This is a genomic window from Pseudoalteromonas sp. TB41, from assembly GCF_000497975.1.
Lineage (GTDB): Bacteria > Pseudomonadota > Gammaproteobacteria > Enterobacterales > Alteromonadaceae > Pseudoalteromonas > Pseudoalteromonas tetraodonis.
Genome location: NZ_AUTH01000003.1, coordinates 57,672 through 107,211, shown reverse-complemented (window position 1 = coordinate 107,211; position 49,540 = coordinate 57,672). Strand labels below are relative to the sequence as shown.

At 39.7% G+C, this 49,540-nt stretch carries 43 protein-coding genes and 1 pseudogene (1 of these 44 running past the window's edge); 17 read left to right on the top strand and 27 right to left on the bottom strand.

Annotated elements, in window-relative coordinates; all coding sequences use genetic code 11:
* Window positions 1-8: 8 nt before the first annotated feature.
* A protein-coding gene (locus tag L641_RS0100585) for an IS3 family transposase (protein ID WP_086007400.1) occupies window positions 9-1,189 on the bottom strand; the annotation gives its coding sequence in 2 pieces (ribosomal slippage) (window positions 9-931 and window positions 931-1,189; 1,182 coding nt in all).
* Between the two features lie 76 nt (window positions 1,190-1,265).
* On the opposite strand from L641_RS0100585, the gene L641_RS22085 reads away from it, so the two are divergent.
* From L641_RS22085 to L641_RS0100555, 5 genes are read left to right on the top strand one after another with little or no spacing between them, the layout of a single operon-like run.
* A complete protein-coding gene (locus tag L641_RS22085; protein ID WP_024596196.1) occupies window positions 1,266-3,026 on the top strand; it encodes a P-loop NTPase fold protein in 1,761 nt (586 codons plus the stop codon).
* Between the two features lies 1 nt (window position 3,027).
* Window positions 3,028-3,915 carry a hypothetical protein gene (locus tag L641_RS0100570; RefSeq protein ID WP_008109702.1) on the top strand — a complete coding sequence of 296 codons (888 nt, stop codon included), beginning with the start codon at window positions 3,028-3,030 and terminating at the stop codon, window positions 3,913-3,915.
* Window positions 3,908-5,242: a Qat anti-phage system QueC-like protein QatC gene (qatC, locus tag L641_RS0100565; RefSeq protein WP_024600835.1), complete on the top strand. Its 1,335-nt coding sequence runs from the start codon at window positions 3,908-3,910 to the stop codon at window positions 5,240-5,242. The genes L641_RS0100570 and qatC overlap by 8 nt, the downstream gene beginning before the upstream one ends.
* Window positions 5,239-5,970, top strand: coding sequence for a Qat anti-phage system TatD family nuclease QatD (qatD, locus tag L641_RS0100560; RefSeq protein WP_008109706.1), 732 nt, complete (start codon window positions 5,239-5,241; stop codon window positions 5,968-5,970). The genes qatC and qatD overlap by 4 nt, the downstream gene beginning before the upstream one ends.
* 51 nt (window positions 5,971-6,021) lie before the next feature.
* Window positions 6,022-6,561 carry a manganese efflux pump MntP family protein gene (locus tag L641_RS0100555; RefSeq protein ID WP_008109708.1) on the top strand — a complete coding sequence of 180 codons (540 nt, stop codon included), beginning with the start codon at window positions 6,022-6,024 and terminating at the stop codon, window positions 6,559-6,561.
* Between the two features lie 22 nt (window positions 6,562-6,583).
* Here the strand turns inward: L641_RS0100555 and L641_RS0100550 are convergent, their stop codons facing one another.
* From L641_RS0100550 to L641_RS0100520, 7 genes are all read right to left on the bottom strand, one after another.
* Window positions 6,584-6,802, bottom strand: a complete 219-nt coding sequence (locus tag L641_RS0100550) for a GDCCVxC domain-containing (seleno)protein (protein ID WP_008109710.1) — start codon at window positions 6,800-6,802, stop codon at window positions 6,584-6,586.
* On the bottom strand, window positions 6,790-7,179 hold the full coding sequence (merC, locus tag L641_RS0100545) for an organomercurial transporter MerC (RefSeq protein ID WP_008109712.1): 390 nt from the start codon (window positions 7,177-7,179) through the stop codon (window positions 6,790-6,792). Before merC ends, L641_RS0100550 begins: the two co-directional genes overlap by 13 nt.
* Window positions 7,180-7,239: 60 nt before the next feature.
* Window positions 7,240-7,617 carry a MerR family transcriptional regulator gene (locus L641_RS0100540; protein ID WP_008464133.1) on the bottom strand — a complete coding sequence of 126 codons (378 nt, stop codon included), beginning with the start codon at window positions 7,615-7,617 and terminating at the stop codon, window positions 7,240-7,242.
* A gap of 222 nt (window positions 7,618-7,839) precedes the next feature.
* A complete protein-coding gene (locus L641_RS0100535) occupies window positions 7,840-8,304 on the bottom strand; it encodes a hypothetical protein (protein ID WP_008113385.1) in 465 nt (154 codons plus the stop codon).
* Complete coding sequence (locus L641_RS0100530; protein WP_008113384.1) at window positions 8,301-10,385, bottom strand: hypothetical protein; 2,085 nt, start codon at window positions 10,383-10,385, stop codon at window positions 8,301-8,303. Before L641_RS0100530 ends, L641_RS0100535 begins: the two co-directional genes overlap by 4 nt.
* The gene (locus tag L641_RS0100525; protein WP_013465872.1) at window positions 10,382-13,153 is read right to left on the bottom strand and encodes a hypothetical protein; all 2,772 of its coding nucleotides are present in this window, start codon (window positions 13,151-13,153) and stop codon (window positions 10,382-10,384) included. The genes L641_RS0100530 and L641_RS0100525 overlap by 4 nt, the downstream gene beginning before the upstream one ends.
* The gene (locus L641_RS0100520) at window positions 13,137-14,627 is read right to left on the bottom strand and encodes a site-specific integrase (protein WP_008113382.1); all 1,491 of its coding nucleotides are present in this window, start codon (window positions 14,625-14,627) and stop codon (window positions 13,137-13,139) included. Before L641_RS0100520 ends, L641_RS0100525 begins: the two co-directional genes overlap by 17 nt.
* A gap of 85 nt (window positions 14,628-14,712) precedes the next feature.
* On the opposite strand from L641_RS0100520, the pseudogene L641_RS0100515 reads away from it, so the two are divergent.
* From L641_RS0100515 to L641_RS0100505, 3 genes and pseudogenes are all read left to right on the top strand, one after another.
* A pseudogene (locus L641_RS0100515) lies at window positions 14,713-14,970 on the top strand (PhoH family protein); the annotation flags it as partial.
* Window positions 14,971-15,036: 66 nt separating this feature from the next.
* The gene (locus L641_RS0100510; RefSeq protein WP_024600834.1) at window positions 15,037-18,807 is read left to right on the top strand and encodes an ATP-binding protein; all 3,771 of its coding nucleotides are present in this window, start codon (window positions 15,037-15,039) and stop codon (window positions 18,805-18,807) included.
* Complete coding sequence (locus tag L641_RS0100505) at window positions 18,797-19,696, top strand: diguanylate cyclase (RefSeq protein WP_013465870.1); 900 nt, start codon at window positions 18,797-18,799, stop codon at window positions 19,694-19,696. Before L641_RS0100510 ends, L641_RS0100505 begins: the two co-directional genes overlap by 11 nt.
* A gap of 13 nt (window positions 19,697-19,709) precedes the next feature.
* Here the strand turns inward: L641_RS0100505 and L641_RS0100500 are convergent, their stop codons facing one another.
* Both L641_RS0100500 and L641_RS0100495 read right to left on the bottom strand, forming a co-directional pair.
* Window positions 19,710-20,090, bottom strand: coding sequence for a DUF3192 domain-containing protein (locus tag L641_RS0100500; RefSeq protein WP_013465869.1), 381 nt, complete (start codon window positions 20,088-20,090; stop codon window positions 19,710-19,712).
* Window positions 20,091-20,264: 174 nt separating this feature from the next.
* On the bottom strand, window positions 20,265-21,209 hold the full coding sequence (locus L641_RS0100495) for a D-2-hydroxyacid dehydrogenase (protein ID WP_013465868.1): 945 nt from the start codon (window positions 21,207-21,209) through the stop codon (window positions 20,265-20,267).
* A 440-nt stretch (window positions 21,210-21,649) separates the two neighbouring features.
* Between L641_RS0100495 and L641_RS0100490 the strand changes: the two genes are divergently transcribed.
* The gene (locus L641_RS0100490) at window positions 21,650-22,783 is read left to right on the top strand and encodes a 1-acyl-sn-glycerol-3-phosphate acyltransferase (protein ID WP_013465867.1); all 1,134 of its coding nucleotides are present in this window, start codon (window positions 21,650-21,652) and stop codon (window positions 22,781-22,783) included.
* A gap of 103 nt (window positions 22,784-22,886) precedes the next feature.
* Window positions 22,887-23,132 (top strand): DUF1289 domain-containing protein, encoded by a 246-nt coding sequence (locus L641_RS0100485; RefSeq protein WP_013465866.1) that lies wholly within the window; start codon window positions 22,887-22,889, stop codon window positions 23,130-23,132.
* On the opposite strand, the gene L641_RS0100480 is transcribed toward L641_RS0100485, so the two are convergent.
* Window positions 23,129-23,773, bottom strand: coding sequence for a transporter substrate-binding domain-containing protein (locus L641_RS0100480; protein ID WP_049775596.1), 645 nt, complete (start codon window positions 23,771-23,773; stop codon window positions 23,129-23,131). The two genes, L641_RS0100485 and L641_RS0100480, sit on opposite strands and share 4 nt — an antisense overlap.
* 425 nt (window positions 23,774-24,198) lie before the next feature.
* On the opposite strand from L641_RS0100480, the gene L641_RS0100475 reads away from it, so the two are divergent.
* The 3 genes from L641_RS0100475 to L641_RS0100465 are packed head-to-tail and all read left to right on the top strand — an operon-like array spanning window position 24,199 to window position 29,347.
* Entirely contained in the window at window positions 24,199-24,402 is a 204-nt protein-coding gene (locus L641_RS0100475; protein ID WP_013465864.1) for a DUF3283 family protein, read from the top strand.
* A 12-nt stretch (window positions 24,403-24,414) separates the two neighbouring features.
* A complete protein-coding gene (locus tag L641_RS0100470) occupies window positions 24,415-24,816 on the top strand; it encodes a GNAT family N-acetyltransferase (RefSeq protein WP_024600832.1) in 402 nt (133 codons plus the stop codon).
* 25 nt (window positions 24,817-24,841) lie between these two features.
* Entirely contained in the window at window positions 24,842-29,347 is a 4,506-nt protein-coding gene (locus L641_RS0100465) for an EAL domain-containing protein (protein WP_024600831.1), read from the top strand.
* Window positions 29,348-29,371: 24 nt separating this feature from the next.
* Here L641_RS0100465 and L641_RS0100460 read toward each other — a convergent pair whose 3' ends face one another.
* On the bottom strand, window positions 29,372-30,316 hold the full coding sequence (locus L641_RS0100460) for an ion transporter (protein WP_024600830.1): 945 nt from the start codon (window positions 30,314-30,316) through the stop codon (window positions 29,372-29,374).
* 8 nt (window positions 30,317-30,324) lie between these two features.
* Window positions 30,325-32,991, bottom strand: a complete 2,667-nt coding sequence (locus L641_RS0100455; protein WP_024600829.1) for a bifunctional acetate--CoA ligase family protein/GNAT family N-acetyltransferase — start codon at window positions 32,989-32,991, stop codon at window positions 30,325-30,327.
* Between the two features lie 380 nt (window positions 32,992-33,371).
* Between L641_RS0100455 and L641_RS0100450 the strand changes: the two genes are divergently transcribed.
* Window positions 33,372-34,088, top strand: a complete 717-nt coding sequence (locus L641_RS0100450; RefSeq protein ID WP_024600828.1) for an SIMPL domain-containing protein — start codon at window positions 33,372-33,374, stop codon at window positions 34,086-34,088.
* Here L641_RS0100450 and L641_RS0100445 read toward each other — a convergent pair.
* The 8 genes from L641_RS0100445 to L641_RS0100410 form a co-directional block, all read right to left on the bottom strand.
* Window positions 34,080-34,739 carry a hypothetical protein gene (locus L641_RS0100445; protein WP_013465858.1) on the bottom strand — a complete coding sequence of 220 codons (660 nt, stop codon included), beginning with the start codon at window positions 34,737-34,739 and terminating at the stop codon, window positions 34,080-34,082. The genes L641_RS0100450 and L641_RS0100445 overlap by 9 nt on opposite strands.
* Window positions 34,740-34,843: 104 nt before the next feature.
* Entirely contained in the window at window positions 34,844-36,676 is a 1,833-nt protein-coding gene (locus L641_RS0100440; RefSeq protein WP_024600827.1) for a DUF885 domain-containing protein, read from the bottom strand.
* Window positions 36,677-36,713: 37 nt separating this feature from the next.
* Window positions 36,714-37,850: a radical SAM family heme chaperone HemW gene (hemW, locus tag L641_RS0100435; protein ID WP_024600826.1), complete on the bottom strand. Its 1,137-nt coding sequence runs from the start codon at window positions 37,848-37,850 to the stop codon at window positions 36,714-36,716.
* Window positions 37,847-38,446 carry an XTP/dITP diphosphatase gene (locus L641_RS0100430; protein WP_024600825.1) on the bottom strand — a complete coding sequence of 200 codons (600 nt, stop codon included), beginning with the start codon at window positions 38,444-38,446 and terminating at the stop codon, window positions 37,847-37,849. The genes hemW and L641_RS0100430 overlap by 4 nt, the downstream gene beginning before the upstream one ends.
* Before the next feature lie 2 nt (window positions 38,447-38,448).
* Window positions 38,449-38,892 (bottom strand): DUF4426 domain-containing protein, encoded by a 444-nt coding sequence (locus tag L641_RS0100425; protein ID WP_024600824.1) that lies wholly within the window; start codon window positions 38,890-38,892, stop codon window positions 38,449-38,451.
* A gap of 58 nt (window positions 38,893-38,950) precedes the next feature.
* Window positions 38,951-39,484 carry a YggT family protein gene (locus tag L641_RS0100420; RefSeq protein ID WP_024600823.1) on the bottom strand — a complete coding sequence of 178 codons (534 nt, stop codon included), beginning with the start codon at window positions 39,482-39,484 and terminating at the stop codon, window positions 38,951-38,953.
* Between the two features lie 26 nt (window positions 39,485-39,510).
* Window positions 39,511-40,332: a pyrroline-5-carboxylate reductase gene (proC, locus tag L641_RS0100415; protein WP_024600822.1), complete on the bottom strand. Its 822-nt coding sequence runs from the start codon at window positions 40,330-40,332 to the stop codon at window positions 39,511-39,513.
* A gap of 17 nt (window positions 40,333-40,349) precedes the next feature.
* Window positions 40,350-41,063 (bottom strand): YggS family pyridoxal phosphate-dependent enzyme, encoded by a 714-nt coding sequence (locus L641_RS0100410; protein ID WP_024600821.1) that lies wholly within the window; start codon window positions 41,061-41,063, stop codon window positions 40,350-40,352.
* Between the two features lie 2 nt (window positions 41,064-41,065).
* On the opposite strand from L641_RS0100410, the gene L641_RS0100405 reads away from it, so the two are divergent.
* Both L641_RS0100405 and L641_RS0100400 read left to right on the top strand, forming a co-directional pair.
* Window positions 41,066-42,106 carry a type IV pilus twitching motility protein PilT gene (locus L641_RS0100405; protein WP_013465851.1) on the top strand — a complete coding sequence of 347 codons (1,041 nt, stop codon included), beginning with the start codon at window positions 41,066-41,068 and terminating at the stop codon, window positions 42,104-42,106.
* Window positions 42,107-42,115: 9 nt separating this feature from the next.
* Complete coding sequence (locus L641_RS0100400; protein WP_024600820.1) at window positions 42,116-43,252, top strand: PilT/PilU family type 4a pilus ATPase; 1,137 nt, start codon at window positions 42,116-42,118, stop codon at window positions 43,250-43,252.
* A 51-nt stretch (window positions 43,253-43,303) separates the two neighbouring features.
* Here the strand turns inward: L641_RS0100400 and ruvX are convergent, their stop codons facing one another.
* The 6 genes from ruvX to L641_RS0100370 all read right to left on the bottom strand — a co-directional run bounded on the left by ruvX (window position 43,304) and on the right by L641_RS0100370 (window position 47,996).
* On the bottom strand, window positions 43,304-43,753 hold the full coding sequence (ruvX, locus tag L641_RS0100395; RefSeq protein ID WP_013465849.1) for a Holliday junction resolvase RuvX: 450 nt from the start codon (window positions 43,751-43,753) through the stop codon (window positions 43,304-43,306).
* A gap of 283 nt (window positions 43,754-44,036) precedes the next feature.
* Entirely contained in the window at window positions 44,037-44,594 is a 558-nt protein-coding gene (locus L641_RS0100390; RefSeq protein ID WP_024600819.1) for a YqgE/AlgH family protein, read from the bottom strand.
* 135 nt (window positions 44,595-44,729) lie between these two features.
* Entirely contained in the window at window positions 44,730-45,680 is a 951-nt protein-coding gene (gshB, locus tag L641_RS0100385) for a glutathione synthase (RefSeq protein ID WP_024600818.1), read from the bottom strand.
* 66 nt (window positions 45,681-45,746) lie between these two features.
* A complete protein-coding gene (gene rsmE, locus L641_RS0100380) occupies window positions 45,747-46,481 on the bottom strand; it encodes a 16S rRNA (uracil(1498)-N(3))-methyltransferase (protein ID WP_024600817.1) in 735 nt (244 codons plus the stop codon).
* 70 nt (window positions 46,482-46,551) lie between these two features.
* Window positions 46,552-47,025: a hypothetical protein gene (locus tag L641_RS0100375; RefSeq protein ID WP_024600816.1), complete on the bottom strand. Its 474-nt coding sequence runs from the start codon at window positions 47,023-47,025 to the stop codon at window positions 46,552-46,554.
* Window positions 47,026-47,102: 77 nt separating this feature from the next.
* Window positions 47,103-47,996 carry a hypothetical protein gene (locus tag L641_RS0100370; protein ID WP_024600815.1) on the bottom strand — a complete coding sequence of 298 codons (894 nt, stop codon included), beginning with the start codon at window positions 47,994-47,996 and terminating at the stop codon, window positions 47,103-47,105.
* Between the two features lie 78 nt (window positions 47,997-48,074).
* On the opposite strand from L641_RS0100370, the gene glnE reads away from it, so the two are divergent.
* A protein-coding gene (glnE, locus tag L641_RS0100365; RefSeq protein WP_024600814.1) for a bifunctional [glutamate--ammonia ligase]-adenylyl-L-tyrosine phosphorylase/[glutamate--ammonia-ligase] adenylyltransferase crosses the window boundary here: on the top strand, window positions 48,075-49,540 show its 5' portion. It continues 1,330 nt past the right edge of the window; only the first 1,466 of its 2,796 coding nucleotides appear in the window; its start codon is at window positions 48,075-48,077; its stop codon lies beyond the right edge, outside the window.

Sequence of the window (49,540 nt, the reverse complement as noted above, 5' to 3'; positions counted from 1 at the left end):
TGTAGTGGTCAATAAAATTTGGCCACAGCTTTAGAATCTTGGTATCTAACCTCAGATTCATTTGGCGCTAAACCGGCATTATAATGATGTGGCCTAACGTTGTTGTAATACCCGTTGATATAATCACTCACACTATATTTAGCATCTTTAAAGTTTTCGTATCCAACCTTTGGCATCCACTCCGTTTTAAAGCTTCTAAAAAATCGCTCCATTGGCGCATTATCCCAACAATTTCCGCGCCTGCTCATACTTTGTGTAATTTTATAGCGCCATAAACGTTGACGATATTTTAAACTTGTATAATGACTACCTTGGTCTGAATGAAACATCAGTCCACTTGGCTTACCTCTGCTTTCATACGCGAGTTCAAGCGCTTTTAGCGTTAAGTTAGTATCTGGCGACAACGACATTGCCCAACCAACGACTTTACGTGCAAACAAATCAACAACGACCGCTAAATAGGCCCAGCGATTGCCTGTCCAAATATACGTCACATCACCGCACCACACGGTATCTGGCTCAACAACATCAAATTGTCTATCAAGCAGATTTGGAATTTCAAGGTGCTCATTACCACCGCGTTTATATGAATGTTGAGGTACTTGGCAGCTTTCAAGCTTTAATTTAACCATTAGCTTAGCAGCACGATAACGACTCAATTCAAAATCATTGTTCGTTGCTATTGCCGCGATTGTCCGCGCCCCAGCTGAGCCGCCGCTCATTGCATGTATGGCTTTAACTTCAGCTTCTAGCCTTATTTGCTCTGGCGTCGGCGTTGTATCCCGTATAGCCCAATATTTATAGCTGCTACGATGCACATTGAATACGTTACACAGCACGCTAATTGGGTAACGCTCTCGTTGATTTAGTTTCTCAATTAACGAGAATTGTTCAGGGAGTCGGACATCAAGAGAGCGGTAGCCTTTTTTAATATATCCTTTTCTAATTTAATGCGTTGGATTTGCTTTTTAAGTTCGCGGATTTCAATTTGTTCGGGCGTCATTGGTGAAGCAGATGGTGTCTGGCCACTCCGCTCTTGCTTTAATTGAGTAACCCACTTACTGACGGTTGATTTACCCACCCCCATCGCTTTGGCTGCTTCTTCTTGAGTATAACTTTGGTCAACTACAAGCTGAGCTGTTTCTAATTTGATTGCCGCAGAATACGTTGCGCGTTTTAATTTCGTCATTTTTTCACCCAAATTTGTATGCTTATTAGCATAACATTTCTTTCTTAATGGGTGGCCAAAATCACTGTACCACTACATGTGGTCTGATAAAGAATCAAAAATTGATTTCTTAAATTTTAATGAAACGGCTGAGTCAATAAAAGATCTTATAACAGAAAAGGAGTTAATGCCTATTAGTATAGGCGTTTTTGGTGATTGGGGCGCTGGAAAATCGACGATTCTTGAACTTACTAAGGCTTCTCTGGAAAGTGATGAACAAGAATATATCCAAGTACATTTCGATGCATGGACTTTCCAAGGGTATGATGACGCTAAAGCGGCGTTACTAGAAACAATTGCATCTACTTTAGTTAAAAAAGCAGCAGACGATAAAAATCTCAGTGCAAAAGCAAAAGAGTTTGCTGGACGAATAGATAAGATCAGACTGATGGGATTGCTAATGGATGGTGGTGCAGCATTAGCTGGTATACCAACTATGGGTGGTATACAGAAGATCATGGGACTATTCAGTGGTGGTGACGATGGTGAACTGGATGTTGATGATGTAAAAGGTGCTGTCGATGGCGCTAAGGATGTCGCGAAGAAAAACAAAGGTTTGATCAAAGATAATAAATCATTTTCACCTCCTAAAGAAATTAAAGAATTCCGAAAAGCATATTCTGATCTGTTAAAGGAGTTTGATAAGCCACTTATTGTCTATGTCGATAATTTAGATCGCTGCTCTCCATTTAATGCTATTTCGACCCTTGAGGCGATCAGGTTATTTCTATTTTTACCCAATACTGCATTTGTTATTGCCGCCGATGAGGACATGATCCGCTTGGCAGTGCCTGAGTATCACAAAGGTGCATCTCAACGACATCAAACTGATTATTTAGACAAGCTTATTCAAATTCCTGTGCATGTACCAAGACCCGGCGTTCTGGAGATAAGGGCATATTTAATGATGCTTACTGCTCAAGATCACGGCGTTACCGATGCGCAATTAGAAACGATAAGATGTGCCCTTGAAGAGTCATTAAGGCTGTCGTGGAAACAACCACAAATTACCGTTGACGAGCTACTTCAAGATCACGAGATTGAAAAGCATTCCGAACTCAGAAGTAAATTTGTGGTTGCTGAACAGTTAGCTCCACTATTAGCTGAATCCACAAACATTAACGGCAACCCTCGCATAGTTAAGCGATTACTCAATCAGGTTAAGATGAGAAAGAAAACCGCTCATCGCAGAGGAATGCAGCTTGATGAAAAAACTATCACTAAGCTGGTAATTTTTGAGAGGTGCTTAGGCACTCAGGCTACCAACAAGCTTTATGAATTAATTGATAAGGAAAACGGATATCCAAAAGTATTAGCGGATCTTGAAAATTCAGAAGTCGAATTTGACGAAATTAATTTACCTGAAGAGTGGAAACTCGACCTAGCTTTTATTGATAAATGGTCGAAATTACCTCCCATGTTCACTGAAATGGATTTGACACCAGCGGCATATCTGAGCAGAGAAAGCATTCCAATGGGGGCTGTTAATTCGGTAATGTCTGGAGCCGCTCAAAAACTCGTAGAAGAATTAATGAAGCAAAAGGTAAGGGTCAGTGGCGTTAACTCTACTGCGATTACCACAACTCCGAAGGAAGAATACATGTCAGTCATGGATGGTTTGATTGAAAACTTTAAGTTGATTGGTGATTGGACCGAAAGACCAACAGGCATTTATGGGGCTGTGTTACTTGCCAAGCAGGATGATAAATGTAGCTTAAGTCTTCTTACATTTTTAAAAAGCTTGCCCCGCCAAAGATGGCTTAATCCAATTTTAAAAGAACTAGAGGGAACTAAGTAATATGGGTACGTCCGCATCGTCAACAGGACCAAATAATAAGAGTCCACTTATTCCATCTTGGGCAGAGCAAGGAGATCCTGTCACAATAGAACCTGCATCAGGTACTGATGGGGATGAGCAAGCTGGCTCTGATAATAATCAAGCTGATGATCAGAATGACAATAGCAATGATATTGACAATGACAAGGTTCAACAAGAAATCGGTGGTTCACCTACAGCAACACCGCCTCCAAATAGGTTTGCCAGTGCCAGAAGAGCATTTGGTAAATATGCGCAAACAGGTGGCTCAACCTCAGATCTAAGGCGTTCATTAAAAAGTTACTCTAGAAAAGGCTCTGGCGGAGGTAAAAGCACAAGCAGGAGACTATCAAGCGGCATAACTGCTGGTTCTGGATTGCTTGGTGTCATGCGTGGCGACACCGTAACGGTTAATAATCAAAGCTTATCATTAGGTGATCTAACTGGGCTATCGACTGATCAAGCAATCGACAAAATTGCTAGCCATTTAGCGCCTGATAATGCCGATTCGGATGCTGTAAGAGTTGCGTTGGATTACGCACTAGAAGAAGCACTCCCCGATACAGAAGAATTTGACCCAAACAGTTTTACTGACGAAGTTATCCAAGAAGCCATAGGCTGTTATTTAACAGACCTTATTTTTCAGGATGTGGTTGAAGGCATGGGCAGAGCTTGGTTTCATGTTGAGCCAGCAAGCAAGCATCATCAAATGGAAGTTGAATTAAGGGAACTAATAAAAGTGATTACACAAGAGCAGTTAGACAAAGTAACTAATGGCAACCCCAGTACTATTAGCAAAGAAAATATTACTAAAATTCAAGCCGATGCTATTGCTATGACGGTTGATGAATGGGAGAGCTTTAATGACTAATTTTTACTTTAACCATGACCCTGCTAACTTGCCTGACTTTTCTGATGATTGTCATCCTGTCCAAATGTTTCATACGCATCAAAATGACATCACTAAGCACAGCTTGGTGTCAAAACAACTACTACAAACAGTTCGTGATTTAGGATTGAATGTAGATGCTGATTCAATAGATCTGATAACAATTGCTACCGCCGTTACCGCTGCTGATACATTTGAATTAAGGGATAATGCAGAAAATGCATGGGCTAGAAAAATGCATTTGCATGTTCCTGTAACTGATGAGGATATGTGGAATTTTGTAGAACCTGAACTGAGTTCTTTGCTCAACTTTCTTACAGGCGATCAATGGCTGTTTACTTTTGAAAAAACAACTATGCCGATGCCGACTCCTAAAACAAGTGAGCAAGCGAAAGCAAAAGCAAAATCATTAATTGGACTCAACTCTGTTTGCCTTTTTTCTGGTGGTCTTGATAGCGCAGTTGGTGCAATTGATATTTTGAACGGAGAATCAGATTTAAAGCCTCTCTTGGTTAGTCACGCTTATCGTGGTGATGGCGCTAAGCAAGAAGACATTAAGCAATTATTATCCCCGCCATTCGGCGAATTGTCCTATTCAATGTCTCCCCATATTATTAAGCACTTAGAAGGTAAAACTGACATTAGTATGAGGGGAAGAAGCTTTAACTTCCTAGCTATGGCGGTACTTGGTATATCAGCCTTAAGAAATGCTAATTGCGATAGCAGTATTGAAACTATTGTCGTCCCAGAGAATGGCTATATTTCTATAAATCCGCCGCTTACCAGAAGACGGATTGGTAGCCATAGCACTAGAACTACTCATCCTAATTTTCTAAGCAGGCTTGAATCTTTGCTTAGAGACACTGGGTTTCATGTCAAATTTGTAAACCCCTATCAATTCAAAACTAAAGGTGAAATGTTAGCGGAATGTGTTGATCAAGACGCAATTAGAAAAGCAGTTCCCCTAAGTGTTTCATGCAGTCATTGGCACAGAGAACATAAACAGTGTGGGCATTGTGTACCTTGCCTTATTCGAAGAGTGTCAGTTTTTCATGCTGGTTTTACACAAGATGCGCCATACAAGACAAAGCGGTTGAGAGATCTTATCAAAGAAAAAGATACTCGCGATGATCTCCAAGCGGTTCAAACTGCCATTATTAGATTGAAACAATCCGATAACTATCGTTCTTGGCTTCGAAGTTCAGGGCCAATACCACAAGAAAAAGATATACGAGAAAAATTAGAATCAACTATTAAGCGAGGATTGGCAGAGGTTGAATTATTTCTCCAAGCGGATAAATCGTCATGATGGATCTTCATTGCCACGTTGATTTATATCCAGATCATCAAGAGGTATTGAACGACATAAAAAGCAGTAATTATTACGTGCTATCAGTAACTACGGTGCCTTCAGCTTTTGAAGGTACTGTCCAGTTAACAAGTGGCATAAAACACTGTAAGACGGCCTTGGGGCTTCACCCTCAACTTGCTCATCTAAGAAAAAATGAATTAGCACTATTCGATAAGCTAGTTGATAGAACTAGATATATTGGAGAAATTGGACTGGATGGCTCAAAAGGTTACGCTGATTACTTTGATGATCAATTAGAGGTTTTCACGCATATTCTAAAAAAATGTGAAGGCTTTGATGACAAAATACTAACTATCCATAGTCTTAACGCGACTGGTGAAGTTCTTGAACAACTTAAGTTACATCCCAATGCTGGTACTTCTATTCTTCATTGGTTTTTAGGTACTAAGAAGCAAGTTCTAGAAGCCGTCGAGCTAGGCTGTTTCTTCTCTATTGGGCCAGCCATGCTAACTTCAGCCAGAGCTAAAAAAGTAATATCGTGGATACCTCAAGATAGAGTTCTACTCGAAACTGATGGACCTTTCGCCAAAGTGGCGGGGAATATTCTGTTTCCTTCAAGTGTTGGCACTGTTACTGAATATCTGGCTGAAATTTGGTGTAAAAATAAGGCTTTGATAATAGAAAAATTGTCAGTAAATCTTAGGTGTTTAACATCAGTCAAGTAACTAATTATACGTCACGTAATCTTATAACAATTTTATTCAGGTTTAATCGGTTTGTTTGAAGTATTTGTATTAGCTATAGCACTCAGTATGGACGCGTTTGCAGTATCCATAGGCTTAGGTTCTAAAAAAGTAGTAAATGCTGAAAAGCTCTTTATTAAAGCCGCTGCTTATTTTGGTTTTTTCCAAGGCTTTATGCCTCTTTTAGGCTATTACAGCGGTAAAGGTTTATCATCTTGGATTGAAGATTATGCACCTTGGATAGCTTTTATTTTGCTAGTATTTATCGGTGGCAAAATGATTTATGAGTCCCAATCTGAAGGAATTGAAGAAGATATTGCTAATGTTACTCATCGTGTGCTATTTGTTCTTGCTATTGCCACCAGTATTGATGCAATGGCGGCAGGTTATGCAATCACATTGCTTGAGGTAGATATAGCCGTAGCTTGCTTGATAATAGGCGTCACGACGTTTGCCTTTAGCTGGATTGGTGTGAATATCGGCGAAAGAAGTGGCGTATGGCTGGAATCTAAAGCTGAACTATTTGGTGGTTTAGTGTTAATCGCAATCGCATTTAAGATATTACTTGGTTGACACAGAACCACCGAATACTAGGCTACTTACCTGAGCAACATGCATTGCCTTCTTGAATAGGAGGACACTTAACTGTTCCATAAGAGCAATAAACGCAACAATCACCTTTTAACGGTTTAAGTAGTGCTTTACAGCTTTCGCATTCGTAATACCATTGGCAAGCGTTTGTAGGCATGGTTTCAACTTTGCTAAATCCACATTCAGGGCAAGTGATTTTAGATTCTAGTTCTATACCTTGCATACTGGTTCCTTAATGGGCTTAACAATATCTAAAATAGACATTACGACCATCCAAATGATCCCAAAGTAAAATAAGTAAGTGCTCCAGTCGTATTGCCATAAAGGATAAAGGGTCAGCAATACTGCAATTGGGCCAATGACACTTAAAACGCCTCTCAATGAATCTCGATGTTGATACCAATTATAGAAATTAACTAACAACGCTAGTGAAGCAAATAATGGCAATAAGGTGTTCACCGCTATCCCTTCAAAATGTGAAAGAAAACCTAACCCAAGAGCAGATGCCAATGAGCCGAGTGCAGGAAAACATGCTGTGCAGCTAAGGGCGGCTAGCCAAACGCCACCAGAACCTACTTTATCTAGAATTTTATTGATCATAACTATCTACCTCAATTTTTAAGGTAGTATAAACTCCGTACATAAGTACGGGGTCAATAGCTATTTAAGTGAATTTATTACCGGGCAGGATTGAGGGTCTTGATTGGCCTTGCAAGAATCTGTCATATCTTGAATTACTTTCTCTAATCGCTGTAAATCAGCAATTTTATTACGAATGAGATTAAGTTTTTGCAACCCCATCGACTCAATATCAGCGCAACTGTCACTTAGTGACATAAGCGATTCAATTTCTTTCAGCGTAAACCCTAATGCTTTAGCTTTCAGAATAAATTTGAGTTGACTGGTAAGGGCATCGCCATACATTCTGTAACCAGACTCTGGTTTTAAAGGTTGCTCTATCAGACCTTGGCGCTCATAGAAACGGATTGTTTCAACATTGATATCTAAATCTTTTGCCAGTTTTCCAATGGTTCTCATAAACATACTCTTTAGAAGCAGAAATATCATTATACAATTAATGCGGATTGCCTAAACTCAATTTTATTGCATGAACGGGGTCGCTAAGCGTCCTCTTTGTAGAATTAAGTTCACATATCCAGATCACTCTGACCGTCTCTTGTTCGCTCTTGCTGCCTGTCAGGTGAAGTCTAAGCCTAATCAACAAAACTGTAAGTTGAGATATGAGCTACTACATCTAATCTATTGTTTCGTTGAAACTAATTCAATAATTTCACCAGTAGACGTATCCACTCTTATTTCTGTATGTTGCCCTGAATGCTGAAGTTGATTTTGTAAATCGGCATTAATCAGTTTGAGCTTATCTATTTCTGCGTACATTTCACTCAACAACACTAATAACTTTGTATCTTTATTATCGATTTCCTTAGTGCCGATATTATTTTTTTGCTTTTCTTTAGCAAGCTTGCTTTTTAGTTCGGCTACCTTTGTTCTGAGTTGTTTTATTAAATTATCTTTATTTTTTTCTTCCCAAGTTAATTGAGCTTTTTCAATACTTTCTCGTAACTTTACCCATTTTTCTTCTTCTTTAGATAGATTCGCAATATTTCTTTTAGCTCTCGTTGCTACTGCATTTTTGGTTATCTTGCTGCCATCAGATTTCATCTCTTCAAAAGCACGTTTTATATCATCATATGCGCTACTCATGCTTGTTCTCCTTGGTTTGTATGCGCTTTGCCTTCATCTAATACATAGTCAGCTGCTGCTATATTATTTTTCCAGTGAATAGCAAATAGCTCGTAATCTTCTTGCTCTTCTGTGGTTGATGCTGCATATGCCTCTAGTTTCTGGGTCGCATCTTTTTTTATCACTTGCCAATTGACCTTGTGGCGTTTGGTAATGATTTTACTACCACAATACACACAGCCACTAGGGATTCCTGCTCCTTTTATCTTGCAAGCTTCTCCCGCAGTGCAGTACCCCGTAGGCAAGCCACGTATGTTTTTAATATTTTTGACGAGAAATTTTTTCAGTTCTTCAATTGAACTGAAATGGATCTGCTTAATCACAGTCGAATCTTTACTTTGACTATCAGTAATACCTATTATCAGATCTTTAGATGTTTTATTAATTTGCTCACCAGCACCACCTTTAAGTGATTGTGACTCGGCTTCATCTATTAACTCTTCTGCAACACGGTCAATTAAAATCTCATTAAACTCTTCAGTAGTTTTAATTAAAGTTGTTGAGGCCAAAAATGCTCTTCGAGTATAAACAAACGTCATTAGGCTGGTTAAATGTTTAAATTGATATCTAATATCATCAAGCTCACCTAATTTATTGGCAATGACAAAGTAGGCCAACGTATGTCGAAACATGTGAGCGGTTAATCTAAACGTATCGCCTTCTTCGTATGGGACACCTCTATTCTCTCCTCTAACTTCTTTGTAGTTAGATTCAAGGCGTTCAAGCTCTGCTATATCATCATCGTCTAGAGTTAAGTCAAAAAGCTCAATGTTTTCACTGTTTTTAACCTCAAATTTTGTGAATCGCCCAGCATCGCTAAAACTAACACTACAGCTACTATGTGAAACCCCGAAAAGACGGTTTCTTTCTAACCCTTCTTTCAAGTTGTGTGCTTGACTACTTGTTATATTGGCTCTGCATGAAGAAAGTACAGCTTTTGCCCTTTCTTGCATACCGAACACATATTTTTCGTAAATACCAACACACTCATGTACTTCAGCGTTTGAAAACCATTCCATCTCAACCTTACTGTTGTCGGTTTTGGTCATGATTGCCGTAATGTAATAAATATCATCTTTGTAATTGGCACAGCCAACCTTGCATGTAAGTACTTCGTTATATCTCATGCCTGTATAGGCCAAGATATTAATGTATGTGGCTAATTTTAAATCTTCTAATTCTTCGGATAATTGAATGAATTCCACTTCATCGGGTAAGTTTCTTACATGTTTTGCTATTAGCTCACCTGTACTAATTTTGGGCGGTGGTTCAACGGAGCCTTCATTTAAACTATCTATTAAGCGTGCATTTAATTCTAGCCATCGTTCTATCTTATCCTTAGAGTTTTCAACTATTTTTTCTGCAAACTTCAGAATTTTTTTCATTACTTTAGTAGGAATGACAGGGTGCGAATAAGTGACTGGTCTCGGATGGTGTAACTCGTTTAGTTGGTTAAGTACATCAATAAAAACACTACACACCTTAGGGCCAAAAAGACGAAAGCTGCGCTGCACGTCAAATAGTTTAGTAAATGAGTGTGATTGTCTGTAAATAGCTATTTTCCTGACTTCATATAAATAGTCTTTTATGAGATTCCTAATAACTAAGTCAGATTTGAACTCCAACTCATGAAATGAGTGATAACCTCTTTGTCTTAAGAAGGCTGCAAATAAATTTAGATACGTTACATCATTTTGAAGTGTAGAGATTTTTAGAGGTTTACCGCCTACAACATCACCATGTGTGAGTTTAATTAGTGAATAAATTCGAATTTGATATGCTAATTCATCAACACCTTTAAAATTCACATTTCTTTGCGTTTCTTCATAGCTTATCCAAGTGTCATCGCCAAAGTGAATAGTGCCATGTTTAGCAATATTCAATGCTCTGTTTTCCCACAAAGCAATCGAATTAAAAGCGCTAGTATCATCAACTTTAAAATCTTCTAACACCTGAACCAAAGGTTTTATAGTGATTTGACCTGTATGTGTTTTTACAACAGCGATATCAAGTAGTTTTGTTTTAGTTATCTCTTTGGTCATAGCAAACCTGTGTTTTTCCAATGAGGATGAATACCCTCTGTTCTCAATAGTTCTTTTCCATCAGTCACAGCTTGAGCATTAAGCTTGGCAATATCAGCTAATATTTCGTTAACCCTATTTTTCAACTGCTCTATGTTTTCCAGTTGCTCTGTTATAGAGTCAAATGTTGCGGCTGAGTTTTCCATATCAGCAACAACAAAATCCCGGTATGACAAAAGTTTCCAAACATGCAATGCGTCAGCAACACAGCGATAGAACGGACACCACAAGCATGCGTTAAAGTCGGCACATGCATGCTCGTTTGTATCTCGCTGGTCTAATAATTTCCTGTTTTGTGATTCGAATGCCACTACTGCGGATTTATCTTTTGAGTTAATGCATGTGCCATTCGGGACTTTTTTACCGTCTTCTGGTGGAGTCTGCAAAATGATTACTTTGTCGGTAACATCGCGAACAAAATAGTCTGCCATTGTTTTTGTCGCTCTGTTGATTGTCATTGCAACATCTTTGTTATCTTGCATTAAATAATGACGCAAGAACGTTTCATAAGAGTGCTTGCCAGCTTTTTGATACCACTTAAATTCTTTGGCAACTTTTCGGTAAATGTAGTTAAGCCCTGATTTTCTGATCTTTTGCGAATTAAATACGATATCACACCCAAGCTCAGTCAATATCCTATCTATAGTGGTCTTGAAACGTGATGCTGTTAATAATTGAATCTTTACTTCTCCAATACTATTTACTTTGGGAAAAACAAAAATTCTTTTTGATAGGTTCTCAATAGAAGGGCGGTAAATAGACGTAAGTTTAGTCGCAGCCTTAATATCAAATATTACTGGTTCGACAACGTCGCCGTATAAGACGCCTTCTTTTTCTAGATCTTCGGCTTTAATTTCAAATTTATGCCATTGTGTTTGATAATTAGCTCGGCGTTTAAATAAACGAAGAGCAGGAGTTTTACTTGAATGTAATGGCGTGTTAAAGAAAAATAAGTCGTCAGTATCAAGCTCTAGCGTAGGAGTTGAATTCCAACCAGTTTTCAATATGACTTTTGCTGCATAAAGTGTAACTTTGTCTTTAATTGTGAGTAAGGTCTCAGAAAGCCCTTTTTCTATGTAATATGCTAATTCTACTACTTCTCTATATGAGTAGAGCTTATCTTGATTCTGAGAGAGTTGCTCTTGATGTTGTGCAGTTAATTCGGTGTTGACCGGAAAGCTTTTAATAGTATCTAGACCATAAAACGATAGTAATTTGTCGATAGCGCTCTGATATTGATTACCAACAAAAACCGACAAATCGCCTTGTTTTGATTTTAGTTGAATTGCCTCTCTTATAGCCTTTAGTATCTCACAGTTATTTTCAACAAAAGCATGAACCCCATGATTGGCAATAAGCTTCATTTGTTCATCTGTTAATGATGATGCATTTTCTTTCAATGCTCTAGCCATACTACCTATGTAACCTTTGAGAGTGACGATGCCTATGCTCTCGCCATCAATTCGCTTTGTAAAAACTTTATGGTATTCGACTAGGTTTTGATAAAATTTATAGGCATTGTCATATACCCACTCATGCTTCTGCCATTCGGTAGTGTCACTTTCTTTAAGGTAATAGCCCAATGAGTAGGGTAATAAACTTTCCTTTGCGATTTTTTCACCCGTAACAAAGTGGTAAAGGTCCAATGCAGCGTTTAGTAGCAGTAAAAACTGCTGGTTATTTTGAGTTTCTTCTTGGTAATGCTTATAAAGGTATTTAAATCCCTGAAGGCCATTTTCTGCAAACCCTTGAATTCCACGCTCACTAAGCAGCTTAATTATTGGTGATGCTACGCTACCAGCACTATTCAACCACCTTGGAAATGATAAAGTTGAGGATCTAACTCTTGTTGTATTAGCTTCCGAAGCGCTTGCTATCTGATTTTTCAAAAAAGCATCAACTTCATTGCCAAATTTGGATGATATGCTTTGTGCATACCCTATCACTTCGGCTTCAGTTTTAAATTGATTGACTCTAGCTTTACCCCACACATCGGGTAGTATAAATTTTAAAAAAGTACGGAAGTTGTGATTGCATATAAATGATGAAACGAATTCCCTATCCTTTAATGTTGCCAATAATGGCAGTTTGACGCGTTCAGTATTCTTAAAAGTATCATGTAGACAAATATTTATAATAGCAGTCGCAGTTTTGAGGATGTTGTCTCTAATAGAAGAATCTTTGAGGCTTAATTCTGGAAGGACGAGATAGTCCAGATATTTTTTTAGTAATTTACGAGTCTCTTTTACTTGATGGAATTCAAGTTCGAATAATTTAGTTATGTCGATTGAAGTAGCCCCATTTACTAGCCTAAAAGGAGCGTTGATAGCGTTATCATAAAAATGAAACTTAGCTATGTTTTCTAAAGCTTCTTCTATACGAGTAGCATAACTAGGTAGCTTGACATCATTTATTTCATTAATGCAAAAGTATTCCAGTTCTTGCCAAATTTCAAAGTCTGATAGAGCATTTAATCCCGAAGTTTGAATTGATGTCGCAGTATCTGCACTAACCTTATTAAGGGCTAGAGGAAGAATGTGCTGTAAACTGACACAAGCATTCCGCAAGCGACTCATTGAAATAGCAGTGTCGTCACCTGTGCTAATATTGCTTTCTTTGTCATATGCCCTGTTAAATAAAACGTCTAACTGTTCGGCTAGAACAATTGAATGAGGTTTAAATCTAGCAGGAATACGATTGGACTTCCGCGTTTTAACTTGCTGTAGCATCTTCAGCCTCACGCATAAGCAATTCGTTAACATCACCGTAGATATCTTTTACCCACTCTGACATCGCTCCGTATGCATCCACTGATACACTTTTGGCAAAGTCGATGTAACGTTTGGTTGTTTTAAAGCTTTCGTGACTCATCAAAGTCATTAGTGTTTGTCGGATGGAACTTTCTGATTCACCTTTGTCAATTAGGTATTTAGCGACATAAGTAGCAAAGGTAGCGCGTAAGTCATGGAATGTGCGTAATAGTATTTCTAATCCCTGCTTCCTTTGTTCTTTTCTAACTATGGAAATAGTATTCCCCGGTGTATCTTCGCTTATCCGCGATCCTGAACTATTCATAAACAAAGGAAGCGGATGTTCGCTATTGTCCATACCATGATTAGTCTCATGTTTGGTACGTCGCTTCATATTTTGAATTGTCAAAGTGTGATTGTACAAAAGCTTCATTAGAACTCGCGCTATTGTTAATCTCACTGGCTTATGTCCTTTTCGTACAATGTTCAATTTTGGAATACGTTTCTCGTTTTCTTTTTCATCAGGGTTAAAGAGGTCTTTCTGGTCGATGGCCGAAATTTCAAAAGATCGAAGTCCACCTAACAAGGCACACTGCAAATAAAGTTTATAAGTCTCTTTTTGAGCTGTATTCGTCTCCAGTAACTGTTTAAGTTCTTTTGGAGAATATGGTTGTAGACCTTTGTCTGGTGAGTCTTCTTTTTGTTTCAATGTATTTGGAATGCTCAAATTACTGACCCATTTCCATAAGCCCCCAGAACGATTGTTGCTGGTAGGTAATTGAAACAACGAACTGACACCTGATTTAGCTTTCGATTTAATACGTACCTGTTTGTATTCAAGTGAGAAGGGGAGGCTATCTATAGCTCCGCGCTTATGGCTCCATATATAGAATGCTTTAACAGCTCTAATTCGTTCTTGAGCGCTGTTAAAGCTTATGCGTTTAGACTTATCTTTGGTTTCGACTCTTTCACATAAATGTTTGTGATATCTCCACACAGGTAACCTAGAAATATCATCATCTACAGATTGTTTTGAAAGTGGTGCAGCTATTACTTCAAAATAGGATGCATCATCTTTATCCAACCAATCTAAGAAAGCTTTTAAGTGCTTAGCTATACTGCGAACAGACTTAACATCTAATGGCTTTCCCGGTTGGCTGGCATGATAAGCGTCACTAAAAGCCTCATTGTCTATTTGATTCTTTTTGAGACTGAAATGACCTTCAAAGCGGTGCATTAAAAATAAGTTCATTTCTTGGCATTCGGTGAAGCGAGTCGGGTGATATAGCACTGGAAAATTAGGTTCTATTTTATCGTGCCTATATGAGTGAGTTCTGATGCCTTTTTCAGTCTTAATAGGTTGCCCTGATTTATCGAGGTGAAAAGACATTCCTTTTCCAAAGTTGACTGATGTTTTAATTATTTTAGTTTTTGTTGTATTTCGAAGTATCATTTTCGTTCACCTTTGATTCTTAGCTAGAGTATGTGTGTAAAAACTTTTTTGTTCAAGTTTATTGAGGGTATGATAGTATTATATCAATTCGGGGGTGATTTTAGATGAAAGCCAAAACTTAACAGCTTCTCAGCTAAAAACCATTATTACCCGCTGCGGAGAAGGAACAAAACTAATTTGTACTGGGAATTTGGCACAAATAGACAGTAATTATTTAACGGCGGTTACTTCGGGGCTTACCTATATTGTAGAGCGGTTTAAGCACTTTGAAGGTGGTGCTACCGTAAATCTTAATGGGGTAGTACGTAGTCGACTGGCTTCGTTCGCCGAGGAAAATTTATAACTTGCGCTTAACATCTTGGCTCTATAGTCTACAGTTTGATTTTTGAGCTAATAATTAGGTAGGTCGTTGAATTTTTTACCGCTAAAACATTATCATCGCTCTGTTTTTGTGGCGTTAGCAATCCCTTTATTGGTGGCCTCTTTTTTGTGTTTGCATTTTTATGATATAAAAATGGACCGTGCAATAACAAAAAAGACCACCGATTTTAGTGCGTTATCGGCGCAGCTTGACCATGATATGCAAGCCATCGACGATTTACTTAATGCGATGTTTATTATGTATGACAAACACGCCCCACAACCAGCGAATCATGCCTTCACAAAAAACATTAATCAATACGAGCATTATTATTATAGCCAGATAGCACATTTTAATGGCGAAATAGTAGGAAAAGGCCAATTCAGCTATTCCGAACAGGCATTATCACGCTGGCAAAAAGTCATGTCGCTGGCACCGTCTTTCAATACCGCTTTAGCGCTGCTTTCGTCGCTGCATTCTGTAGCCTATGTTGATGAGCGCGGCTTTGCTTATTTAGCTCGGCGTAACAATACACAAAGTTATATTTTAACGCAGGTACTTAATGGCGACTTTAAACCCTTACCTTCAGCGAACAAACTCACTTCAAGTGCCGTTATTAAAGTAGACAATAACGCATATTTTGCAGTTGGCCGACAGCGAGAGCTTAACTCCTCAGATTATATTGTTTTAATATATGACTTACAGGCTATCTCTAGTTGGTTGAAAAAAATAACCTCAAAGCAAGGCGAGTATGTTTTTATCAACCAAGAGAATGAAATTATTGCCAGTTCACAGCAGCCAATTAATCAAGCCATAAAGTTATCGACCTATTGGCCTAATATTAATAGCCCCTCACAAAAGAGTAATGCGCGAGCAGACTCATTATTTTTAATTCAGCCTTCAAAAAAGAACCCTATTCATCTGGCGTTTCTTGCTGACAAGCACACTCTCTCAAGCGGTATTGTGTATGAAGTATTGATAGAGTTTATTTCGTTAGCCTTATTTTTATGTTTGATGTTTTACATCTTTTTTTGGTTAAGCAAACGTATATTTATCAAACCTATGACCGAGTTGATGCGTTATTTAGAGCATCATAACGATGACAATAGCGGGTATTTAAATTACCAAATACCGTTAAACTGGCAACCTTGGTTTGCTCGGGTAAAAGCTATTTTTGCGAAAAATGAGCATTTAGTTATTTCTTTGCAAAATGCTAATCAAAAGTTAGATGATCAAGTACGGCAACAATCGCAAAAGCTAAAACATAGCGACCAAGCAAAAGAGCGTCATTTAGCGTTATTAAACACAGTACTTAATAGCGTGCCTGATTTTATTTATTTTAAAAATACAGAAGGCATTTTTTTAGGCTGTAATAAAGCGTTTGAGTTGTTTATTGGAAAAACTCAAGGTGAACTTCTTGGGCAGCAAATACACAACATAAGTAACGAGTATGAACAAATTAGTTTGCTGGAATATCAAGTATTACAGCATAGAATGCAAATTCAGCAGCGCATAGATGTTGCTGAGCGAACTTATCAGTTAACCATTGCTCCCTTTTACAATGAACAGCAACAATTATTAGGAACTATGGGGGTTGGTCGTGATATTACAGAACAACAACATACTTTGTATGCATTAAAAGAGTCTGAATCTATATTTAGAAGCGCAATTGAATTTGCCGCAAATGGGGTGTTTTTACTCTCGCTTGAGTACGCTATTTTACAGATAAACAAAGCCGCACGAAAATTATTTTCCAAGCATGATAAATTAACCGATACTCCTTTTTATGCGCTTTTTAATAATACGCAATGGCAGGAGCTTGAAGCATTACTACAGCAATTATTAAATAATAAGAAAAGGGTGTTTCACTTAACCTTGGCTCATACCCAATTAAATGCCTGGTTACAGTTGAGTATGTCGTTAATTTGGAATGAAAATAGTCAGCCGCTTTATTATGTTATTCATATTCAAGATGTTACAGAACTTACCAAAGCCAAAGATGATGCAGAGCGTGCCACGTTAGCTAAAAGCCGTTTTATTGCTAATTTAAGCCACGAAATACGCACCCCCCTCAATGCCGTGTTGGGATTATTGGATATGCTCGCAGAGCACGGGTTAACACAGCGGCAAATTCAACAAACTAGCCAAGCAAAATATGCGGCCAATAATTTGTTGCAGATGCTAAATAGTATGCTTGATTTTGCCCGTGTTGAAAGTAAAGAAGCAACGCTGCAATTAGCGCCATTGTGCTTAGTTGATTTGATTGATACCTGCGAAAGTTTAATTTTACCTTTATGCCAAGCAAAACAGATACAGCTAAAAATCGACATAGACTCGCAAATTTCTCCATTTTTAGTCGGTGATACAATTCGTTTGCAACAAGTATTAGGTAACTTACTTACCAATGCCGTTAAGTTTACCAATAAAGGCAGTGTGACATTAAAAATGACATTACAGCCGAGCCAGAGCCATATAGAGCAGCGTATTTGTTTTCAGGTTATTGATACGGGAGTGGGGATTGCTCAAGCGGATCAACGCCGTTTATTTGATGCCTTCACGCAAGGTGATGAATCATCTACTCGCTTGCATCAAGGGGTTGGCTTAGGGCTGGCAATTGTAAAGCATAGTGTGGCATTAATGGGAGGTGAAATTGTACTCAGTAGTGATAAAGGCCATGGCTGTCATTTTTACTTCACGCTTGATTTAGCGACAGATACCGAGAAATCAGCAAGCTTTACAGATAGACTATTACTGATCACCAGCGCGAAGAGTCAGTTGCTTAATCAGGTTATTACCGCGCATCCTTTTTTCAATAATCAAGCTCTTGAAATAGTCGTAACTGATCCAGATTGTTTGCAACAAGCGCATAGCATTGTAATCGATGCTGATGACGTACCTGCCTTTCTCACCTCAGCAATAAAAGCAGTATTACACACTCGTACTACTTCACTCATCGTTATAGAGCACTCGCAACCGAATCAGCTTTCAATAAATGACTCTTTTATTAGCCAGTATTTACCGCGCAGTGCATTGGCGCAGCGGTTACTTAGTTTAACCCCTGAAAAGTTAAAGAAAGTAACTCAATATAAAGCGGATAAACCACAAGAAGAAATAGCGGGAACCTTAGTATTAGCCATAGATGATAACCCGCTCAATCTCGACATTATTAGCAGTATATTGTGTAAAGCCGAAGTGAATGTTGTGACTGCTAGTGATGCTAAACAGGGGGTTGAATGGGTGAATATATTGCGCCCCGATTTAGTTTTAATGGATATTCAAATGCCGAGTATTGATGGCTATCAAGCAACCCAAATAATACGCCAACAGTTTGACGCCCAGCAATTGCCTATTTTTGCATTAACTGCACATTGTGAGCCTGCCGACATTGCACGTTCATTGAATAGTGGTATGAATAAACATTTAACTAAGCCTGTGGTTGCGCCTATTTTATTTGCATCGATAGCTGATTTAGGCATATCTAAGCCTTGCTTTTTTGATAAAACCTTCGCTTTGACACAGTTCAATGATGATGAGAAGCTATTGCAAAGCATGCTTACTAAGTTAGCGGTGTTAAGTGAGTCATATTCAGCTGATCTTCAAAAAGACATACCTACTATTGAAATGGTACGCTTAGTGCATAGTCTAAAAGGGATAGCAGGAAACTTAGGGTTTAACCGATTATTATTATGTGCTCAACATACTGAGCAATTATTAAAAGTGGGCGACAAGAGCGCCAATGCTGCAATTAAAGAGCTGATAATACAGTTAAAACAAGTTCATATTTATATAAAAATTTTAGATGTAAGCAATGATAAATAAAGCAAAAATATTAATTGTAGATGACGATGCGCTTAACCGAATCATTTTAGAAAAAACCTTAAGCGATGAGCATGATGTTTACTTAGTGACAAGCGGCGAAGACGCGCTGGCGTTTGTTAAACACACACAAGTAGACTTAATCATTTTAGATATCATGATGCCTGGTATGAATGGTTATGAAGTACTCGTACAGCTAAAAGAGAACAGTATAAGTCAGGCTATTCCTATTATTTTTATCTCTGCAAACAACCGTCATGAAGATGAGGCAAAGGGGCTAGAGCTCGGCGCAATGGATTATATTGGTAAGCCATTTAGTGCCGCTATTGTGAAAGTTAGAGTGCGGAACCAGTTATTAATTAAGCAAAAAAATGATTTGCTAGAAATGCTTGCCTCTATTGATGGCTTAACAGAAATACCCAATAGACGTTATTTAGATGAGAACTTAGAAAGAGAGTGGCGTAGAAGTAAGCGTAACTACTCTCCTTTGTGCGTTTTACTCATAGATATTGATCATTTTAAACGTTATAACGACTGCTATGGCCACCGAGCTGGAGACGAATGTTTAAAAACAGTGGCAAAAACGTTAGCCGCGCAATGTGAGCGTGGCAGTGATTTTGTTGCGCGTTACGGCGGTGAAGAATTTGTGGCCGTATTACCAGAAACCAATCAGCAAGGTGCAATCGCTTTTGCCAACAAGTTACGTAACGCCGTTAATGATTTGAATATTGAACATAATGCGTCTTTAAACGCTACACACGTCACCATTAGCATCGGTATTGCTTCTAGTGAGAGTAGCCAAGCTTACACTGAAAAAGCATTGTTAGAAGAAGCTGATTCCGGTTTGTATAATGCGAAAAAATTAGGGCGCAATCAAATTAGCGCCCAATAAATGCTGTAGTTACTTAGTTTGTCAGCATTTGCAGTGCTGAGGCACCAATACCAACTAATTTATCATTTTTAAATACCAACGGTGTGCATTCATCTTTAGTCATTTTACCATCTGAATGGATGCTGTGCGTTGCATAAAATAAGACTTGGTAAACATCCTCTTCTTTTTTGAGTAATTCGGTGAAGTCAGGTGTTTTTAGGGTTTTTAATACCGACTGATAAGAGCTATCCATTGCCAAGCCTGAAATAATTTCACGATTATTCTTATGTGTTGCTTGCCAGCTAGAAGAACTATTACCAGCCCAGTGACCTTCCGCTTCGCCATCGGATACAGCAATAACACAGCCAGTTAAAAAAGGAGCGGTGAGGGCGGCGATTAAAAGTGTTTTTTTCATTTTTTATTATCCTAGATGATTAATTACAGACTTTAGAGCAAAGACTAGGCCAGTTTTTTAGTCCTTAAAAATCAATTGCTTATTTTTAAAGTGATTTTTGAGTTAGTGGCTTTTTTAAGAAATAAAATTAAAAAGCCACTTTTTAGTTATTTTGACTAACTTAATTTAACGGCATTAAACCAAGCGATTACGCGACTCTTGTTGACTAAATGCAGCGATATTTAAACTCACTTCTTTAACCAAGCGCACAATAGATTCGGTACTGGCCCACGCTATATGTGGGGTTAGTAGTAAGTTATCTCCCGTGTAATTGGCCAGTGGATTGTTGTGCTCAGCAGGCTCTTTGGTTAGTACGTCAACACCTGCACCAGCAATCACATTGGTTTTTAAGGCTTGTGCTAAGTCGGCTTCGTTAATGATCCCCCCGCGCGCGGTGTTAATAATAAGCGCAGTTGGTTTCATCATTTTTAATTCATTAAGCGTAATTAAGTCACGCGTTTCATCATTAAGTGGGCAATGTACGCTGATAATATCCGCTGTTTTTATTGCGGTTTCAAAAGGCGTGCGTCCTTGGCGACACTCAGCACCTTTGCGCTCTGCAACAATGACATGAGCACCAAAGGCTTCAGCCACTTTAGATACAGCATTGCCCAGAGTTCCCCCACCAATAATGGCTAATGTTTTACCCTGAATGTCATTAAAGCTGTAATCAAGGCGACAAAACATTTCACTTTTTTGCCATGCGCCTTGTTGGCAGTCCGCTTGGTAGCGATGAGTATTGCCTAATAAGTTAGTAATTAACGAAAAGGTGTGCTGCACAACCGAGGGGGTTGAATAACCAGCAACATTGGTTACCGCAATGCCTAAATCTTTCGCGGCATTTAAATCAACATTATTGGTGCCGGTGGCACTAACACAAATAAGTTTGAGAGATGTTAATTGTGCCATGGTGTCACGATTAATCACTACTTTATTGGTGATTAACACCTCTGCATTTTGGCTATGTGCTAGCACTTGCTCTGGGCTAGTTAGCTGATGCACGGTAAGCTTTCCCAGTGCTGAGATACAATCAAGTGAGGTGTTTGCCAGTGTAGCGTTATCAAGAATTGTTATGTTCACGGTGTGTCCTAATAGTGTATGTGTTAAGGGAATAATAACCCCTGTACGCAAAATGCTTGTGATAAAAAGAGTATCATCTATTTGAATGTTATTGGGTTTATCATGTTGCGTTTACATTAGCAGTTGTAGAGCCATATTTAAATGTGGTCTGCCCACTGACGGTTAACTTGCATGTTATTATGATCAACTGCCTTGCTAAGTTAACTTGAACAAAGTGCTGTTAGTAGGGTCTACCCATTTAAATTAATAATTAATAGCCATAGTTTATACGTATGCGTTGTTAGCAAGACAGCTTGGCTCGGCGTTAAACTATAACGCTATGAAAACTCAGTAAATCGAACTTTAGTATTGCTAGTTTCGTATTTTTGATTGAGTTATAATCAAAATCAGACACAGCGGGGCGTTTTAACGCGCCGTTTTTAACTTTGTAGATGCAGTAAATGATTGAATTAGAAGATAAGTACGCAGATATAAGACCTTACAATGACGATGAAGTTGCCGCCTCATTAACGCGATTAATTAATGATAATGCGTTTATTGATGTAATTGCAAAATACAATTTGCCACGCTTTATATCCGCAGTTGGGTTTTTAGCACGCGCTATAATAAAGCATCAGTTGCGCAAAAAGTGGGGCAAAGTTAAAACGGTTGAAGATGTACAAAATGAAGTGGCACATTACTTAAATAAATTAATAAAACGTACCACCTCAAAAGTCACTTTTTCTGGCTTAGAAGACTTAGACCCTAATCAAGCCTATCTTTTTGTTTCAAACCACAGAGATATTGTACTTGACCCTGCACTGGTTAATTGGGGCTTATTCCAGCATAAAATGAAAACAGTGAGAATTGCGATTGGCGATAACTTGCTGCAAATTCCTTACATTACTGAGCTTATGCGCTTAAATAAAAGTTTTATTGTGAAACGCTCAGCAAAAGCCCCAAAAGAGATGTTAAAAGCGCTGACTCAGTTATCGGCTTATATTTATGATTCACTCAGTAGCGGGCACTCAATTTGGATTGCACAAAAAGAAGGACGCGCTAAAGATGGGGTTGATCAAACTGATCCTGCGCTTTTAAAAATGTTGCAACTTAATGGCCGTAAACAAAAGAAAGAATTTGGCGAATACATTAAAGAGCTCAAAGTGGTGCCGGTTGCAATCTCTTACCAATACGAACCATGTGCAATTGCCAAGGCAAAAGAGCTATATCATAAACAACATCATGGGAAGTATGTTAAATCGGCGGGCGAAGATATTGCCAGCATTGTTGAAGGGTTTAGTTCAGCCAAAGGGCATGTGCATTTATCGTTTGGTCAGCCCATTGAGTCAGGTTGTGACAGTGCCGATGAACTGGCAAAAACCATTGATAAGCAAATTATTGATTCGTTTTACTTACACCCAGGCAACTTTATTGCTGCTGGCTGCACTGAGGCGGTGATCAATAAAAATGACGCAGCACAGTTTGAAGAACGTTTGGCCAAGGTGCCAGAAGAGTTAAGGGCTTTGGTTTTAGCTATGTATGCCAAGCCATTTCATCGAAAAACACAAGTAGATGAACAAAGCTGTGAGCAGTAATTAACAGCTTAAGCTAACAACAAAGCAGCAATTTATTTGCTGCTTTTTTTTTGCACAAAAATAGCGCTATACTCAGGCTATGCTTTTAATACCGGAGGGTAAAATGCAACAAATTGAAATATTTGATATTCCTAGCCCTTGTAAAGGTATTTGCTTAGTTAATAATCGCGGTTATTGCAAAGGCTGCTATCGCAGTCGCGATGAACGTTTTTCTTGGAATTCGTTAACGAATTCCCAAAAGAAAAAAGTATTGAGTTTATGCCAGCAGCGCTATAAACGTTACTTACAGCAAAAAAATAAAGTGGCACAATCATCACCGCAAGCAGATCAACAAGGTTTTGATTTTTAAAAGTGTAGGTTGTATTTTGACCTGAGTTTTGCAACTGTGCCGTTATTGTGTAACTTATCCAGTGTTGCTTCTAGCTGGGGAACAATATCCGCATGACTGTTATGTAAATAATGATAAAGCGGGTAGGTTGCAACTACTTGTTTTTCATAGCAGCCTAAAGAGGGGGGAATGGTTTTATTTGCCATCGCAAAATCAATAAGTAACGCTCCTTGTACTTTTTGCTGGATCAGTAAGTTAAGCTGCGTATTATTATTTTTAACTTCAATTACCTTACCTTGAAAATCAATACTGTCTAAATATCGCTGTTGCACAGGGTAACTGGAAATAATGGCAACGCTATCTATGGTTTTAGTGGAGCTGGGCTCACAGCGTTTATAAAGTTCAAGGTTAAATTTAAAGAGTGGATAGTTAACTCGAATTAAATTTTTATAGGCACTTTCAATACTGATATCGCGAGCAAGCTGCCCATCTAACATGCCATTATCTGCTGCAAATAATGCATTTTGACGATTAAAATCGACAATATTTAGTTTAAAGCCCATATCTGCATAGGCCAATTGTAATAGCTCAATGGTATAGTTTGCTTGTTGAGTGTTTTGCGGGCGATTAAATGTGTAGCTATAACTGTGCGCAAAAGACATATTACTAAAAACTAAGCACAGTAATACCAGCAATCCGTTAAAGCGTTTAAGCACGTCAGTATTTCCAATTAATTGCGGCAAGATAATAAGCAGCCATAGTAACAAATTGTCTGTCTTTTGCACAGTTTGCATTAGTAATCTTGCAAAAGTTACCACCAACAATTATTGATTACGTTGAATTATTTACAGTCGCTTATTTTTATTAGTTATAGAGTTAGTTTTTTATAAGTTTAAACGTATAATCTACGTTTTATTGAGCGAGGGGCTGTTGACCTTTGCGGATGAAAATTTGTTCAAGCTAGGGGCGCTCGGCGCGACTTGTTTAACCTAGTGGGCTAGTAAAAGCCTCCGTGTGCTGCTCACGGCCCTTACCTGTATTCATGCAGGCAACAATAAGTTTATAGCCCCTAATAATTGGAGTGAATATGAGTTTTAATCTGTGTAACTTGCCGCGAGAGCAAAAGTATCAAATTCAGTTAGATTACGAGGCCTCATTTTGGGCTTATCAAATTAAGCGCGGTAAAAAAACGCGTGAGCAAGTGTACGACACTCTGCATAGTCGTCCTGTTGCAGAGCAAGGTGTTTTAAAACAAAAATTTGAGCAGTATTTGGCAATTATGCTTAGCTAGGGTTTGCCTACTATGCTTGTAATTAAACAATTAGAATCAATTAAAACGCCCTTAGTTAATAAGTTTTATACGTTACATAACGTCCGCGGCCGTGCTAACAAACAGGATCAAGTCTGGGTCGCTTACGATAATAATACGATTATTGCCGCCTGCCGGTTACAGAATAAGCCCACTTTTTTATTTTTATCAACGGTATTCGTGGCTCCTTCTTATCGTTCAAAGGGGGTGGCAACCCAGTTATTAGTTGCCCTTTTAAATGCGCAAACAGAACCTGTTTACACCTTTGCTTATCAACGCCTTACTGATTTTTATCAAGCACTTGGTTTTAACCAAGTGTTAACATATACTCCTGCATTATTAACGCTATTTGATGCTTATAAGCACCGAAATATTACCGCATTGAAATATCAATAAAACATAAATTAGTAATAGGACAAGCATGGGTATGAGTATTAATGGGTTTATCACAGCCATATTTGTGCTGTTTATGCTCATAAGCGTTGAAGTAACAGCGCAAGTAAAACGATTATCCCCAAGCGAAGGCTTATCTCAAAGTTACGTTAATACCATGCTTATCGATAACAATGGGTATTTATGGCTCTCTACTGAAGGAGGGCTTAACCGTTACGATGGCTATCAAGTTATTCCAATCAATGGCCCTAATGGTGAGTTAGAAGAGGCGATCATCGATCGCATATATCAAGACCAACAAGGGCATATCTGGATTGCCTCCTTATTAGCAGGCTTGTTCAGATACGATCCGAAAACGGATACCTATCAACAATACATAGAAAAACCTGTCACAGAAGAGCAAATACTACAGCAGTCCGTTTTTACTATGTTAGCCACCGATGATAAAACCTTATGGATTGGCCAAGGCCGAGAGTTTGCAAAACTCGATATAGACAACGGCTCAATTACCTCCTTATTTACACTTCCTGAGCAATTTGAAAATGCGTTTGTACGTACTTTGTTTCATTATAATGGTTATATTTTTATAGGTAGCACAGACGGCGCGTATGTTTTTAACATCGCAACACAGCAGGTAAGGCCACTCGAGCACTTGAGCGAAACGGATGTACATATTTATCAAAATAATGTGAAATCATTTGCGCTAGGTAATAACAATCAGTTGCTTGTAGGTGCGGTTAAGGGCTTATACGCTGTTGATATTAGTAATTTAGAGGCAATGTTTAACAACCGCGAACAATCATTTACAAGCCAAAAATTACTGGCCGATCTGAATGTTTGGGATATCGATAATCAGCAAGGAGTACTCGATTTAGCAACAGATAAAGGCCTGCTTTGTTTTAATTTAACCACTAAAAAAGTGGTTAAAAATAAACGTATCCAACAGAGTAAGTACACCCTCGCCGATAACAGTATTATTGATATGGTGAAAGATAAATCGGGCGGAATGTGGCTAGCCACTAAAACCGATGGTGCGTTTTATTTATCGGGCGACAATTACAAGTTTTATAATGTAGAGGGGAATGCACTGGTTGGGGATGGTTTATCACATCATTCGGTATGGTCAATTAAGGAGTTCCAAGAAAAGCTATGGTTAGGCACACACAATGGTTTAACTGCGGTTGATTTAAAAAGCAATCGCTCAAAGGTGTATTTAAAAGATTATAAAGTCGATTTACTGACCACAGAGTTTACTATTTTCAAAATTATGCCTTACAAAGATAAACTCTGGTTGCACTCAAACCGAGGATTATTCATTTTTGACCCGCAAACTCAGCAACTTACCCAACCAAAAACCAACAGTCCTACCAATCAGATTTTTTTAAATGATTGGATGCATGGCCTGACATTGCTACCAAACGGGGATTTGTATTTTGTACACCCAGATCATGGCATGTTTAAATATAATATTGATAGCCGACAATTAGTTCACTTAAAAGGCGAATTAGCACAATTTGACCCTTTTTTAGCGCATGGCTTTTTACCCCCATTACCGCACCAACCCGAGAAGCCATTATTTTTTAGTGGTGGCGTTTTATATCAATTTAACCCCAATGATTTAAGTTTAAACACCATTTATAAAGTGCCTAAACACCATGAAAATGTAGCCGTTAGTATTCTTTCCTACGTGGTAGATGGGCAAGGCATACTTTGGCTATCGTTATCTAATTTTGGGCTGATTGGTATAGATGCAACAACCTATGAGTTAGTGCACACAATTGATTTAGATAAAAATAAACTAGGCACCTTGTTGTACGATATGGTTCTTGATGAAGAGGGAATGATTTGGATGAGTAGCCATAAAGGAATATGGCGACTAAATCCTGAAACAATTCATTTTCAGCAATTTACAACATCAGATGGGGTGCTCTCTGCTGAGTTTAATAATGGCGCTATGGCTAAGTTAGCGGATGGTCGAATTGCCTTCGGTAGCCTCAAGGGTTTTACCTACTTTGATCCTAAAGACAATAAAAATAGCCAAGGTTTATTAGATCAGGTCAATATCACGCGCATCAACTTAATGTCTCGGGACTTGTCTATAAATTTACAGCAGCCATTAAAAAATATCACTTTAAACCATGATGATATCGGGCTTGAGATTGCATTTTCAGCGATGTCATTCAGCTTCCAAGAGCGCATTATTTATGAATATCAGCTCGATAAAGGTAAAAAAAGTTATACCCGAAATAATCGTGTGGTGTTTCCTAAATTAAACCCCGGCAGTTACCAGTTAAAAGTCTGGGCAAAAGACCCACTGACCGGCGACTATACTGCGCCAGCCACGTTAAATATTAAAGTGAGATATCCGCTATGGCGTGCTCCATACTTTTTAGCGCTTTATACCATTTTATTGATCACCATAGTGACTGCATGGGTAATGAGGCGCAACAAAATACAGCGTATCTTATTGGCAGCACACAAAAAAAGCCAAGACAGTGAGGCGCGTTTAAAGCTTGCACTAGAGGGAAGTGAGTCCGGGGTATGGGATTGGCAGGCGAGCCAGTTAAATATTTATCAGCCTAGATTAGTCAACGAATTAGGCTACGAGGATGACTCTGTGAGTTTAGATGACTACCTAGAAAAAATTCACCCTCAAGAGCGTGCTATTTTTAGGTTGGAGTGGTTAGAATTTTTATCAACAGATAAAGGGTATTTTAATTGTACCTACCGATTACGCCACGCCAAAGGTCATTGGCGCTGGTACAAAGATTTTGGCAAGGTGGTTGAATGGGACAAAAAAACGCCGCAAAAAGTAGCCGGTACGTATACCAATATGACACGCGAAAGGGTGTTTGAAGAGCATGCACGGTTATTTACCGCCGCGTTTGAACAAACCCGAGATTGGGTGTTTATCTTAGATAAAAACTTTAATATACGTGCCTCAAATAAATCACTGCAAAGCGCTTTTGGCTTATCAGCAGAGCCTCGTTCAACCCGTGCGCTTAATTTGGGAATGTCCCGCAGTAGCTATTTTGATTATTTAAGAATTATGCAAAAGCTTGAAGTGGGCGAACATTTTACATGTGAAGACACTGTCGTTCTGGCAAACAAAGAGCAACGCCATGTACTGGTTAAAATAAGCGCCGTAGCTGATGAAAGCCAAAGGCTGAGTAGTTACGTGATTATTTTAACGGATATTCATGCACAAAAGTCAGCTGAGAGCGAACTGCATATACTGGCTAATTACGATTCACTTACAGGGCTGCCAAATAGAACCTTGTTTAACGACAGAGCTATACATGCCATCGATCAGGCACGCCGCCATCAGTGTAAAGTGGCTTTGTTACACGTTAATATAAAACGGTTTAAGTATTTTAATGATTCATTTGGCACAGAAAACGCCGATGAGATAATAAAGCTGGTGGCAAACCGCTTGAAAACAGCATTACGTCCTTGTGATAGCGTCGCGCGTTTAGGCGGTGATGAATTTGTAATTCTAGTTGAAGATATTCAGCAAATAGAAGAAGTATTACTTATATGCACCAAACTAATGGATTGCGTGAGTAAAGACATCGTTATGAACCAGCAAAGCGTCAATGTGCACCTAAGTATTGGTGTGGCTATTTTCCCTGATGATGCCGCGCATTATAAAGCACTATTGAAAGCATCAAATGTGGCGCTTTATTATGCTAAAGATGGCTTGGAAGGGTGTTATAAGTTTTACAAACAAGAAATGAATCAACGTGTTGAAAGAGCGATGCATTTAGAATCACAGTTGATCAAAGCTTATCATGAACATGAATTTTGTAATTATTATCAACCCATTATTAATGCGTCTACGCAAAAAACAGTGGGCTTTGAGGTGTTACTACGCTGGCCTGATAATCAGTTAGCGAGTACGCAAGAGTTTGCAAACGTAGCTGAAAATATAGGTTTAATCACTAAAATAATGCTACAAACATTTAAGCGTGCTTTGGTGCAGTTAGCTCGTTGGCGTAAAGTGTGTCCTGATCTATACCTATCAATTAACCTCTCAGCACTGGATTTTGAATTTATCGGACTCGTCCCTGAAATTCGCCAAGCACTAAACAATGCAGCACTGCCGCCCGAGGCTATTGTATTTGAAATAACAGAGTCTATTTTAATGCGCGACTCAGAACATGCGCTTAAAAATATGGACTTATTAAAACAACTAGGCTGTAAGTTGTACATGGATGATTTTGGAACCGGGTATGCCTCGTTAACTTATTTGAAGCGCTTTCCGATTGATGTATTAAAAATAGATCGCAGCTTTGTGCAAGATATTGGTATTGATTCTGATAACGAAGCGATTATTCAATCTACACTAACTTTAGCAAGCAGTTTAGGTAAAGAGTGCATTGCTGAAGGGGTTGAAAGCGCACATCAGTTGGCTTTTTTAAAAGCGCAAGGTTGTAGCTACTTTCAAGGTTACTTGTTTAGTAAAGCGGTGCCTAAAGAGCAGGTGCTTGAGCTTATTGAGCACGATTGGCACCCTGTATTCTCACAAGCTTAAGGCGCCGCTTAATACATTATTTTATTAAGGACGCTTACCACAGTGACGGCAAAATAAGTGTGAGCTGCGTTTATTTAGCTCTGCTTTTATTGCTTTATTGGCCTCTAGTTTACTTAGCCCTAGTTTGTAGCGTAACTCCTCAAGGTGATGCATCTGCTCATCAGTGAGCTTACCATCGGTTATTTTCTCGTGGGTGGCATCTTCAAATAGCTGGCGACGTTTGCGTATTTGCTCTGAGAAACTCGACGCTAATAAACCGGTTGGTATGGCAACCATCCCCATACTCACCAAAGTGATTACGCCACCAAATAGTTTACCAATAGGCGTTATAGGCACAACATCGCCATAACCAACCGTAGTTAGGGTTGCCATTGCCCACCACATGGCTGCAGGAATAGAGCCGAACTTGTCTGGTTGAATGTCGTGCTCTAATAAATAAATACCGCAAGAGGCTAAAATAAGTACCACAGACATAATAAAAAATGCCGCCAGTAATGAACTCGACTCATCAATAAACGCCTGCAATAACAATTGCATTGCTCGAGAATAACGGGTGAGCTTAAATACCCGCAACAACCGCAGTACCCGTAAAAAACGTAAATCGATAGCAAAGAAAAACATTAATAAACTAGGCAAAATGGCAATTAAATCGATAATTGCCAGTGGTGATAAAATATATCGAATCCGTTTTTGTGTATTTGAGCAATTCATGGAGGCGTACTTTACGCGATCGACACAAGTCCAAGCACGTATTAGGTATTCAGCACTAAATATAGCCACTGATACCAGCTCCAAGATTAAAAACTCGCTATAGTACTCGGTTGCGATGCTGTGCACCGACTCAAGCACAATCGCCACCACATTAATCATAATTATGCTGATCAGTATGACATCTAAAATGTGTCCCGCTCGCTGATACTTACCTGACGCTTCAAATACTTGGTTTATGGTTTGTCTTAGTTTACGCATAGTACCTATTACAATGTGAGCAGCATATTGATACTGCCTTCTTCAAAATCACGACTTATTTTAAACCCGAGTTTACGAGCCAACTCAATCATGCCGGTATTTTCTGGCAGGGTGATACCTTCAACCGTTTTCACGCCTTGGCGTCTGCAGTGAGAAATAGCCGCGTTCATTAAAATACGCCCTAACCCAAGTCCTTGGCAATCAGAACGTACCACAATGGCAAACTCTGCTTGTAAGTTATCGGGATCCATAATCACTCGCGAAACCCCTAATGTGTGCTGTTGCTCGTCTTGTGTTTGGGTAACAATAAATGCCATCTCGCGGTCGTAATCAATTTGCGTCATTTTAGCGAGTTGATCATGGTTAAATTGTGGCAATTCACCAAAAAAGCGCTTGTATCTATCTTCTTTGCTTAAGGAGCGGTCAAACTCTTGATGTGCCTGCTCATCTTCTGGTTTGATTGGTCTGAGCGTTGCTAAGGTCTTATTTTTTAGGGTCACCGTTTCAACCAACTCAATAGGATAAGGGCGGATTGATAAACGTTTTCGGTGCGCCTGAACCTGATACTGATTTAGGTTCATGGTGGCATCAAGGACTAAAAACTGCCCATTACTGGCTAAAATAGGATTTAGCTCTAATGAGGTGATATCGGGTTGATCGACAACGAGTTGAGAAATTCGGGTCAGTAGCGCACATAAACGATATTTATCTACTTTTTCTGGCAGAATGCGATCTTTAAGGACTCCTTTATCATGGGCGGCGGCAATTAAATATTTAGCTAGATTCATATTCAGTGGTGGCAAGGCCACCGCCGCTTGAGCGTACTCAAGCCCTGTGCCAGCTTCACCTAATAAAATAACTGGCCCAAAATTAGGCTCTGTTTTAATGGCTATGCGCAGCTCATTGGCACCTGCTCTAGGCGCCATTTTTTGTAACGAAAAGCCATCAATAATAGCATCAGGGTAGGTGTTTTTTATTCTTAACAGCATGGCAAATGCCGTTTGCTCGACCTCTTGTGCATCATTGAGGTTGAGTACTACGCCACCGACTTCAGACTTAGAGGGAATGCTGGGGCTCATCAACTTTAATGCGACCGGAAAACCTAGCTCTATTGCTTGCTCTTTTGCCTCAGTAGGGGTGTAGGCTACTTCAGTTTGGATACAGTCTATACCGTAGCTACTTAAAATTTGACTCGCTTGATGGGTTGATAAGTAATGTTGCTCATCATTTAAAAACTCTTTAATAGCTGCTTTCGCTGCTACTTTATTAATAGTTGCATCATCGGTGTTTGATTCTGGCGTTTGGGTTAAATGTTTTTGGTTACGACGATAGCTTACTAAGTGCATAAAGGCACCAACTGCGCCTTCTGGGGTACGATAGGTCGGAATGGCGTTATTTGCGCAGATGCGTCTGGCTGCGAAGGCGGCATCTTCTCCCATGAAATTAGTGATCACATACGGGCGTGCCATTTTTGGTAATTTGTTCAGTGCCTCAACAATAACCTGAGCGTAATTTTCACTCGGGGCCAATGCCGATGGAGTATGAATGATCAGTAAGTTTTTAACTTCTTTAGCATTAAGCAGTATTTCTAATGCGTGTTTGTAACGCACTGGCGCAGAATCGCCAAATATATCGACAGGGTTTGATGTTGTGTCTGAATGTGGGATCACTTTATTGAGTGCTTCGCGCGTTTCATCACTAAGCTGAGCAAGTTTACCTGAGCTTTGAATAAGTTCATCAACGGCCATCACTCCAGGGCCGCCGCCATTAGTTAATATAGTTAGCTGCTCTACTTGCAGTAATTTGGGGTGCATTGCTAAGGTTTGAGTGGCGGCAAAGAGTTCACGCAAATCATTTACTCTCAACATCCCTGCACGTTGAAACATGGCATCATATACTGCATCTGAGCTTTGTTTTCCGCCGGTGTGTATTTCAGCGGCAAGAGCGCCTGCACTGGTTCTGCCTGTTTTAATAGCGATCACGGGCTTAGAAAATGCCGCCGCACGCGCGGCAGAAATAAAGCTGCGAATATCATTAATGTTATCTATGTAAAGTAGGATAGCTTTGGTTTTAGCGTCGCGGCCTAAAAAGTCGAGTATTTCGTCAAACTCAATATCTAAACAATCTCCCATAGATACAAAGTATGAAAAGCCAATTTCTTTATTTTTAGCCCAATCAAGAATCGTTGAACAAACAGCCGCTGATTGCGACACAAAAGCCAGTTTACCTGGCGTGGCAACAGTGTGCGAAAAACTCGCGTTTAAACCTATATGCGGAATAAGTAACCCTAAGCAATTTGAGCCAAGCAGCGTCACTTTATGCTTTGCAGCGTTATCTTTAAGTTCTTGTTTTTGGGTACCTGTTAGGCCATCAGCAATAATAATAGCGCTTTGGCACCCCAGCGTACCTAGCTGCTCAATAATTTTCATTAAGGTGTTTTTATTGGTACAGATAACGGCTAAATCAGGTACTTTGGGAAGGGCTTCAATACTTGAGTAAGCCAATACGCCATGCACTGCAGTATGATTGGGTGTAACAGGCATGATGGGCCCTTTAAACCCGCCTTGTAATAAATTACGCATTACCACATTACCAGCCCGAGTAGGGGTGTTTGATGCCCCAATAACAGCGACTGAGCTTGGATTAAAAAACTGGCTAATACGTTTTAGACTCATTGCGTTTCCTTGGCTGATTAAGTTTTGCTATCTATACCTTCTCAATGTAACCTGTTTATAGTGTTTTTTCGAGCGTGAACGTGCTTATTATTGATATTAGGGTCTGTTGACCTTTCAAGGTTAAATTTGCAGCTGTCTGTTTGGTATTTAGGCAAGGCAGAGCCTATGTGGTGTGGTTATTCCCCATAAATAGGCGATAAAGCAGCATCAATGCCAAACAGGCGCTGCCCGAAGGGTTCTGCCTAGGGGCGATTTACTCTTTGTTGCTCGGTTTTTACTTAGCCCACTAGGTTACAAACCTCGCGCCGCGATTAAACCGCCCCTAGTTTGAACAAATTTTAATCCGCAAAGGTCAACAGACCCTAATCAAGGAGAGTGAAGTGAATAAAATATCGAATGTAACCGTTTTTATGGCAGCAGCGTGTTTAAGCATTGGCCTAATTGCATTGGGTTTTATTATAAAAGGGGCTGCGCTTGATATTAAAGGGATGGAGCGCACGGTGCAGGTAAAAGGGTTAGCTGAACGTGAAGTTGTGGCAGATACCGTTATTTGGCCTTTGCAGTTTAACGATGCCGACAACAATCTTGAAAAGCTTGTTGAGCGAGTTGAGCAAAAAAATGATGCGGTGATTGCTTTTTTAAAGTTACACGGCTTTGATGATCAAGAAATATCGACAGGTACTCAATCTATTATTGATAAGCAAGCCCGTGAATACGCGAATGATAACCAAAAGTTTAGGTATGTTATTAGCTCAAATATTATTGTTTACTCCAATGCTCCTGATAAAGTTAAAAACGCACTGAGCAAAGTGAGTCAGTTAGCTAAACAAAATATAGCTATTGTGCAAGACAACTATCAAACCCGTATTGAGTATATTTTTACTGGGCTTAACGATATAAAACCAGCCATGGTGCAAGAAGCCACAGAAAAAGCCCGTGAAGTGGCAGATAAGTTTGCTAAAGATTCAAATTCACGCTTAGGTAAAATTAAAACCGCTCGCCAAGGGCAGTTTAGCATTAGCGATCGGGATTCAAACACGCCGCAAATTAAAAACGTACGTGTTGTTACCAGCGTAGAATATTACTTATCAGATTAGAGCCGCCACTTGTTCAGTAGAGCGCTGTAAATAAGCGGCGCTCAGTAGCAAGGTTATCTCGCTTGGGGGGTTATTTTTTAATGCCTCAAGTATTTGTAATTTTGCTGCAGGATTTTGTTTTTGCTCTATTTCCATTAATGCGAGCAAGGCCGAAAATTCATGTTTTACCGGAATGTTTGGCTTATGTGCATAGGCGATGTAACTGGCAACCGGAGTGAGCCCTTGCTTATTTGTATGTGCTAATGCATGTAGTAACTCTTCGTTAGATTCAAATAACATTAACGAGCGAACATAGTTAAAAGGCAGTTGTGTGGGCATTGCTTGCTTAAATACATTATGCAGGGCGTTATTGCCAGAGTCGTCTGTACTAATAAATCCCTTATTTAATTTAAGTGCAGGCGTAAAAAAACTCAGCGCGTCTAAACTGGTTAGTTTTTCAATAAACGGCGCTGGTGGCGTATTGGTGGTTAAAATACGCACGGCGATGTTTTGCATAAAATCGTATTTAATACTCATGCGTAGCGCACTTTCAAACAGGTAATTAAGCTGTATTACTTGCTGTGCCTCAGTGAGCTTTTTAAAATCGTTATCTAGCTCATCAAACTGCTGTTGTTTAATACGCGCATTGAGTAGCTGTATGCTTAGATCCATTCTGTTCTCCTTGAATTCCAACTTTATCCTAGCTTAATTTTTTGCTTTATAAAACAAAAGGCCGCAATTGCGACCTTTTATACCTTTAAGTAAATACTTAAAAATTAAGCTTGTTTGCTGGCAATCCACTCATTAACGAAGTTTTCTAGTACGTTTAATGGTACAGGGCCATTTTTAAGCACTACATCGTGGAACTGGCGGATATCAAACTTATCGCCAAGTTGCATTTTAGCATCTTCACGTAGTTCTAAAATTTTCAGCATACCTACTTTGTAAGCCGTTGCTTGAGATGGCATTACAATATGACGCTCAACCATTTTCACACCGTCAGAAGTGGCGTTAGGGGTGTTGTTAACGTAGTAATCAATACCTTCTTGACGAGTCCACTTCATTGCGTGAATACCGGTATCAACCACTAAACGACATGCACGCCATAATTCCATGGCTAAGCGACCAAAATCTGAATACGGGTCTTCGTAAAGGCCCATTTCTTTTGGTAGTAATTCTGAGTATAACCCCCAGCCTTCAATGTAGGCTGTGTAACCACCAAATTTACGGAACTTAGGTACACCTTCAAGTTCTTGTGAAATGGCAATTTGCATATGGTGACCTGGAATCCCCTCATGATAAGCCAAGGCTTCCATTTGGTAAGTAGGCATTGCTTCCATGTCGTATAGGTTGGCGTAGTAAATACCTGGGCGAGAACCATCTGGCGCAGGTTGTTGATAAAACGCTTTACCTGCCGCTTTTTCACGGAATGCTTCAACACGTTTTACAATCATGTCGGCTTTTGGTTTTACAATAAACAGCTCATCTAAGCGTGTTTTCATGTTATCAATTAAGCCTTTAGCTTCACTTAGGTACTGTGCTTTACCTGCTTCAGTGTTAGCTAAATAAAATTGCTTGTCGGTTTTCATAAACTGCATAAAGGCGTTTAAGTCGCCCTCAAAACCGACTTTATCTTTAATGGCACGCATTTCATCATGAATACGTGATACTTCAGCAAGGCCAATGGCATGAATCTCTTTTGCTGTAAGGTCTGTCGTGGTGGTGCGTTTCAGTGCGTTATTGTAAAACGCTTCGCCATTAGGGAATTTCCAAGCACCGTCACGGTCATCAGCACGTTTTTCTAACTGTGCAATGTAGTTAATTAACTTAGAGTAAGCAGGTTTAACCGCTGTTTTTAATGCTTCAGTCGCTTTACTAATAAGTGCATCTTTTTCAGCTTGGTCTATTTCTAAGGCATTAACTTTGCGTTTAAAGTCAGCTAAAAGCGTAGAATCTTCACCTTGTTCAAACGGCGCACCTTTAATGATGTTTTTGCTTGAATCAATGACGTGTGGGAATACAAATTTAGGCGCGATGATGTTTTTATCGGCGCGAATTTCTAAGCCAGTAATAAGCTGATCAAATACACCCGGTACCCCATTTAAACGAGCAATGTAATCGTTGGCTTCTTTTACGTTGCTAATTTGATGCTGGTTGATTAAAAAAGCCGGCACCATAGAGTGCGTACCAAACATTTGGTTTACAGGGTAGTTGTGGTAACGCCATTTGAAATCAGCAATGCTGGCTTCTAAATCTTGTTTTTTTAAATCATAACTTACTTGGGTTGCTGTATCTAATTGCGCACGATTAATGCTGTTGAGTGTGACCAAATCGGCTTTAGCTTGTGCCAAGTCTTTAAGGGCTTTTTCTTCGCTGTTGTCATCCCATTTATCGTAATCTTTTTTGATGCCCATGTAGGTTTGATAAACCGGGCTGCTCATGACATCACGATTAAAAGTGTCTTCAAAAAAAGCATTCGCTTTGTCAATTTCACTTTGAACAGGTTGAGCTTGAACCGCAGGTGCAGGCGTTGATTGTTGTGTTGCTTGTTGGCAACCTGCAAGCAGTGCCACACTAATGGTGGCAGCAATTAGAGTAAGTTTACGCATTCGTTTCCCTTTTGTTGTTAGAAACCTATTATTGTCACTAAACAAATAACGCAAGTAGATCATTTAAAAAACGTTGCCCTTGGAGTGTAACGTGCCAGTGGCTGTCTGTTTTTGTTAGTAAACCGGCATTAATGGCTTTATCTAGTGCATGCTGTTGGCTTTGCAGTGGTTGCTGCGTCAGCGCATTAAAATCATTTATAGGGCATGGCTCTATTAAACGAAAGCGATTCATAAAAAATTCAAACGCTAAGTCGTCTTGCTCTACTTGCCAGCTTTTGTACAAGTAGGGTTTAATAATATCCATATAGCCCCGAGGGTGTTTTACCTTTTCAGTGCGTGTTATCACCCCCGTTTTCGCATCAGTAACCTTACCATGAGCGCCGCAGCCAATGCCAAGATAATCGCCAAACCGCCAATAATTCAAGTTATGTTGGCATTGATAGCCAGGTTTTGCATACCCTGATATTTCATATTGCTGATAGCCAGCTTGTGCTAATAATGCTTGGCCTTGCTCTTGAATATCCCATAAGGTTTCATCTTGTGGCAAAGTCGGCGGTTTTGAAGCAAATTGCGTATTTGGCTCAATGGTGAGCTGATACCAAGAAATATGCGGTGGATTGAGCGCAATAATTTGTTTTAAATCACTCAGTGCATCATCAAGAGACTGCCCTGGTAAGCCATGCATTAAGTCAAGGTTAAAGCTATTTAACCCTGCTTCACTGGCTTGCTGTGCAGCATAACTGGCTTCATCGGCACCATGAATTCGACCTAGGGCTTTTAACTTATCGTTCTGCATGCTTTGCACGCCGATAGAGATACGGTTAATGCCTGCTTTTACATAATCTTTAAAACGGCCCGTTTCGACTGTGCCGGGATTTGCTTCAAGGGTTATTTCACAGTTATCGCTTAAGCCAATTAGGCTATCTACTTCCTTGAGTAAACGGGTGTATGCCGCGCCGGTTAATAGACTTGGTGTGCCGCCACCTATAAAAATACTGTGAATTTTACGCTCTTGTACTAAGTGTAAATCAGCTTTTAAATCGTCGATTAAATGCTGTACATACTCAGCTTCAGGGATGTCACCTTTTTGCCCGTGGCTATTAAAATCGCAGTACGGGCATTTTTGCACGCACCATGGCACATGCACATATAAACTAAGTGGAGGAAGGTTCACAGGCCGCCTTTGTGTTGTAGCTCTTGCAGTAACATTTTAAGTGCTTGCCCACGATGACTCAGTGCATTTTTTTGCGCTTTTGTCAGCTCTGCACTGGTGCAATTTTCTGATGGCACAAAAAAGATAGGATCGTAGCCAAAGCCACCTTCACCGTGTTGGCTAAGGGTAATTTCGCCCTCCCAGCTAGCACTGCAAATAAGTGGGGTAGGGTCGTCGGCGTGACGCATCAGTACCAATACACACCAAAAACGAGCACGGCGGTTAGGGTTATCGCCTAAATCAGCCAGTAATTTATCGATATTATCTTGATCACTTGCGCCTTTACCTGCAAAGCGGGCAGAGTAAACGCCGGGTGCGCCATTTAAGCTATCAACTTCTAATCCCGAATCATCAGCAATAGCCGGTAATCCAGTTATTTTAGCTGCATGACGCGCCTTAATTATCGCGTTTTCTACAAACGTGGTGCCTGTTTCGGCCACTTCGCTCACGTTAAAGTCGCTTTGTGGTACTACATTAATATTAAGCGAGCTGAGCATGTTAGCCAGCTCATTTACTTTGCCGGGATTGCCGGTTGCAAGTACTAAGGTGTTGGTCATATTTAATCTACGTAAAATTTTTGCTGAAACTTTAATGTTTGGAACTGGTTACCTTGTTGGATTTCAATTTCAAAACGTAAAATTTCTTCGTTGGTGTAATCTACTTGTGCTAGGTAATAAACAGAATCGCCTTCAACCACTTCTTTAAAGTTGAGGCTTTGTTTATTGCCTAATAAATTTCTAGCGGTGCCTTGTAATGTCGCTTTTTGCGCTGTTTTATCAGTATCATTTTTTAAGATGGAAATATTAACAATACCTTTGAAGCCACTGCGTTCCAGGCCATACGTTTTGGCTATTTGTGGCTGAATAAACGTTGATGGAAAGGCTATGTAATGAACTTGCCAAGGGCCTAGTTCTTTATACTGGGCGCCTTGTTCTTGTGCGCTGTGTGCATTAAATGCTAAGGCGAGACAAGCAATAAAACAAAACTTTATTAAACGTTGCATGGTTAACTCCTGAGTATGTAAAAAAGAGGCACTAGGCCTCTTTTATATTACGTTATGCTTAAGCTAAAAGGTCCATCAGCAGCATTTGTAAAAACTGAATGCCGATGATTAGTACCAGTACCGATAAATCTAACCCCCCTAATGGCGGTAAAATTTTACGGATGGGCTTTAACATTGGCTCAGTAAGCTGATGGAATACCGCTTCAATTGGGTTATAGCCTTGGCTTACCCAGCTTAAAATAGCGCGGATGATTAATACCCAAAAGACTAAATTTAAACCTTCTTTTAAAACAGTTATTAGCGCTTGTATAAGCACAGGTTGAATAGCCCAAGAGCTATAAATCAGCCACATTAGGGTACTTATTTTTGCCGCAGCCACTATAAATGCCAGCAACAAAGAGGCTAAATCAAGCCCGCCTAGCCCTGGAATGACTTTTCGCAGCGGGTTAACTGCAAACGAAGTGGCTTTAACCACAAATTGGCTCATAGGGTTGTAAAAGTCGGCTTTTGCCCACTGTAGCCAAAAACGCAGTAGTACCACCATTAAAAATAGATCAAACAAGGTGCTAATTAAAAATTGCATGGCATTCATAGTATAACCTTCAATAAAAAATGGTTTTAAAGTTCTTGTTCCATTTGCACTGCACGCGCAATACACGCATCCATTGCATCGCCTACGGTTTTAGTTAAACCTTGTGCTTTTAAATGCTCAACGGCTGCATGCGTGGTACCGCCTTTTGATGTCACATTTGAACGTAATTGTGAAATGCTAATATCAGTTTGGCTAAGTGCCATTTCAGCTGCGCCAAGGGCGGTTTGCTGCACTAAGCGGCGTGCGTCTTCATCACTAAACCCAAGCGCTTTGGCTTTTTCTTCAATGGCTTCCATAAATAAGAAAAAGTAAGCCGGTGAAGAGCCGGTAACAGCAATCACGTCGTTTATTTGCGACTCTTTTTCAACCCATACAACAATGCCTGTACATTCAAATACTTGCTGTACAAACTCATGCTCGCTTTGGGTTTCGCCTGCACCATATAAGCCAGATACACCACGGCCAAGTAATGATGGCGTATTTGGCATACAACGTACCATTTTTACATCTTGACCAAGCATTTCTCGTAAGCGCTTAACGGTTAAGCCTGCCGCGACTGAGATAAATAATTTATCGCTAAAGTCGACACCTGAATCTTGAAATGATTGGCATAAATCGCCCATCATTTGTGGTTTAACAGACAAAACAATGACATCGGCATCGCGCATAGCTTCGTTATTGTCACTGGTGGTTTGCACCTTAAAGTCGGCAGCTACCTTAGCTAGTTTTTCTTGGTTGCGGTTAGTCGCAATAATATTATTTGCGTTAAAGCCGTTTTTTACCATGCCACCAATGATGGCGTAGCTCATATTACCTGTGCCTATAAATGCGATTTTTTTATCTGACATATGTCTGTTATCACCTTTTAAGTTCGTGTTCCAAAAATATCTGTGCCGATCCTCACCATGGTTGAACCTGCCGCTATGGCAGCCTCTACATCGTTACTCATCCCCATCGACAACGTATCTATATGAGGATATTGGGTCTGTAGTTTATCAAAGCAAGTTTGTAATTGCTCAAAATATTGAATTTGCGTGTTTGCATCGTCGCTTTTAGCGGGAATAGCCATCAGTCCGCGCAACTGTAAATGGGCACATTGATCTATATATTGCGCCAGCTCAGTGATTTCATTGGGGTGACAACCAGACTTTGCTTCTTCTTCGCTAATATTCACTTGAATAAGTACATTCAGTGGCGGCATTGTCTCAGGACGTTGACTGTTTAATCGCTTGGCTATTTTAAGTCTGTCTACACTTTGCACCCAAGCAAAATTGGCAGCGACTAAAGCACTTTTATTTGACTGAATAGGGCCAATGAAATGCCAAACAATATCGCTAAATGTGTCTAGTTGCGCTATTTTATCTACAGCCTCTTGAACATAAGATTCACCAAATTGACGTTGCCCTTGCTCATAAGCTGCCATAATATCAGTAGCGGGTTTGGTTTTAGATACTGCAAGTAACGTAATATCGTTACTATTACGTTGTGCTTTGTGCGCTGCCTCTGCAATTCTAGCGTAGGCGGATGTGAGTCGTTCTGCTATTGTAACCATATATTTATCAGTTAGTTGTGGAGTCATAAATGGATATCACCGAATTATTGGCATTTAGTGTGCAACATAAAGCATCAGATTTGCACTTATCATCAGGGGTATCACCTATGATACGTGTTGATGGCGATGTGCGACGTATTAATATACCAGCACTTGGAGATAAAGAAGTCAGCAGTCTGGTTTATGACATTATGAACGATAACCAGCGTAAGGACTATGAACAAAATCTCGAAGTGGATTTTTCTTTTGAAGTCCCTAATTTAGCACGTTTTCGTGTAAATGCCTTTAACTCTAATCGTGGCCCTGCTGCTGTGTTTCGTACTATCCCGAGTGACGTACTCACTCTTGAAGATTTAGGCGCACCTGAAATATTTAAACAAATTTCAGATAACCCACGAGGCCTAGTGTTAGTCACGGGCCCTACAGGTTCAGGTAAGTCGACCACGCTTGCGGCGATGGTCGATTACATTAACCAAACTAAGCATCATCATGTGCTGACTATTGAAGATCCTATCGAATTTGTTCACGATAATAAACTCAGCTTAATTAATCAGCGGGAAGTTCATCGTGATACACATAGCTTTTCTAACGCACTACGCAGCGCACTCCGTGAAGACCCTGATGTTATTTTAGTGGGTGAGTTACGAGATTTAGAAACTATTCGCCTTGCTATGACCGCTGCGGAAACCGGTCACTTGGTGTTTGGTACTTTACATACGACCTCTGCACCTAAAACCATTGACCGTATTATTGATGTATTCCCTGGCGAAGAAAAAGATATGATCCGCTCTATGCTCTCTGAGTCATTACGTGCAGTTATTTCGCAAACACTGATAAAAAAAGTAGGGGGAGGGCGAGTGGCTGCACACGAAATTATGTTGGCAACGCCTGCTATTCGTAACTTAATCCGTGAAGATAAAATTGCACAAATGTATTCATCAATTCAAACAGGTGCGTCGCAAGGCATGCAAACCATGGATCAATGTTTAACAAGCTTAGTTAACCGTGGCATTATCACTCACTCAGCGGCGTATACAAAAGCGCAAGATAAGACGCAGTTTAGCGCTTAAGGAATTATTATGACTTTATCTTTAAATCACTTTTTACAAATAATGATCGACAAAAAAGGCTCTGATTTATTTGTATCGAGCCAACTTCCTATTAGCGCTAAAATTAACGGCGAGCTAACTCCTCTTAATGACGATAAATTAACAGATGAGCAAGCGCTAGAGTTAGTTGAATCAGCGATGAGTGAAAAACAAAAAGCAGAGTTTCATAACACTAAAGAATGTAACTTTGCGATTGCAACTAACGAAGGGCGCTTTCGTATTTCGGCTTTTTGGCAACGCGACAGAGCGGGCATGGTTATTCGCCGAATCGTCACTAAAATTCCCGATGTTAAAGAGCTTGGATTACCTTCTGCATTGACCGATGTGATTATGTCAAAGCGCGGACTCGTGTTATTTGTAGGTGGTACGGGAACCGGTAAATCAACGTCTTTGGCGGCACTTATTGGTTATAGAAATCGCAATCAACGTGGGCATATTTTAACCATAGAAGATCCGATTGAATTTGTGCATGAACATCAAAAAAGTATTATTACCCAACGTGAAGTGGGTTTAGATACTGAAAGTTTTGAATCGGCACTTAAAAGCTCTTTGCGCCAAGCGCCTGATGTTATTTTAATTGGTGAAATTCGTTCGCAAGAAACCATGGAATATGCGTTGAGCTTCGCAGAAACAGGTCACTTATGTGTTGCCACCCTGCATGCCAACAATGCTAACCAAGCTATTGACCGCATTATGCACTTAGTACCAAAAGAAAAGCACGATAAGCTTAAATATGACTTAGCATTAAATTTACGCGCTATCATTGCTCAGCAACTTATTCCGACCTCTGATGGGGAAGGGCGTGTTGCTGCCATTGAGGTATTACTTAATACGCCAATGGTCAGTGAGCTAATTAAAAACGGTAATATTGGGGGTATTAAAGAAACCATGGCCAAATCAACAGAGATGGGCATGCAAACCTTTGACCAAGCGCTGTTTGAGCTTTACAGACAGCAACGTATTAATTATGCCGATGCGCTGCATCATGCGGATTCGCCAAATGACTTACGCTTGATGATTAAACTACGTAATAACGAGCAACAAGGCGCAGGCTTCTTACAAGGTGTGACCATTGATGGCCTTGATGACAAAGGCAATATGACCTAGATACAAACAAAAAAAGCGCCTTGGGCGCTTTTTTTATGTGTGTAAAGTTCTTTATTCACCATAACTGGCTTCAAAAAAACTCTCTAGAATGATCACCGCAGACATATTATCTACGTTACCTTTACCTAAATTTTTATAGCCACCACGTTCAAACAACCGTGCCTTTGCATCTGCAGTCGTTAAGCGTTCATCTTGAGTATGAACTGCAATGCCGTAATGGTTGTGCAAACGATTAGCAAATTTTTTAGCTTTAAAGGTAACCTCTTGCGAGGTGCCATCCATGTTTAGCGGTAAACCGACAACCATTAAATCGGGTTGCCATTCTTTTACTTGCACAGCAATGTCGTCCCAATTAGGGATGCCATCTTGGGCTTTCACCGCCTTTAAGCTGGTGGCGCTGCCAGTGAGCTCTTGACCAATAGCAATACCAATACTCTTAGTACCAAAGTCAAATCCCATAACGGTGCGCTCACCCTGCGGCTTTACTGTTTTTTTAGTCATGTGTATCTTTTATGTTATTAGGGTCTGTTAACCTTTCAAGGTTAAATTTGCAGCAGTCTGTTTGGTCTTTAGGCAAGGCAGAGCCTTTGTGGTGTGGTTATTCCCCATAAATAGGCGATAACGCAGCATCAATGCCAAACAGGCGCTGCCCTAAGGGTTCTGCCTAGGGGCGATTTACTCTTTGTTGCTCGGTTTTTACTTAGCCCACTAGGTTACAAACTTCGCGCCGCGATTAAACCGCCCCTAGTTTGAACAAATTTTAATCCGCAAAGATCAACAGACCCTAAGCATGTCCAGCTTCGGGGCTTAATTGGCTAACATCAAAACCAAGCATAGAAACGGCCATTTCCCAGCGCTTTTCTACTGGAGTATCAAAAATTATTTTAGGATCGGCTTTAATGATCAGCCAGCTATTATCAAGTAGCTCTTGTTCTAACTGGCCTTGCTCCCAACCTGAGTAACCTAAAGTAATAATAAATTGCTCGGGTGCTTGGGCTGTGGTTAACGTGGCTAACACATCTTTTGAGGTGGTGATCATAATATCACTGCTCAACTTTTGGCTTGCCGAGTACCCAGGTTTAGGTGAATGTAGCACAAAGCCACGGTCTGTTTTTACCGGCCCGCCAGCAAACACAGTCACTTGCGCGGCATGTTGAGATTTATCGTTATCAATATCAATTTTGTCGAGTAACTCACCTACGGTGACATCAATCGGCTGATTGATCACCAATCCCATAGCGCCTTCTTCGTTGTGTTCACAAATATAAGTGACGGCACGTTTAAAAAAAGGGTCTTGCATTGATGGCATTGCGATTAAAAAGTGATTTTCTAATGACTGCATAAGTTTTACCCTTTTAGTTATTGAATTTTGAGTATGGCATAGTCCCATGTTTTAACATTAAAAATTTATTCGATTTTTCAGCGATGACACAATAAGCGTCATCGCTTTATATCTTAGAACTGGTTCAGTGATAATTTATTTATTAAGCTTTTTCTCTATGGCATCAAATAAAATGCCGGTAATTGAAATATCGTAAGCGGCTTCAATTTCTTTTACGCAGGTTGGCGCTGTTACGTTAATCTCAGTTAACTTATCACCAATGATATCTAAGCCAACAAATATTAAGCCTTTTTCTTTCAATGTAGGGGCGACCGCCTTTGCAATCTTAAGATCTGATTCGCTAATTGGGCGTGCTTCACCACGTCCGCCTGCGGCTAAATTACCACGTGTTTCGCCATTTTGTGGAATACGCGCTAAGCAATAAGGAATAACTTCACCATCAACAACCAATACGCGCTTATCGCCTTGAGTGATCTCTGGGATATAATTTTGCGCCATCGCAAAGCGGCTACCATGCTCGGTTAAGGTTTCGCATATTACGCCTATATTTGCATCATCGGCTTTTACTCTAAAAATAGAGGCGCCACCCATGCCATCAAGCGGTTTTAAAATAATATCTTTATGCTGGGCTAAAAACTCACGAATTTGTTTTTGGCTGCGTGTTACTAATGTATCTGGCGTGTGTTCACTAAACCAAGCTGTAAAGAGTTTTTCATTGGCGTCGCGCAAGCTTTGTGGTTTATTAATCACTAATGTGCCTGCTTGTTCTGCACGCTCTAAAATATACGTTGCGTAAATATATTCAGTATCAAAAGGCGGATCTTTACGCATTAAAATAACGTCTAAATCAGCCAGCGCTATGGTTTCTTTTTCTTCAAGTTGGTACCACTTTTGTTCGTTATCAAAAACTTGAGCTTTTGCTGCAGTGGCGTAGGCATTGCCTTGACGCAGCGATAAATCATCCATTTCCATGTAGTAAATTTCGTAGCCACGGGTTTGCGCTTGCATCATCATTGCAAAACCGGTGTCTTTTTTAATATTAAATCCACTAATAGGATCTGAAATAATACCTAACTTAATTGCCATGCGCTGTGCCTTAATTTATGTGTTTTTTACAACTGTAATCTTGATATGTGGGTGCTTTTAGTTATTTCAATTAGCTAAATCGCCAAATTGTAATTGCAGTGCACTTAAAACAGTTAAAGCTGCTGTTTCTGTACGAAGTACTCGCGGGCCTAAGCGAATATCTACAAATTCTTGTTGTTTAGTTTGCGCCATTTCATCATCGGTAAATCCCCCTTCAGGGCCGACTAAAAAGCGCACGCCACCATCAGGAACGGTAATGGTTTTAATACTGTGTTCGGCGCGCGGGTGTAACGTTAATTTAATTGCATCGGTTTGCTGTTCAAGCCAGTGCTTTAAATCTACGGGAGGATTAATGGTTGGTACAAAGTTGCGTCCGGATTGCTCTGCAGCAGCAATGGCTATTTTTTGCCATTGTTGGTGTTTTTTTTCTAGGCGGTCACCGCTGAGTTTTACGCCGCAGCGCTGACTAAAAATAGGCGTTATTTCAGTGATCCCTAATTCAACCGACTTTTGAATGGTAAAATCCATTTTATCGCCACGGGATACACACTGGCCTAAATGAATCTTTAATGGCGATTCAACGTCATGATGATTAAATTCAAGGGGCATAACAACAACGGTTTTTTTGCTCACTTCAATAATTTCACTGAGAAATTCACCCCCTTCACCATTAAAAATAGAAACCTGTTCGCCCACTTTCATACGTAGCACACGACCTACATGGCCTGCAGCGTCATCGTCAAGATTTAAAGGGGTGTTGAGAGCAATCGCTGATGATTGATAAATATGGGGCACTCGCATGGCAAATCACTTTTTTACATAGAAGTTATATCCCTCTATGGTAAGTAAGCAAAGGCTTGGGTGCAATTATTTATTTTTCATATTCGGGGGTTAAAAGCTCTGTTAACTCTTGTGCAGTTTGGGCTATGTCGGTATCACACGATAAATGGTTTGAATGGCATTCATCTTTTATGGGCTTAATTTCATACCCTTGATCTGTCTGAATAACCATATAGCGTTTTTCATGCAGTGAATTATAAATAAAGCGCTGTGTATCATCGGCGAGTAAATAGTCTGTTTGGTTAAACAGCACACCCTGAATATCGTGGTGCTCATGCAGATAGCTGGCCAGCTCAGAAATGCTTATTTCGTTTTCAATATCGCAATAGCAATAATCTTTAACGAGTTCATCAAACATCATTTTAACCAGCTTTTGGGTGTTAGCCCCGGCGATAACGATATCTTTTTTAGCTGGATCATTTGAATTTATATAGTGTTTAATAAATGAACGGCTAAACTCGTTGTCTATATCAATTAAGAGATAACTCGCTGTTTTTATTTCCATATGCCTAAAGTCCCTGTTAATTTACCAGACTATTAAATAGGGACGTTTAGTAACGGCTTAATTTAACCAGTTTGGTACTAAATTGAAAACATACTTATAAGTAAGTAACCAATAGCACAAAATACAGCAAATTCAATACACGCAATGCCAATATTATCTTGATGATCGACTTCAAGTGCGGTGTCGATATTAGGCATTGAGATAATTTTTATAATATACGTTAAACAGTATAGTAACAGCCACATCACACCGCAATGCATTACCAAGGTAAATAAGTTTTCTACCATTTTACCATTTTGAAATGCCGCACTAGATAAACCAGCATACGCCGCAAGTGCTAATCCAATTGACTTACCCGCATAGCGAATACCAATAGAGGTATTTTCTAAGCCAAAATTACTTTGCAATGAGGCGCCTTGATTTGCTTTAGCGAAGCGGTTTTCACGTATTTTACTGTCCAAAGCAAACATTCCCTGCAACACAAAAAAGCTCACTGAGGCAATTAATAAATTACTAAACCCCTGAGTGTGTGTCCATGTATATAAACCCAGCGCTAAAATACAATTGGCAATAAGCATCCCCGAGTCAACCAGTGCTGCGCAGACATTTTGCTTTAGTATTGCGGCTTCTTCATTAAAGCGGCGCAATATCCATTTACGGTGGATTAAATGCCCCATTTTAATAAATGAAAATAGCAGCACAATTAACAAAATCACTTTTAATGGATTTGATTGTGCGGTGCTAATACTTATTTCATCAAATAAAAACGCCATGGTTGCTATAACAACAGATATTTCAGAGGCAAAACTAATCCCCATTGCAAAGTTATCATGCTGCGCCAATTCTTCTTTAAGTGCTTGTTTTGCTTTTATTTGAGTAACAATTCTTAAACTGATGATGATGATACAAATAACCACAAAACTAATAGCAATCGCAACTAAACTAGTGTTAGATAATGACAAATATGACATGGTGTTCCTAAATAGATTTACCTTGATAGGTTTTTAACCATTCTAGTATGGTTATTGGTGAGATAAAAGAGGGTATTGATGAGTAACGACACGCAGCTTCCTATTGAATTACAAAAACTCGGTGAAACACGCTTTGCAGCGCTGTACCCAGAGCAGAAAAACCAGCAGCAGATAGTGCGGTTATTAGCGTTAAGTGATTTTGCTTGGCGCAGTTTAAGCTCTCAACCTACGCTACTGTCTTGGTTGCTGTGTGAGCACGAAATTAAAAATAGAGAAATTTTAGACCCTTTTGCACAGCTTGATATAACTAAAATAGAAGAGAGTGAATGCCATAAGTTACTGCGCCAATACCGAGAAAAATACTGGTTAAAAGTGGCTTTTTTAGATTTATGCTGCAAAAACCCAATTGAAAATAGTATTAAATACATTAGTGAACTTGCTAATAAACTGATCGACAGTGCTAATCAATGGGCCTATAAAAATGTCGCGAAAACCAATGGTGAGCCATTAGATGAGCACAATAACCCATTACCATTAATGGTATTAGGAATGGGTAAACTAGGCGGACAAGAACTCAATTACTCGTCAGATATTGACCTTATTTTTGCATATCCTCGCAATGTTAAAACCCAAGGAGGGCGTCGCTCACTAGAGGCATCCGTTTTTTATACCAAGGTCGCGCAAAAGCTGATCACAGCGCTTAATCAATGTACGGTCGATGGCCAAGTTTTTCGCGTAGATATGCGTTTGCGACCATTTGGTGAAAGTGGCCCATTGGTGATGAGCTTTAACGCGATTGAAGATTATTACCAAGAACAAGGGCGTGATTGGGAACGTTACGCGATGTTAAAAGGGCGCTTAATTGGCACGCCTAACATTTATTGGGAAGAATTTAATACGTTATTAAAGCCTTTTGTGTATCGCCGTTATATTGATTTTTCGGTTATTGAGTCACTAAGAAAAATGAAGCTTATGATTGCCCAAGAGGTGCGTCGTAAGCGCTTAACCAATAATATTAAGTTAGGTGGTGGTGGCATTCGCGAAGTGGAGTTTATTGTTCAGGCTTTGCAAATGGTGCGAGGCGGCAGAGAGGCCAACTTACAAACGCAATCTTTACTAATTGCATTAAAAGAGCTAACAGTTAGCCAAGTTATTGATGAGCTTGAAGCTAAAGATTTAAAAAGCAATTACTTATATTTACGCAAAGTAGAGCAATACCTACAAATATTTGATGATCAACAAACACAAACACTGCCCGAGGATGAGCTCAATCAACAGCGACTCAATGTGTTGCTCGCTCAGGCAGATTTTGCGGCAACGCTTGTTAAAATAGATCATGTGATGAGCCAAATACATAACGAATTTACACAGGTTATAGGCGAAGAAACTGAACCACTTGATACCTGTGAAGGGGCGTTTATTAGTGCTTGGGATCACGGCGATGTTAGCTTTTTAAATGAGCCCAGAGATGAGTGGCAAACACCATTATACGACTTTAAACAACGACTTTCTAAAGCTAAAGTAGGCAATCGTGGGCGCGATAT

Bases quoted from the DNA above. Each gene is read 5' to 3' on its own strand.
- L641_RS22085 (WP_024596196.1), top strand. From the start codon at position 1,266: ATGTGGTCTGATAAAGAATCAAAAATTGATTTCTTAAATTTTAATGAA.
- rsmE (WP_024600817.1), bottom strand. From the start codon at position 46,481: ATGCGAGTGCCCCATATTTATCAATCATCAGCGATTGCTCTCAACACC.
- L641_RS0100400 (WP_024600820.1), top strand. From the start codon at position 42,116: ATGACTTTATCTTTAAATCACTTTTTACAAATAATGATCGACAAAAAA.
- L641_RS0100390 (WP_024600819.1), bottom strand. From the start codon at position 44,594: ATGCAGTCATTAGAAAATCACTTTTTAATCGCAATGCCATCAATGCAA.
- L641_RS0100420 (WP_024600823.1), bottom strand. From the start codon at position 39,484: ATGAATGCCATGCAATTTTTAATTAGCACCTTGTTTGATCTATTTTTA.
- L641_RS0100410 (WP_024600821.1), bottom strand. From the start codon at position 41,063: ATGACTCCACAACTAACTGATAAATATATGGTTACAATAGCAGAACGA.
- L641_RS0100440 (WP_024600827.1), bottom strand. From the start codon at position 36,676: ATGCGTAAACTTACTCTAATTGCTGCCACCATTAGTGTGGCACTGCTT.
- L641_RS0100525 (WP_013465872.1), bottom strand. From the start codon at position 13,153: ATGCTACAGCAAGTTAAAACGCGGAAGTCCAATCGTATTCCTGCTAGA.
- qatD (WP_008109706.1), top strand. From the start codon at position 5,239: ATGATGGATCTTCATTGCCACGTTGATTTATATCCAGATCATCAAGAG.
- L641_RS0100425 (WP_024600824.1), bottom strand. From the start codon at position 38,892: ATGCAACGTTTAATAAAGTTTTGTTTTATTGCTTGTCTCGCCTTAGCA.
- ruvX (WP_013465849.1), bottom strand. From the start codon at position 43,753: ATGACTAAAAAAACAGTAAAGCCGCAGGGTGAGCGCACCGTTATGGGA.
- L641_RS0100370 (WP_024600815.1), bottom strand. From the start codon at position 47,996: ATGTCATATTTGTCATTATCTAACACTAGTTTAGTTGCGATTGCTATT.
- L641_RS0100445 (WP_013465858.1), bottom strand. From the start codon at position 34,739: ATGGATCTAAGCATACAGCTACTCAATGCGCGTATTAAACAACAGCAG.
- L641_RS0100430 (WP_024600825.1), bottom strand. From the start codon at position 38,446: ATGACCAACACCTTAGTACTTGCAACCGGCAATCCCGGCAAAGTAAAT.
- L641_RS0100485 (WP_013465866.1), top strand. From the start codon at position 22,887: ATGCAACAAATTGAAATATTTGATATTCCTAGCCCTTGTAAAGGTATT.
- L641_RS0100475 (WP_013465864.1), top strand. From the start codon at position 24,199: ATGAGTTTTAATCTGTGTAACTTGCCGCGAGAGCAAAAGTATCAAATT.
- L641_RS0100465 (WP_024600831.1), top strand. From the start codon at position 24,842: ATGGGTATGAGTATTAATGGGTTTATCACAGCCATATTTGTGCTGTTT.
- L641_RS0100505 (WP_013465870.1), top strand. From the start codon at position 18,797: ATGATAAATAAAGCAAAAATATTAATTGTAGATGACGATGCGCTTAAC.
- L641_RS0100405 (WP_013465851.1), top strand. From the start codon at position 41,066: ATGGATATCACCGAATTATTGGCATTTAGTGTGCAACATAAAGCATCA.
- L641_RS0100375 (WP_024600816.1), bottom strand. From the start codon at position 47,025: ATGGAAATAAAAACAGCGAGTTATCTCTTAATTGATATAGACAACGAG.
- L641_RS0100540 (WP_008464133.1), bottom strand. From the start codon at position 7,617: ATGAGAACCATTGGAAAACTGGCAAAAGATTTAGATATCAATGTTGAA.
- merC (WP_008109712.1), bottom strand. From the start codon at position 7,179: ATGATCAATAAAATTCTAGATAAAGTAGGTTCTGGTGGCGTTTGGCTA.
- L641_RS0100460 (WP_024600830.1), bottom strand. From the start codon at position 30,316: ATGCGTAAACTAAGACAAACCATAAACCAAGTATTTGAAGCGTCAGGT.
- proC (WP_024600822.1), bottom strand. From the start codon at position 40,332: ATGTCAGATAAAAAAATCGCATTTATAGGCACAGGTAATATGAGCTAC.
- L641_RS0100480 (WP_049775596.1), bottom strand. From the start codon at position 23,773: ATGTCTTTTGCGCACAGTTATAGCTACACATTTAATCGCCCGCAAAAC.
- qatC (WP_024600835.1), top strand. From the start codon at position 3,908: ATGACTAATTTTTACTTTAACCATGACCCTGCTAACTTGCCTGACTTT.
- L641_RS0100500 (WP_013465869.1), bottom strand. From the start codon at position 20,090: ATGAAAAAAACACTTTTAATCGCCGCCCTCACCGCTCCTTTTTTAACT.
- L641_RS0100455 (WP_024600829.1), bottom strand. From the start codon at position 32,991: ATGAGTCTAAAACGTATTAGCCAGTTTTTTAATCCAAGCTCAGTCGCT.
- gshB (WP_024600818.1), bottom strand. From the start codon at position 45,680: ATGGCAATTAAGTTAGGTATTATTTCAGATCCTATTAGTGGATTTAAT.
- L641_RS0100530 (WP_008113384.1), bottom strand. From the start codon at position 10,385: ATGACCAAAGAGATAACTAAAACAAAACTACTTGATATCGCTGTTGTA.
- L641_RS0100490 (WP_013465867.1), top strand. From the start codon at position 21,650: ATGATTGAATTAGAAGATAAGTACGCAGATATAAGACCTTACAATGAC.
- L641_RS0100520 (WP_008113382.1), bottom strand. From the start codon at position 14,627: ATGATACTTCGAAATACAACAAAAACTAAAATAATTAAAACATCAGTC.
- L641_RS0100550 (WP_008109710.1), bottom strand. From the start codon at position 6,802: ATGCAAGGTATAGAACTAGAATCTAAAATCACTTGCCCTGAATGTGGA.
- L641_RS0100570 (WP_008109702.1), top strand. From the start codon at position 3,028: ATGGGTACGTCCGCATCGTCAACAGGACCAAATAATAAGAGTCCACTT.
- L641_RS0100470 (WP_024600832.1), top strand. From the start codon at position 24,415: ATGCTTGTAATTAAACAATTAGAATCAATTAAAACGCCCTTAGTTAAT.
- L641_RS0100535 (WP_008113385.1), bottom strand. From the start codon at position 8,304: ATGAGTAGCGCATATGATGATATAAAACGTGCTTTTGAAGAGATGAAA.